Here is a 57,050-nt window from a genome sequence, read left to right on the forward strand (position 1 = left end):
CGGCGCTGCCACCGGTAGGGATGGTGTACGGAATGCCCGAATCCGGCAGGTCGTCACTTTCCAAGTGGTAGTAGTCGAGGTTGACGCGGGTGGCGGTGCCCAGACCGAAGGCCAGCGACGGGGCGATACCCCAGCGGTCGTAGTTGACCTTGTCACGGCCGGCGACGTTGCTTTCGTGGGTCATCAGGTTCAGGCGGCCAGCAACGGTGTCGCTGAACTGGTAGTTGCCATCGAAGGTGTAGCGCTGGGTCTGGTCGCTGCCCCAGGTCCAGGCGCCGTCGAGCGAGTTGCCCAGGTGTGCGCGCTTGCTCACCAGGTTGATGGTACCGCCGGCGGCGCCGCGGCCACCGATAGCCGAGTTAGGGCCCTTGGCCACTTCGACCGATTCGATGGCGAAGATTTCGCGGGTCTGGGCGCCGGTGTCGCGCACGCCGTCCAGGTAGGTGTCGCCCTGGGCGTCGAAGCCACGGATGAAAGGGCGGTCGCCTTGCGGGTTGCCGCCTTCGCCGGCGCCGAAGGTGATGCCGGGCACGGTGCGCAGGGCGTCCTGCAGGGTCAGGGCGTTGGTGTCTTTGATCACTTGCTGAGGGATGACGGTGACCGAACGCGGGGTGTCCACCAGCGGTGCGGTGTACTTCTGCGAGGAGGCTTTTTCGACCTTGTAATCGGTACTGGCCTGCTCAGCCTTGCCATTGACGCTGGTGGCGTCGAGGGTGACGGCATTGCTGGCAGCCGGATCGGCGGCGTAGGCGCCCGAAGCGCTCAGGGCGACCCCGATGGCCGAGACGATGAGGCGTGGTGAACTCACTGCAGACGGTACGTGACGCATTGTTATTGGCCTTCCCCAAGGTGTGAAGGCCGCGGATGTTAATGTAAGGGATTGTAAGGCACAATTGAGACTCGTTACCATTCGCCAGGAATTTACAATCTTTACATATTCTCTTTACGATTTATGGACGCTGAATCGTCTAAGGCACAGCAAGGGCTTGTGCGGCGTAAAAGGGAATCAATATCATCGAGCCCTTTACAGATCTTAACGGTGCCGCCGCCATGCTGCTTCATATCCCAGGGTTGTTCGACACCGATGAACTGGCCCGTATCCGCGAGGCGCTGGAGCAGACCGACTGGGCCGACGGCAAGGTCACGGCCGGCTACCAGTCGGCCAAGGCCAAGCACAACCTGCAACTGCCGGAAGGGCACCCGCTGGGCAAGGAAATCGGCAGCGCACTGATCGACCGCTTGTGGCAGACCCCGCGTTTCATGTCGGCGGCGCTGCCGCACAAGGTGTTCCCGCCATTGATCAACTGCTACCGCGAGGGCGGCAACTTCGGTTTCCACATCGACAATGCCCTGCGCCAGCCCAAGGGCAGCCCGGAGCGGGTGCGCACCGACCTGTCCTCGACCCTGTTCCTCAGCGACCCCGACAGCTACGACGGCGGTGAGCTGGTGATCCAGGATACCTACGGCGTGCAGCAGGTGAAGCTGGCGGCCGGCGACTTGGTGCTGTACCCCGGCACCAGCCTGCACAAGGTCAACCCGGTGACCCGTGGCGTGCGCTACGCGGCGTTCTTCTGGACCCAGAGCCTGGTGCGCGAGGACAGCCAACGGGCGTTGCTGTTTGAAATGGACAATGCCATCCAGCAGCTCACCGCCGATGTGCCGGACCACCCGTCATTGCTGCAGCTGACCGGCACCTACCACAACCTCCTGCGTCGCTGGGCCGAGGTCTGAGCCATGTCCTATCAGTTGCGTCGTGAAGAAGTGGTGGATGCTGCTGGCCTGCACGCCATGCTCGAACACAGCCCCGGCAAGGCAGCCCAGGCGATCCTCGCGGCGGCAGCGGAGGGCGTGGTCGACGCGCAGTTGCTGCTCGGGCAGATCCTGCTTGATGGTCGTGGCATCGAGCAGGATGCCGGTGTCGCCCGACGCTGGTTCGGCATTGCCGCACAGGGCGGCAGTGCCATGGCGCACAACATGCTCGGTCGCTGCCTGGAACACGGCTGGGGAGGCGAGGTGAACCTGGCGCAGTCGGCCATTCACTATGCACGGGCGGCCGATGCCGGGCTGGATTGGGGGCTGTACAACCTCGGCAACCTGCTGGCGACCGGGCGCGGGGTGCCGGCCAACCAGGCGCAGGCGCTGACCTGTTACGAAAAGGCTGCGCAGATGGGCCATGCCAAGTCGATGAACCTGTATGGTCGCTACCTGGAGCATGGCATCGCCACCGCGCCGAGCCCAGTGCGGGCGGTACGCTGGTATCGGCGTTCGGCCGAAGCGGGTGATTTTCGCGGAATGTTCAGCCTGGCGATGGTGCTGGCAGAGCGGGGAGAAATGGCTGAGGCCGCTACTTGGCTTGAACGGGCGAGGGTCGAGGGCAACATGAGCTTTTTGCGTAGCGCGTTGGTTACCTTGTCAGCAGCTGGGCCGCAGTTGGCGCCACATGCGACAGCATACGCGGCCGAAGTCGAGCAACGTGACTCGCCCTAGTGGTTTGAACAATTGGCCGGGAAATGATTGTTGCTTCGATGATAACTTCACCCGGCCTACCTTGAGCTCTCGGCCACGGCGGCCATTGCCAGAGGGGGAGCTGCAGTGAAAGATCTGATTAAAGATGAAGCACAAGTGCGTCTATGGCTGGTGAAAGATGAATACATATACCCGGTTGGCATCAATCACCAAGGCTTTGTGCAGGTTATTGACGGGCATAACGAAATCTTCACCCTCCTCGCATGGAAGCATCCCAGCATTGGTGGGGACATCGCTTACGAAATTCATAGCCAGTCGGGCAAGCAGATTACCGGTGCTGGCGGGGATGCCTTGAGAGAGGCAGAGGAACTGATGCCGATGCCAGTGCCCGCCTTCCGCATCATGCGTGAAAATACCGAGCTCGAAGAGCCTTGGTCATATGAGGTAAAACTGAAAACCTTGGATTCGCGATTCGTTTCGGCAAACGATCGAATAGCCAGTACTCATCGAAGGAAACGCGAAGGTTTTTCATGGTGGGCGCTTTCACCCTGGGAAGATGTCACCCGCTATCGCACCGAACCAGGCCGGCAACTGCGTATGCTGGAACCCTATGAAGCAGATGCCGACGTGTTCATTCTCGAATGGCTCGACCCACCTGGTGGTCGCCAGCAATAAAAAAAGGGGCTTTCGCCCCTTTTCTGTTTACAGGTAGTAGGCCTTCAGCGGCGGGAAGCCGTTGAATTCCACTGCGCTGTAGCTGGTGGTGTACGCACCGGTCGACAGCCAGTACAGACGGTCGCCGATGGCCAGGTTCAGCGGCAGGCCGTACTTGTAGTTTTCGTACATGATGTCGGCGCTGTCGCAGGTCGGGCCGGCGATGACCACTTCTTCGGCTTCGCCTTTCTTCTCGGTCCAGATCGGGAACTTGATGGCTTCGTCCATGGTTTCGATCAGGCCGGAGAACTTGCCCACGTCGGTGTAGATCCAGCGCTCGACGGCGGTGCGCGACTTGCGTGCGACCAGCACCACTTCACTGACCAGGATACCGGCGTTGGCGATCAGCGAACGGCCTGGCTCGAGAATGATCTCCGGCAGGTCGTCACCGAAGTCTTCCTTCAGGAAGCGAATGATTTCTTCGGCGTAGGTCTCGAGGCTGTTGGTACGGGTGATGTAGTTGGCCGGGAAGCCGCCACCCATGTTGATCAGCTTCAGCTCGATGCCGTCTTCTTCCTTCAGGCGCTCGAAGATCACCTTGACCTTGGCGATGGCCGCGTCCCATACGCTGATGTCGCGCTGTTGCGAGCCGACGTGGAAGGAGATGCCGTAAGGCACCAGGCCCAGGTCACGGGCGAGGATCAGCAAGTCCATGGCCATGTCGGTCTGGCAGCCGAATTTACGCGACAGTGGCCAGTCGGCCGTGGTCGAGCCTTCGGTGAGGATGCGAACGTATACCTTCGAGCCCGGCGCGGCCTTGGCGATGTTGCGCAGGTCGGCTTCCGAGTCGGTAGCGTACAGGCGCACGCCCTTCTCATAGAAGTAGCGGATGTCCTTGGACTTCTTGATGGTGTTGCCGTAGCTGATACGGTCTGCGCTGACGCCACGGCTCAGGACCTTGTCCAGCTCGTAGATCGAGGCGATGTCGAAGCTCGAACCTTTCTCTTTGAGCAGGTCGATGATCTCGACGGCCGGGTTGGCCTTGACCGCGTAGTACACCTTGGCGAATTCGAAACCAGCACGCAGGTCGTCATAGGCCTGGCTGATCATCTGGGTGTCGATGAGTACGAACGGGGTTTCCTGCTTGTCGGCGAACGCCTTCATTTTCTGGAAGGTGTCACGCGCGAAATAGTCTTCGACCTGGATCGACATGCTCAGGGACTCCATGGGCAAACTGAAAGATTAAGTGGCTGCAACTGAACGTCCTCCGTATCCCCACTTTGGTTCGCCTACTCAGTACTTGAGCCGGATGGATCGTTTCCAGCATGGACGTTCGGCGCGCACTTTAGGGCGTGAAGAATGCAGAATCAACAGGCAATCCGGGCGCGATCGTCGTGGAACGACGCCCTACCCGTTGAATAACCGACTCGCATGACCATCTGATGTTCCCCTGGGTGTTTCAAGCGTAAAAAATTGTGGAATGGACCGCGTTGACCCCTTCGCGGGTAAACCCGCTCCTACAGGGTTTTCGCAATTCCTGTGGGAGCGGGTTTACCCGCGAAGGGGCCTGTGGTGTTCATATTTATGGCCACATTTTCCTGGCACTGGCGTACATGAAAAACACGATAAATTTTTTGTTACCGTCGGGCAGATTTGCCGTTATGGATGAGAAACATTACTATTCGCACCCTCATCCGCCTCCCTGACGACCCCGACCGTGTCCGGACACAAAGGCTTCCTCGACCACTACCATGAGCTGATCGGCACCTGGACGCGCAAGTTGCGCAGTCGTCAGCAGGCCGAGGACCTCACCCACGATGCCTTTGTCCGGGTACTGGAGAACCCGCGCGAACAGGTCGAGCAGCCACGCGCCTACCTGCACCAGACTGCCCGCAATATCGCCGTGGACGGGTTTCGCCGCGAAGACCGGCGTCAGGCCCTGGAGCTGGAGACCTTCGATGAAGGCAGCAGCGCCAGCGACGACCCGGAAGCCTACATGCATGCCCTGGAGCTGGCCGACAGCGTCGAGCGCGCACTGGCCGAGTTGCCGCTGAACTGCCGCCGGGTGTTCATCTGGCAGAAGCTTGAGGGCCTGAGCCAGGCCGAGATCGCCGAGCGCATGGGTTTGACCAAGAACATGGTCGAAAAGTATATGATTCGCACGCTCCGACATCTGCGTGAGCACCTGGATGTGTCCGCACGATGAGTCAGGAGACTTTTCCCATGAAACAGCACGGTTCCGAGACCGTCCGTGAGCAGGCGGCCGCATGGTTCGTCCGCGTGCAGGACGCGCCGCACGATGCCGCGCTGCACAAGCAGCTGCGAGCCTGGCTGGCCGCCGACCCCAGTCACCGTGCCGAGTACGATGCCCTGGCCACGGTCTGGAGCGCGGCGGAACTCATCCCGCGCCAGCGCCTGGAAGTGCTGTGCGAGCCGGACCCGGTACGCCAGCTCCCGCAACGGCGCCTGCTGCGCCAGGTGCTGGCGGCGAGTGTGGCGGTGCTGGCGCTGGGGCTGGGCTGGACGGGCTGGCACTACCAGCAGCTCAATCACCAGGATCAGCTGCAGACGGCCTTTGGCGAGCGCCGCCAGGTCGAGCTTCCCGATGGTTCGCACCTCGAACTCAATGGCGCCACCCAGCTGCATGTCGATTTCAGCCCAGGCCGTCGGCACATTCAACTAAACGCAGGTGAGGCGATGTTCATCGTCGCCCACGACAGCAGCCGCCCGTTCGTGGTCGATACCGCCCAGGGCAGCGTGACGGTGACCGGCACCCGTTTCGATGTGCGCCTGGACCCGACTGCGACCCGTGTGGCGGTCGAGCAGGGTTCGGTGCGTGTGCAGGGCAATGACACCTCGCTGGCGCAACTGGGCGCTGGCCAAGGTTCCCACATAGACGCGCATGGCAAGGTCGCCGCACCTTATGCGGTCAACGCCGCAGCCCTGACTGCCTGGCGCCAGGGCAAGCTGGTATTCGACAACGCCACCCTCGCCGAGGTGGTGGCCGAAGTGTCGCGTTACCGTGCCCAACCACTGCGCGTGGCACCTGGCAAGGTTGCCCAGTTACGCCTCTCAAGCACTTTCAGCACCGATGACACGGACGCGCTGCTGCGCGCCTTGCCAAGAATCCTGCCGGTGGCGATCAAGGCCCATGAAGACGGCTCCCGCGAAATAATCGCGAAATAGATTCAGGTTTTTTTCCGCTCGTTCGTCTTCCCCGCCAGCTGCAACTGCCAAGCATTTCCATTCGCATGCGGTTGGCGTTTATTCCTTCTTCAGGATGTTTCGACGACGTGAACAACAACAAACCTTATCTACGCCTGAGCGCCCTGGCGCTGGCCCTGGCGGTCAGCACCGCGGCCATCAATGCTCAAGCCGAGCAGGCAAGCAGCACGATCCAGATCCAGGCGCAGCCCTTGGCCTCGGCGCTGAGCCAGCTGGGCCAGCAGACCAACCTGCAGCTGTTCTTCAGCCCTGAACTGGTGGCGGGCAAGCAGGCCCCGGCCGTGTCCGGCAACCTGGCGCCCGAGCAGGCGCTGCAGCAACTGCTGCAGGGCAGCGGGCTGACCTATGAAATGTCCGAAGACACAGTGGTGGTGAAGCCGGCTCAGCCTGCCGGCACGCTCACCACCGGCAGCCTGGAGCTGGCGCCCACCGACGTGAAGGTGGTCGGTGACTGGCTGGGTGATGCCGACCAGGCCGTGGTGCAGAACCACCCCGGTGCGCGCACCGTCGTCCGCCGCGAGGCGATGGTGGAGAAGGGCGCGATGAACGTGCGCGACGTGCTGCGCGGTATCCCAGGCGTGCAGGTACAGGACAGCAACGGTACCGGTGGCAGTGACCTGTCGCTGAACGTTGGCGTGCGTGGCCTGACCTCGCGCCTGTCGCCACGCTCGACTGTGCTGATCGACGGCATTCCGGCGGCCTTTGCACCCTACGGCCAGCCGCAACTGTCGATGGCTCCGATCTCCTCGGGCAACCTCGACAGCATCGACGTGGTGCGCGGCGCGGGCTCGGTGCGCTATGGCCCGCAGAACGTCGGCGGGGTGATCAACTTCGTGACCCGGGCGATCCCCGAAAAGGCATCGGCTGAGCTGTCCACCACGCTGGAAACCTCTCAGCATGGCGGCTGGAAACACACCGAGTCGGCGTTCGTCGGCGGCACCGCCGACAATGGCATGGGCTTGGCGTTGCTCTATACCGGTGTGAACGGCAACGGTTACCGTGAAAGCAACAACGGCAACGACATCGACGACGTCATCCTCAAGACCCATTGGGCACCGACCGACGTCGATGAGTTCTGGCTCAACTTGCACTACTACGATGGCCGTGCCGACATGCCCGGTGGCCTGACCCAGGCTCAGTACGACAGCAACCCGTACCAGTCGCTGCGCGATTACGACTACTTCGCCGGCCGGCGCAAGGACGTGTCGTTCAAGTGGCAACGCCAGCTCGACGATGCCACCCAGTTCGAAGTGCTGACCTATTACACCGACAGCTTCCGTGGCAGCGCCATCGCCGCGCGCGACATGAAGACCCTGTCGTCGTACCCGCGCAATTACCACACCTTCGCCATCGAGCCACGGGTGTCGCGAATCTTCTTCGCTGGCCCTACCACCCAGGAAGTCAGTATTGGTTATCGCTACCTGAAAGAGGCCATGCGCGAGCAGTCGACCCGCCTGGCGCTGATCGACAACGTGCCGACGCCCACCCCGACGTCCGACGGCCACGTGTTCCAGGACCGCAGCGGCGGTACCGAAGCCAGCGCCTACTACATCGATGACAAGATCGATGTCGGCAACTGGACCATCACCCCGGGCATCCGTTTCGAGCACATCAATACCGACTGGCGGGATCGCCCGGTGCTGGATGCCAACAACCGCCCGGTGCCGGAGAAAAAGCGCAGCATCACCAGCAACGAGCCGCTGCCGGCGCTGAGCGTGATGTACCACATCTCCGATGCCTGGAAGGTGTTCGCTAACTACGAGACGTCGTTTGGCAGCCTGCAGTACTTCCAGCTGGGCCAGGGCGGCTCCGGCAACAGTACGGCCAATGGCCTGGAACCGGAAAAAGCCAAGACCTACGAGCTCGGTACCCGTTATGACAACGGCGGCTTCGCCGGTGAGCTGACCGCGTTCTACATCGACTTCGACGACGAGCTGCAGTACATCAGCAACGACGTGGGCTGGACCAACCTCGGTGCGACCAAGCACCAGGGTATCGAGGCTTCGGTGCGCTATGACCTGGCCGGGTTGGACCCGCGCCTGGACGGCCTGTCGGTGAGCGGTGGCTACACCTATACCCGCGCGACCTATGAAGGGGATATTCCGGGCTTCAAGGGCCGTGACCTGCCGTTCTATTCACGCCAGGTGGCCACCGCCGGGGTGCGCTATGCGATCAACCGCTGGACCTGGAATCTGGATGCCTATGCTCAGTCCAAGCAGCGCGCGCCAGGGACCGGCCTCAACGCTGATGGCAGCTTCAGTGGTAACTACATCACCGAGCCGAGTGCCGATGGGCAATATGGTGATATTCCGGGGTATGTGACCTGGCATGCCCGTGGTGGCTATGAGTTCGGGGCGGACATGTCCAACCTGAAGCTGGCGGCGGGGGTGAAGAACCTGTTCGACAAGCAGTATTTCACGCGTTCGAGCGACAACAATGCCGGCATTTATGTCGGTGAGCCGCGGACCTTCTATGTGCAGGCGAGTGTAGGGTTCTGAGCCAAAATCGCCGGGGCCGCTATGCGGCCCTTTCGCGACACAAGGCCGCTCCCACAGGTATTGCACAGGCCCAGAGGTTGACGCTGTACCTGTGGGAGCGGCCTTGTGTCGCGAAAGGGGCGCGAAGCGCCCCCAGCGATTACGAAGCCACCACCTCGGCCGGCGAGACGATGCTGGTCTTGGCCCCGCGCGAGCGCCCCGAACTCAGGTAAGCCGCAATCGACTCCTGAGTGACCTCCCCCAAGAACACCTGCTCGGCATCCAGCACCGGCAACCACGCTCGGTTGAACTCATACATCCGCGACAACAAGATGCGCAGATGTTCGTCATGCGACGCCGTGGCATTGAACGGCCGCAGGAAGTCGCCACAGGTACCTTGCTGGCGGTGCATGTCACGCCGACGCACATACCCCAGCGCCTTGTTCTGCCCATCGGTCACCACCACATAACGGCGGTCGTGCTCATCAAGCAGCTCCAGCGCATCGCTCACCGGCGTCTCCGGGCTCACCGACGGCGCGTTGTCCGCCGCATCCTCGGCACGCACCAGCAGCAGGCGCTTGAGCGTGCTGTCCTGGCCAACGAAGTTGCTCACGAAGTCATCCACCGGGTGCGCCAGCAGGGTGTCCGGGTGGTCCAGCTGCAGCAGCTTGCCGGCACGGAAGATGGCGATCTTGTCCCCCAGCTTGATCGCCTCGTCGATGTCGTGGCTGACCATGATCACGGTCTTGTTCAGCGCCCGCTGCATCTCGAAGAACTCGTTCTGGATCATCTCGCGGTTGATCGGGTCGACCGCGCCGAACGGCTCGTCCATCAGCAGTACCGGTGCTTCCGCCGCCAGTGCGCGGATCACACCGATGCGCTGCTGCTGGCCGCCGGACAGCTCACGGGGGTAGCGCTGCAGGTATTGCTTGGGTTCGAGCTTGATCATGTGCATCAGCTCGCGGGCGCGCTCGTGGCATTTCTGCTTGTCCCAGCCGAGCAGGCGCGGGACCACGGTGATGTTCTCCTCGATGGTCATGTTGGGGAACAGGCCGATCTGCTGGATCACGTAGCCGATGTGCCGGCGCAAGGTCACTTCGTCGAGGGCACTGGTGTCTTCGCCGTTGATCAGCACCCTGCCTGAGGTCGGTGCGATCAGGCGGTTGATCATCTTCAGCGTGGTGCTCTTGCCGCAGCCCGACGGGCCGAGGAATACGCAGATTTCACCTTCATTGACGGTGAGGCTGACGGAGTCGACGGCTTTGACGTCCTTGCCGTTGACGTTGAAGGTTTTGCTGAGGTTCTGGAGTTCGATCATGAGCGCAGTCCTTCTGGAGTCAGGGCACGTTGCAGGGTTTGCAGGAGCAGGTCGGCGACGATCGCCAGCAGGCTGACCAGCACGGCGCCGACCAACAGCATCGACATGTCGCTGCGGCTGATGGAGGTGAGGATGAGCACGCCCAGGCCGCCAGCGCCGATGGTGGCGGCAATGGTCATGACGCCGATGTTCATCACCACGGCAGTACGCACGCCGGCGAGGATCACCGGCACCGCAATCGGCAGCTCGACCATGCGCAGGCGCTGGCCGAAGGTCATGCCGATGCCGCGCGCCGCTTCACGGATGCCGGGCTCGACGTTGGTCAGGGCCAGGTAGGTGTTGCGCAGGATCGGCAGCAGCGAATAGAGGAACACCGCAGTGATCGCCGGCAGCGGGCCGAGGCCCTGGCCGAACTTGGAGTAGAACGGCAGCAGCAGGCCGAACAGGGCGATGGACGGGATGGTCAGCAGCACCGTGGCGCTGGCCTGCAGCGGGCCGGCGACGGCCGGGAAGCGGGTCATCAGGATGCCCAGCGGTACACCGACGAGGATCGCCAGGCTGACCGCAACACCGACCAGCATGATGTGCTGCCAGGTCAGCTGCAGCACCTGGGCCCAGTCGAGATGGGCGAACGTGTCGAACAGGCTCATGGGGTCACCTCCTTGAGGGGATGCTCACGCAGGAAGGCGGCGGCCACCGTGGTCGGGTTCTGGTGTTCGACGTCGACCTTGGCATTGAGCTGGCGCATGGTCTCGTCGTCGAGCTGCTCGGCCAATGGCTTGAGCAGGCCGACCAGTTTCGGGTTGGCGTCGAGCACCTGTTTGCGTACCACCGGTGCGGCTGTGTAGTCGGGGAAGTAGTGCTTGTCGTCTTCTAGCAGCTTGAGGTTGAAGGCACTCAGGCGGCCGTCGGTGGTGTACACCAGGCCGGCGAACACCTGGTTGTTGTGCATGGCGGTGTAGACCAGCCCGGCATCCATCTGGCGGATGTTGGCGCGGCCTACTTGCAGGTCGTACATCTCTTTCAGGCCGACCAGGCCATCCGGACGGTTGGCGAACTCGGTGTCCAGCGCCACCAGGTGCTTGCGCTGGCTTTCGTCACGCAGTACCTGGTTGAGGTCGCTGATCGTGTTGACCTGTGGATAAGCCTCGGCCACCTGCTTGGGCAGGCCCAGGGCATAGGTGTTGCTGAACTTCGACGGGGTCAACCAGATCAGGTCTTTCTTCGCGTCCAGTTCCTTGACCCTGGCGAAGGTGGCCTCGGCACTGGGCATGCGCTCGTCGATATGGTTGTAAGAGACCAGCGACACGCCGGTGTATTCCCACATCAGGTCGAGTTGCCCGGTTTCCTGGGCCTGGCGTGCGATGCTGCTGCCAAGGCCGGTGGTGACGCGCACGTCGAAGCCGTTGGCGCGCAGGTATTGCGCGGTGATTTCGGCGAGTACGGTCTGTTCGGTGAACACCCGCGCGCCGATGCGGATCAGCGGTTTTTCGGCTGCCTGGGCAAATCCTGCGAACAGCAGGGCCGCGCCCAGCAGCAAGGCGATTCTCTTGTTCATGGGTTCCCTCTTGTTATCCAGCCAGGCCACGTTCCAGCCAGCGCTTGCTGGAGAAACTCACCAGCGCATCCAGCACCAGCGCCAGCAATGCGGTACAGGCGGCACCGAGCAGCAGTTGTGGCTGGTTGTTCAGGGCAATGCCGGGGAAGATCAGGCTGCCCAGGCTGTTGGCGCCAATCAGGAAGGCCAGTGGCGCGGTGCCGACGTTCAGTGCCAGGGCCACGCGCACGCCGCCGACGATGATCGGCACGGCGTTGGGCAGTTCCACCTGCCAGAGTTGCTGGCGCGGGGTCATGCCGATGCCGGTGGCGGCTTCCTTGAGCGAGGCGGGGACGTTTTTCAGGCCCTCGTAGGTGTTGCGCACGATGGGCAGGAGAGAGGCGAGGAACAGCGCGAAGATCGCAGGCCCGGCGCCGATGCCCAGGATACTCAGGGCGATGGCCAGAACGGCCAGGGGGGGAATGGTGTTGCCAACGTTGAAGAACTGCATGAAGCGCTCGGCTTTGTCGACCCGGTGCGGTCGACTCAGCGCAATGCCGGCGGGGATGCCCACGACCAGCGCCGCCGCCATCGAAGCCAGCACCAGTACCAGGTGCGCTTGCAGGTAGAACCCAAGATCGTCGCGATAACGCGCGATCGTGTCGATGCCGATCCAGTGGATCAGCAGGGCCAGGATGACGAGCACGGTGGCGCATCCCAACAGCCCTTTACCGTAGCGTGTAGCCACAGGCGGACTCCTTGTGTTGTCGGCGAGCACACTTCTTGGTAGCCGGCCAGTACTGGCGGCGGGTGGTGTGTTCGCGAGTAGCAGCGTGAAGCAGCCGAAGGCTGCGATCAGGCCATGAGCCGAACCCCGTCGGGCCCGAAAATGCTGATGAAACCAGTCCCCAACCGAAGCGGGTTGCAGGGGAGTGGACGTCTCCGTGGGCGTAAAGGTTCCCATCTGAGGCGGCATTTGGCCAGCGTTAATCACTGGATGGGGTGAAACATGGCGAGAAAAAGCAGCGGTTTAATGCGCTGCAGGCGTTGAAACAACTGCCTTGTGGCCTTTTGTCGTGATAAAGCGATTGTCTGATGAAATTGTTGTGTCTGTACTGGCCCTTTCGCGGGCAGGCCCGCTCCCACAGGGATCGCACTGCATCTGAAACCTGCGCAGTACCTGTGGGAGCGGGCGTGCCCGCGAAGAGGCCGGACCTGCAACCACTCATGCAGCCGATTTTGGTCCAAGCCCAACTTCAGGTATGATATCGCCCCTTTTAAATCCCCCAGTCAGGCGATTTCCCATGACCAACCAGGCCGCCGAAGTCGCGAAGCGCCGCACTTTCGCAATCATTTCCCACCCCGACGCCGGTAAGACCACCATCACCGAGAAGCTCCTGCTGATGGGCAAGGCCATTGCCGTCGCCGGTACCGTGAAGTCGCGCAAGTCCGACCGCCACGCCACCTCCGACTGGATGGAAATGGAGAAGCAGCGCGGCATCTCCATCACCACCTCGGTGATGCAGTTCCCGTACCGCGAGCACATGATCAACCTGCTCGACACCCCCGGGCACGAAGACTTCTCGGAAGATACCTACCGCACCCTGACCGCGGTGGACTCGGCGCTGATGGTGCTCGACGGCGGTAAAGGTGTAGAGCCGCGGACCATCGCCCTGATGGACGTGTGCCGCCTGCGCGACACGCCGATCGTCAGCTTCATCAACAAACTCGACCGTGACATCCGTGACCCGATCGAACTGCTCGACGAGATCGAAGCCGTTCTGAAGATCAAGGCCGCGCCGATCACCTGGCCGATCGGTTGCTATCGCGACTTCAAGGGCGTGTATCACCTGACCGGCGACTACATCGTGGTCTACACCCCGGGCCACGGCCACGAGCGCACCGAAGCCAAGATCATCCAGAATCTGGACTCCGACGAGGCTCGCGCCCACCTGGGCGACCAGTACGATTCGTTCGTCGAGCAACTGGAGCTGGTGCAGGGCGCCTGCCACGAGTTCAACCAGGAAGAGTTCATCAACGGTCAGCTGACCCCGGTGTTCTTCGGTACCGCGTTGGGCAACTTTGGTGTCGACCATGTGCTCGACGCCGTCGTCGACTGGGCGCCGCGCCCGCTGGGCCGCGTGGCCCACGAGCGGACCGTCGAGCCTGTGGAAGAGAAGTTCACCGGCTTCGTGTTCAAGATCCAGGCGAACATGGACCCGAAACACCGCGACCGCATCGCCTTCATGCGCATCTGCTCGGGTAAATACGAGAAGGGCATGAAGATGCGCCATGTGCGCATCAACAAGGACCTGCGCATCGGTGACGCGCTGACCTTCTTCTCTTCCGAGCGTGAGCAGCTGGAAGAGGCCTATGCCGGCGACATCATCGGCCTGCACAACCACGGCACCATCCAGATCGGCGACACCTTCACCGAAGGCGAGGCGCTGGGCTTCACCGGTATCCCGCACTTTGCGCCGGAGCTGTTCCGCCGCGTGCGCCTGAAGGACCCGCTGAAATCCAAGCAGCTGCGTCAGGGCCTGCAGCAGCTGGCCGAAGAGGGCGCGACCCAGGTGTTCTTCCCTGAGCGCAGCAACGACATCATCCTCGGTGCGGTCGGTGTGCTGCAGTTCGACGTGGTCGCCAGCCGCCTGAAGGAAGAGTACAAGGTGGAATGTGCCTACGAGCCGATCACCGTCTGGTCGGCCCGCTGGATCGGCTGCGATGACAAGAAAAAGCTCGAGGAATTCCAGAACAAGGCCATGGAAAACCTGGCCATCGACGGTGGCGGTCACCTGACCTACCTGGCGCCGACCCGGGTCAACCTGGCGTTGATGGAAGAGCGCTGGCCGGACATCAAGTTCCGCGCTACCCGCGAGCATCACTGATCGCTGAATTGGGGCTGCTTTGCAGCCCATCGCGGGACAAGCCCGCTCCTACAGGGGGACGCGATCCCTTGTAGGAGCGGGCTTGCCCCGCGATGGGCCGCAAAGCGGCCCCATATCAATTTCCCGCCTTGATACTGGTCCAGATCCGCGTCCGAATACGATCGATCTTCGCCGGCATCGCCTCCAGGGCATACAGCTTGCCCATCACATCCTCGCTCGGGTAAATCATCGTATTACCCTTCATCGCCGGCTCCACCAGCCCGTCCGCCTTGAGGTTGCCGTTGGCGTACTGCACATGGTTGCTGATGTTGGCCATCACTTCCGGCTGCAGCAGGTAGTTCATGTAGGCATATCCGGCCTTTTCATCCGGCGCATCGGCCGGCATGGCCACCATGTCGAACCACATCGGCGCACCTTCCTTGGGGATCGAATACCCCACCTTCACCCCGTTCTTCGCCTCTTCGGCGCGGTTCTTCGCCTGCAGCACATCCCCCGAGAAGCCCACCACCACGCAGATATCGCCGTTGGCCAGGTCACCGGTGTACTTCGAGGAGTGGAAGTAGCTGATGTACGGCCGCACCTGCATCAGCAATGCCTTGGCCTTGTCATAGTCGGCCGGGTCCTGGCTGTGGTGCGGCAGGCCCAGGTAGTGCAGGGCGATCGGCAGAAGTTCGGGGCCGTTGTCCAGCACCGCGACGCCGCAGCTCTTCAACTTGCTCATGTACTCGGGCTTGAAGATCAGGTCCCAGGAATCCACTGGCGCATTGTCGCCGAGCACCGCCTTGACCTTGTCGATGTTGTAGCCGATGCCGGTGCTGCCCCACAGGTACGGGAATCCGTACTGGTTGCCCGGGTCGTTGACCTCCAGCGCCTTCATCAATACCGGGTTGAGGTTGTGCCAGTTTGGCAGCTGCGACTTGTCCAGCGGCTTCAGGGCCTTGCCCTGGATCTGCCGGGCCATGAAGTGGTTGGACGGGAACACCACGTCGTAGCCGGAGTTGCCGGTCATCAGTTTGCCGTCGAGGGTCTCGTTGCTGTCGTACACGTCGTAGGTCGGCACGATGCCGCTGGCCTGCTGGAAGTTCTTCAGCGTGTCGGGCGCGACGTAGCTGGACCAGTTGTAGATCTTCACCGTTTCGGCGGCGCTGGCGGCGCTGGCGACGCTGGCGGCCAGCATCAGGGGAGCGAGAAGGAGCGTGCGCATGTCGGGTTTACCTTGCTTTGTCTGTTGTTATCGAAGGCAGGCGATCAGCGGATCAGAAAATCAGAACGTAGGTCTTGCGCACGGTCTCCTGGATGTCCCAGATGCCGGTGCTGTTGGCCGGTAGCATCAGTGCGTCTCCGGCTTCTATGAGCAGGGGCTCGCCACCGTCGGGGGTGAAGGTGCAGCGGCCCTTGATGAAATGGCAGAACTCCTGCTGCACGATCTGCCGCCGCCAGCGCCCGGGGGTGCACTCCCAGATGCCGGTTTCGACGCCGTCGCTGCGTTCCACGCAGGTGACCGAAGCCACTGCCAAGGGGTCGCCTAGCGGCACCGCGACCGGGTTGGAGCTTTCGAGCACGGCGCTGTCTGTGTGTTTGAACTGGGTGATGCTCATGACCGGTGGATCCTGTGTCGGGGAAAGGGAAGTCAGTGCATGAAGCCTTCCATGAAGTCCGCAAGGGAGCTGGCCAGGCGCCGCCTCCAGGGCGCGCTGGCGGGGTTGGCGAGGGTCCGGTCCTCGTGGACGAAGCTCTGGATGATCGCGTTGTAGCCGAGCCAGCGGCAGGGCTCGGGCGGCCAGCTGGCCAGGCTCGCGACCGGGCGGTTGTCGAGTACCCAGGGTTGCGCGGTCAGTTCGTTGTGCTGGTTGAGGATCAGCGCCGCCAGCGTGCGCCCGCCGAGGTTGGTGGCACCAACCCCTTCGCCGCCGTAGCCGCCGGCCAGGGCGATGCCGCGCTGGCGGTCGCAGAGCATGTGCGGGCGGAAGCGCCGGGCCATGCCCAGGTTGCCGCCCCAGGAGTGGGTGATGCGTGCGTGCTTGAGCTGCGGGAACAGTTCGCCGAACAGGTAGCGTCGCAGTTCGATTTCGTGCTCGTCGAGGTTGAAGTTCTCGCGTAGCCGGCCACCGAAGCGGTAGCCGCCGCGGGCGCCGAACACCAGGCGGTTGTCGGCGGTGCGCTGGCCGTAGGTGACCTGGCGGCTGCTCTCGCTGAAGGCCTGGCCCTGGCTCAGGCCGATCTGCTCCCAGGTCGATTCCGGCAGTGGCTCGGTGGCCACCAGCAGGCTCTGCACCGGCAACTGGTGCTTGCCCAGCGGCGGCAGGCTGGCGGCGTACCCCTCGACTGCCGGGACCATCCACTGGCAGCGGATGCGCGCCAGGGGCGAGCGTACTTCGCCGGGCTGCCAGTCGATGGCCGGGGTGTTCTCGTAGATGGTCACGCCCAGCGCTTCCACGGCCCGGGCCAGGCCACGGGCCAGCTTGGCCGGGTGAATGGTTGCGGTGTGCGGGCTGTAGATCGCGCCGTAGGCATTGCTGACCCGCAGTTGCGCGTCCAGCTGCTCGGGGCGCAGCCAGCGGTAGTCGTCCTCGGTCATGCCTTGGCGATAGAGGTCGTCGAGGTAAGCGCGCAGGCTGCGTTCCTGTTCCGGGTAACGCGCGGCGCAATAGAGCACGCCGCCTTTGCGGTAGTCGCAGTCGATGCCTTCGCGCTGCAGCACGCTGTGCACTTCATCCGGGATGCCATGCAGCAGGTCGATGCTGGCGCGGCGCTGTTGCGGCGACAAGGTGGCCAGCAGGCGGTCTTCGCCGAGCAGGTTGCCCATCAGCCAGCCGCCATTGCGCCCCGATGCGCCGAAGCCGGCGATGTTGGCCTCGATCATCGCGACGTTCAGTTGCGGCGCCTGGCGCTTGAGGTAGTAGGCGGTCCACAGACCGGTGTAGCCGGCGCCGATGATGCACACATCGACCTCGAGGTTCTGGCGCAGGGCCGGGCGCGCGCACAGCGGCTCGTCGAGCTGGTCCATCCAAAGGCTGAGCGTACGCAGGGGTTGCATCGGGTTTTGCTCCACATCCGTCAAGGTCTGTGGGCGATGCTAGTGGTGTCGGCCGGTGGCTGTCTTACGTGCGTGCACGCAGGGAAATTTGCTTGAGATAGGCCTTGGGCGTGAGGCCGGTGTGCTCGCGGAAGCACTTGTAGAACGCCGAGAGCGAGTTGAAGCCGGCGTTGAACGCCAGGTCGTCGATCGGTGCCTCGACGCTGTCGTCGTCGAGGCTGGCCATCAGGTGTTGCAGGCGCGCCTGGTTGACGTAGCGGTAGAAGCTTTGCCCAAGCACCTGGTTGAGCAGGTAGGAGATCTGGTTGCGGCTGTAGCCGCTGGCGTCGGCCACCTGCTGCAAGTCCAGCTCCGGGTCTAGGTAGGGCCGCTGGCGCTGGAAGTAGTGCTCCAGGTCCTGGGCCATCGTCGACAGCTGCCGTGGCGACAGGCCCAGTCGGCTGGTGGCCGGGCGCGGGCCACCACTGACCAGGCCGTTGCCGTTCTGGCGAACCAGGGTGGCGTACTCGTTGACCCGCCAGATCAGGCCGTCCTTGACGGTGATCGCTTCGCTGGACTGGAACGCCACCAGGCCGTCGCCGCCCTGTACCGTGACCTGGTACTGGATGAAGGCTGTGCAGCCGTCGACGCGGATGCGGTCGCTGTGGACGATGTCCTCGCCGGCTTCATGGGGCAGGCAGGCGCGTACATAGTCGCGCAGCTCGCGGTAGCCGAGCACGCGGTTCTGGAAGAAGTCGTGGTACTGGATGTCTGGGTGGTAGAGCGCGATCACGCCGTCGAGGTCGCGGTGCTTCCAGCACAGGTGGTAGCGCAGCACGGTATCGGCGGTCAGCGGGGTCTGGGCGGGTGTGTCGAGAAGGATCATGGCCGAATCATGCCCTGCCCTCGGAGCGTCGACAAGAATGCAGAACACCTGATGCAGTTCGGCAATTCGCGCATTTTGCACGGTTCAGGCGTTGGTCCGATTGCTAACTTGTTGATTTGTAAGGGTGTCATTTTTTGTCACAACTGGCACAGCGGCTGCAATGGTTATTGCGCGAATGGAATTCTCGCTAACAACCCAATACAGGCGAACACATCATGATCCCCTCTGCCGACTATCCCGTTGTCGATACACAAAGCCGCTCAGGTGTGTCCTGGGCCGCGATCTTCGCTGGTGCCGCCGCCGCCGCTGCCTTGTCCCTGATCCTCGTGGTACTGGGGGCCGGGTTGGGCTTTGCGGCGTCGTCCCCGTGGGCTAATGAAGGGGCGAGCGCCAAGGCGCTGGGCATATCCACCATCGTCTGGCTATTGCTCACCCAGATTATCGCCTCGGGCGTTGGCGGTTACATCGCAGGCAGGCTGCGGGTGAAGTGGGCCAATCTGCATGGCGATGAAGTGTACTTCCGCGATACCGCCCACGGGTTCCTGTCCTGGGCAGTGGCGACCTTGGTGGCGGCAATGCTGGTGCTGGGCGCTGCGGGCAACGTGATTGGTGCGGGCGCCAGCGCGGCCACCCAGGCTGCGACCGTGACTGCTGCGGCAGGGGGTGCTGCAGCGGCTGACAACAACAGCAACTCGATGGGGTATTTCGTCGATAGCCTGTTCCGTGGCGAGGGGCCGGCACCGGTCAGTGAAGATGCCGCCAATGGCGTGGCAACTCGCATTCTGGCCAAAGGAATCGCCAGTGACGGCGCCTTGCCCGCAGAGGATCGTGCCTACCTGGCGCAGCTGGTGGCCCAACGTACCCGGTTGACCCAGCCGGAGGCCGAGGCGCGCGTCGATCAGGTCATGGCACAGGTACAGCAACTGAAGGTGGATGCCAAGCAAGCGGCTGACAAAGCGGCCAAGGTGGCGGCCTGGACTGCACTGTGGACCTTCGTCGCGCTGCTTTGCGGCGCATTCTTCGCCAGCGTGGCTGCGTTGTATGGCGGCCGTCTGCGCGACCGCGTGCAATGGCTTGAAGTCGACTACGTCGCTCATCGCACCATTCAACGTTAAGGAAGGAGAATAACCATGCGCTCGATACTGCTCTGGATGCTCGGGGTTCCGATTCCCGTAATTATCCTGATTGCTTTGTTCATGCACTGATTCGAAGGGCGGCGCAAGCCGCCCTTTGCGTTGGTGCCCGATGGAGAAAAGAACCATGCGCTCTTTATTGCTATGGATGATTGGGATACCGATACCCGTAATCATCCTGATCTGGATTTTCATGCATTGAGAAGCTGGGGCCGCTTCGCAGCCCTTTCGCGACACAAGGCCGCTCCTACAAGGGACCGCCATTCCTGTAGGAGCGGCTTTGTGTCGCGAAAGGGCCGCGAGGCGGCCCCAGCAATCTAAAGCCTAAAGAAACTGCTCGGCATAATGGCAGGCCACCTGCCGCGTACCCACCTGCCTAAACGCCGGCACCTCCTTGGCACAACGCTCGGTCGCATACGGGCAACGCTTGTGGAACGCACATCCATCCGGCGGATTGAGCGGGTTGGGCAGCTCTCCGGCAATGCGGATCTTCGGCTTCAGCGGGTCTGGGTGAATTGCCGGTGTCGCCGACAGCAGCGCCTGGGTGTACGGATGCAGCGGCTTCTCGTAGATATCTGCCTTCGGCCCCATCTCCGCCGGGCGCCCCAGGTACATCACCAGCACCTGATCGGCCACATGCCTTACCACAGCCAGGTTGTGCGAGATGAACACGTAGGCGGTGTTGAACTCCTTCTGCAAGTCCATGAAAAGGTTCAGCACTTGGGCCTGGATCGACACGTCCAGCGCTGAAGTCGGCTCATCCGCCACCAGCACTTTCGGTTGCAGCATCATCGCCCGGGCCAGGGCAATCCGCTGGCGCTGACCGCCGGAGAACATGTGCGGGTAGCGCTGGTAATGCTCGGGGCGCAGGCCCACCTGCTCCATCATTTTCTGCACTTTCTCGCGCCGCTCGGCCTTGCTCAGCGAGGTGTTGATCAGCAGCGGCTCGGCCAGTTGGTCCCCGATCTTCTGCCGTGGGTTGAGCGAGGCATAGGGGCTCTGGAACACCATCTGCACGTCGCGGCGCAGTTGCTTGCGCTCGGACTTGCTGGCGCCCTTCACCTCGGTGCCGGCGATCTGCAGCGAGCCTGAAGAGGGCTCTTCGATCAGTGTCAGGGCGCGGGCCAGGGTCGACTTGCCGCAGCCGGACTCACCGACCACGGCCAGGGTCTTGCCGGCCTCCAGTTCGAACGACACGCCATTGAGCGCGCGCACCAGGGCGTGGCCCTTGAACAGCCCGCGGGAGACTTCGTAATGCCGGGTCAGCTCCCGGGCAGTGAGAACGACGGCCATCACGCCACCTCCTGGTTCAGCGGGTAGAAGCAACGCACCAGGCTGTGGGCCTGCGGGTCGAGGGGCGGGCGCTGGTGGCGGCAGTTGTCCTGCACGTACGGGCAGCGCGGCGACAGCAGGCAGCCAGCCGGGCGGTCATAGCGGCCGGGGACGATACCGGGCAGGGTGGCCAGGCGCTCGGCACCGACGCTGTGCTCGGGGATCGCCGCCAGCAGCGCTTCGCTGTAGGGATGGGCGGGTACGTCGAACAGCTCCGGCACCTGGCCGACTTCCACCGCCTGGCCGGCGTACATCACGCATACGCGCTTGGCCGTTTCGGCGACCACGGCGAGGTCGTGGGTGATCAGGATGAGCGCCATGTTGCGCTCCTTCTGCAGGTTGACCAGCAGCTCCATGATCTGCGCCTGGATGGTCACGTCGAGCGCGGTGGTTGGTTCGTCGGCGATCAGCAGCTTGGGTTCGCCGGCAATGGCCATGGCGATGGCGACGCGCTGGCTCATGCCGCCTGAGAGCTGGTGCGGGTAGGCGTCCAGGCGGCTTTCCGCCGCCGGGATTTCGACTTTCTTCAACAGCTCCAGGGCACGCTGGCGCGCGGCCTTGCCCTTCAGGCCCAGGTGCTGGCGCAGCACTTCCTCGATCTGGTAGCCGACGGTGTAGCTGGGGTTGAGCGCGGTCATCGGGTCCTGGAAGACCATGGCGATGTCCTTGCCCACCACCTTGCGCCGCTGGCGGCCGCTGAGCTTGAGCATGTCGGTGCCGTCGAAGGTGAGCGAATCGGCGGTGATGCGCCCGGGGGCGTCGATCAGGCCCATCAGGGCCATCATGGTGACGGACTTGCCCGAGCCGGACTCGCCGACGATGGCCAGGATTTCGCCGGCTCCCACCGCCAGGTCCAGGCCGTCGACCACGGGCACGGCATTGGCGTCGCCGAAGCGCACGTTCAGGTTGTTGATCTGCAACAGTGACATGGCGTTCTCCTCAGGCGGCGTTCTTGAGTTTCGGGTCCAGCGCATCGCGCAGGCCGTCGCCCATCAGGTTGATTGCCAGCACACTGAGCAGAATGGTCAGGCCAGGCAGGCTCACCACCCACCAGGCGCGCTCGATGTAGTCACGGGCCGAAGCCAGCATGGTGCCCCACTCGGGGGTTGGCGGTTGCACGCCGAGGCCGAGGAAGCCCAGGGCGGCGGCGTCGAGGATCGCCGACGAGAAGCTCAAGGTTGCCTGCACGATCAGCGGTGCCATGCAGTTGGGCAGCACGGTGACGAACATCAGCCGTGGCAGCCCGGCACCGGCCAGGCGTGCGGCGGTGACGTAGTCGCGGTTCAGCTCGCCCATCACCGCAGCGCGGGTCAGGCGCACGTAGGATGGCAACGACACGATGGCGATGGCGATTACCGTGTTGATCAGGCCAGGGCCGAGGATGGCGACGATGGCCACCGCCAGCAGCAGCGAGGGCAGGGCCAGCATCACGTCCATCAGGCGCATGATCGAGGGGCCGAGCACCTGCGGGAAGAAGCCGGCCAGCAGGCCGAGCAGGATCCCCGGGATCAGCGACATTACCACCGACGACAGGCCGATCAGCAGCGACAGCCGCGCGCCCTGGATCAGGCGCGACAGCAGGTCGCGACCGAGTTCGTCGGTGCCGAGGATGAACTGCCAGCTGCCGCCGTCAAGCCACACCGGCGGGGTCAGCAGGAAGTCGCGGTACTGCTCGCTCGGGTCATGGGGGGCGACCCAGGGCGCGAACAGGGCGCAGAACACCACCAGGCACATGAAGGCCAGGCCCATTACCGCACCCTTGTTGCGCGAGAAGGCGTGCCAGAATTCTTTGTACGGTGAGGGGTAGAGCAGGCTCTGGTCCACCGGGCTGGCCGGCGTGACGGATTTCGGAATCGGGCTAGTCATGGCGAAGGCCTCAGCGCTGATGACGGATGCGTGGGTTGGCCAGGCCGTAGAGGATATCCACGACGAAGTTGACCAGGATCACCAGGCAGGCGATCAACAGGATGCCGTTCTGGACCACGGGGTAGTCACGGGCGCCGATGGCTTCGATCAGCCATTTGCCGATGCCCGGCCAGGAGAAGATGGTTTCGGTGAGCACCGCGCCGGCCAGCAGCGTGCCGACCTGCAGGCCGAACACCGTCAGCACCGGGATCAGCGCGTTGCGCAGGCCATGCACGAACACCACGCGCGCGGGCGACAGGCCCTTGGCGCGAGCGGTGCGGATGTAGTCTTCGCGCAGCACTTCGAGCATCGACGAACGGGTCATGCGGGCGATCACCGCCAGCGGTATGGTGCCGAGCACGATGGCCGGCAGGATCAGGTGCATCACCGCGTCCTTGAACGCGCCTTCCTCGTCGCTGAGCAGGGTGTCGATGAGCATGAAGCCGGTCTTTGGCTCGATGTCGTAGAGCAGGTCGATCCGCCCCGACACCGGGGTCCAGCCCAGACTCACCGAGAAGAACATGATCAGGATCAGGCCCCACCAGAAGATCGGCATGGAATAGCCGGCCAGGGAAATCCCCATCACCCCGTGGTCGAACAGCGAACCGCGCTTGAGCGCGGCGATCACCCCGGCCAGCAGCCCGACCACGCCGGCGAACAGCAAGGCGGCGAGGGCCAGCTCCAGGGTGGCAGGGAACAGGGTGAGGAACTCGGTCCACACGCTTTCGCGGGTGCGCAATGACTCACCGAGGTCACCGTGGGCCAGCTTGCCGACATAGTCCAGGTACTGGACCGGCAATGGCTTGTTCAGGCCCAGGCGCTCCATGGCCTGGGCGTGCATTTCGGGGTCGACCCTGCGCTCGCCCATCATCACTTCCACCGGGTCGCCGGGGATCAGGCGTATGAGCGCGAAGGTCAGCAAGGTGATACCGAAAAAGGTCGGTATCAGCAGGCCCAGGCGCCGGGCAATAAAACTCAACATTGTCGGGGTTACCTCATAAGCAGGTCACGCAGTGCCGCCGGTGCCCGTGTGGGGTCCCGGCGATCGTTGTTGTTCTACTTCACCTTGGTGGTGGCGAAGTTGTTGTTGGTCAGAGGGTTGATCACGTAGCCCTCCACGTTGTCACGCATGGCCGTGAACATCTTCGGATGGGCCATACTGATCCAGGGTTGATCGTCATCGTACACCTTCAAAGCCTCGGCATAGAGCCTGGCGCGTTCGTCGTTGTCGATCACTTCGCGGGCGCGGGTGATCAGCTCCTGGAATTTAGGGTTGCACCAGCGTGCATAGTTCTCGCCGCTTTTGGCAGCATCGCAACTGAGCAGCGGGCTGAGGAAATTGTCCGGGTCGCCGTTGTCGCCGGCCCAGCCGGTGGAAACCAGGTCGGCCTCGCCGTTCTTGGCGCGGCGCAGCATCTCGGCCCACTCCATCACGCGGATATCCAGCTTCAGGCCGATCTGCTTGAGGTCGGCCTGGAGCATTTCGGCGGACAGGCGTGGGTTGGGGTTGGTCGCGCCGCCGCCGTTGCGGGTGAAGAGGGTGATCACCGTGCCTTCCGGCACCCCCGCTTCCTTGAGCAACTCGCGGGCCTTGGCCAGGTCGCGGGGCGGATTCTTGTTCTCGGTGTTGTAGCCGATCATGGTCGGCGGGTAGGGGTTCACCCCGACCAGTGCGTTGCCCTTGCCGAACAGTTGGTCGACGTGGGTCTGGCGGTCGAAGGCCATGTTGATGGCTTTGCGCACGCGTACGTCGCTCAGGTACTTGTGTTCGGTGTTCATTGCGATGTAACCGGTGACCAGGGCTTCGATTTCGTCGACCTTGAGTGTCGGGTCTTGCTTGATCACCGGTATGTCATCGGGCTTGGGGTAGAGCGCCACCTGGCATTCGTTGGCACGCAGCTTCTGCAGGCGCACGTTGCTGTCGGTGGCGATGGCAAAGATCAGCGCATCGGCCGGTGGCTTGCCGCGGAAGTAGTCCGGGTTGGGCTTGTAGCGAACCTGGGCATCCTTGTTGTAGCGCTGGAAGATGAACGGGCCAGTGCCGATCGGCTTGCTGTTGAGATCGCCGGTCTTGCCGGCCTTGAGCAGCTGGTCGCCATATTCGGCGGAATAGATCGAGGTGAAGGCCATGGCCATGTCGCGCAGAAATGGCGCTTCGGGGCGGGTCAGGGTGATTACCACGGTGTGGTCGTCGGTCTTGGCCACTGACTTGAGCAAATCCTTGAAGGCCATGCTTTCGAAGTACGGGTAGCCGACGCTGGTCTTGTCGTGCCACGGGTGGTGCGGGTCGAGCTGGCGGTTCAGGCTCCACAGCACGTCGTCGGCGTTGAAGTCGCGGGTCGGCTTGAAGTAGTCGGTGGTGTGGAACTTCACCCCTTGGCGCAGATGGAAGGTGTAGGTCAGGCCGTCGGGCGAAATGTCCCAGCGTTCGGCCAAGGCCGGCTGGATGTCGGTGGTGCCGGGCTTGAAGTCGACCAGGCGGTTGAACACCGTTTCGGCCGAGGCATCGGCGGTGACCGCGGTGGTGTACTGGACGATGTCGAAGCCTTCCGGGCTGGCTTCGGTGCAAACCACCAGCGGCTTGGCCGCGAGGTTACCGGCGGCGCCGAGGATGACCGCTGCCAGGGCAGCGCGGAGCGGTAGCGATGTCATGGAAACTCCCTGCATGCATTGATTCCAGCGTAGCCGCCACGGCCCGGGTTGAAGCGGTCCGTGGCGCCAGCGGTCAGAGAATGTTGAATGGAATGGTGGTGACCACGCGGAACTCGTCCAGGCTGCCATCAGCCTGGGCCTTGCTGGCGCGGTGGGCGGTGTAGGTGGCGCGGATGCTGGTGTCCTTGAACGGCCCGCTCTGCACGGCGTAGCTGGTACCGATGCCCCACTCGTAGTGGGTTTCGCCGTCCAGGCCGTTCACGTCGTAGGCGGTGCCACGGTAGTGAGTGCCGTCGATGCCCCAGCCACGGGCGTTGTACAGGTTGAACTTCAGGCCCGGCACGCCGTAGGGCGCCATGTTCAGCACATAGGAAAGCTGCAGGGATTTCTCGTTGGGGCCGTTGAAGTCCGACAGCAGCGAGTTGGCCAGGTAGATGCCGTTGGTTTCGTGCAGGTAGTCGAAGTACTCATTGCCGTTGACCTGCTGCCATGACGCCGTGAGGGTGTGGGCCTGGTGGGTCAGGCCGAACGACAGGCTGTAGGTGTCGTTGTCGATCTCGCCCATCTTCTTGCTGCCTTCGTCCACCGTCTTGTAGTAGTTCAGGCCGGTGGTCAGGGCGAGCACGGCGTTGTCGCCGAGCACGTGGTTGGCGCCGAAGTAGTACTGGTTCCAGAAGTCGTCGACCTTGGTGGCGTACAGGCTGGTGCTCAGGCTCTTGAATGGCTGGTAGTTGACCCCGGCGGTGCTGGCGCGGTCGGTCTCGACGCCGGTGGCGCTGTATTCGCTGCGGAACTTGCTCAGGCTCTGTTCGGTGCGCGGCGAAACGCGGTCGAAGGTGCCCAGGTCGAGCGACAGGTTGTCGAACTCGGCACTGTGCAGGAATGCGCCCTGGAAGCTCGACGGCAGCGCACGGTTGCCGATGTAGGCGATCATTGGCGTGTCCACTGACTGGCGGCCGACGGTGAGGGTGGTGTTGGAGACGCGTGCCTTGACGTTGGCCAGGCCCATCTTGCTCCACTGGCCGAGCGGGTCGCCGTCGCTGTGGGTGAGCGTTCGGTTGTTCGGCCCGGCGATCGCGGCGCGGCCCTGTTCCAGCGCGATGGCGTTGTAGCCGGCGGCTTCGACGGCGAAGCCCACGGTGCCCTGGGTGAAGCCCGAGCTGTAGTTGAGGATGGTGCCCTGCACCCAGTTGTCGCGGCTGTGGGTGTCGTGGCGGGTGCCGTCGCTCTTGTAGTACTTCCACAGCGGTGCGCGGGTGGCGCGTTCGCGGGCGTACCAGTTGCGCGTGCTGCCGGACAGGCTCTGGCCGTCGAGGACGCCGTTGGCGTCGTCCTGTTCGCTGCTGGATTTCAGGCTGATCGGGACGTAGTCCTGGCTTTGAGTGTCGGCCTCTGCGACGGCGGAAAAGGTGCCGATGGATAAGGCCAAAGCGGTCAAGGTGAATAGTCTCAAGGTTAAAGCTCCCTTTCTGTTCTTTTAGTTATTGCCTGGCCTTGTGGGCCGGGTTGCTTGCTGCGGTGTTGCCAGGGTTGCCCGGGGTCGCCGGGCAAAATCGGGGGAGTTGTGTTGGATGTGCCGGCCTCTTCGCGGGACAAGCCCGCTCCCGCCGGAGCACCACAGGTTCGTGTGGGAGCGGGCTTGCCCCGCGAAAGGGCCTGACCTGGTTAACGCCTAATCAACACTCACACCGGAAAAGTCATTGCGCCCGAACGGGCTGACCTTGAAATCGGCCACCTTGATGCTTAGCGGCTGGTTGACGGTGGAATGCGCCACAGGGGTGATCGGCACCTGCTGCTTCAGGCGCTGCTGGGCCTGCTGGTACAGCGCCGTGCGCTGTTCGCGGTCGGTGACCTGCTTGGCCTTTTTGACCAGGCTGTCGTACTGCGGGTCGCACCACAGCGAGTAGTTGTTGCTGCCAATGGCGTCGCAGTTGTAGAGGGTACCGAGCCAGTTGTCCGGGTCGCCGTTGTCGCCGGTCCAGCCGATCAGGGCGATGTCGTGCTCGCCGCTCTTCATGCGCTTGAGGTATTCGCCCCATTCGTAGCTGACGATCCGCACCTTGAAACCAAGCTTGTTCCAGTCGGCCTGGAGCATCTCGGCCATCAGCTTGGCATTGGGGTTGTACGGGCGCTGCACGGGCATGGCCCAGAGGGTGACCTCGGTGCCCGGCTTGACCCCGGCCTGCTGCAGCAGCTGCCTGGCCTTTTCCGGGTCGTAGGGGGTGTCCTTGAGGCTGCTGTCATAGGACCACTGGGTTGGCGGCATGGCGTTGACCGCCAGTTGGCCGGAGTCCTGGTACACCGCCTGGAGGATGGCCTGCTTGTTCACCGCCATGTCCATGGCCTGGCGCACTTCCAGGCGGTCGAACGGCGGGTGCTGGGTGTTGTAGGCGATGTAGCCGAGGTTGAAGCCCGGCTGCTGCATGACTTGTAGATTGCCATCGGCCTTGAGCGCGGGCAGGTCGGCCGGGCGCGGGTGCAAGGTGACCTGGCATTCATTGCGGCGCAGCTTCTGGATGCGCACCGATGGGTCGGTGTTGATCGAGAACACCAGGTTGTCGATCTTCACTTGCTTCGGCGCCCAGTAGTTCTTGTTCCCCTTGAAGCGAATCTGCGAGTCCTTCTGGTAGCGCTGGAACACGAACGGACCGGTGCCGATCGGTTGCTGGTTGATGTCGCTCGGGCGCCCGCTGGCCAGCAACGTTTCGGCGTACTCGGCCGAGAGTATCGAGGCGAAGCTCATCGCCAGGTTCTGGATGAAGGCGGCATCGACCTTGTTCAGGGTGAATACCACGGTCAACGGGCCGGTTTTCTCGACCCGGGCGATGTTCTTGTCCAGGCCCATGCTGACGAAATAGGGGAATTCGGTGGGGTAGGCCTTACGGAACGGCTGGTCCTTGTCGAGCATGCGGTTGAAGGTGAATAGCACGTCGTCGGCGTTGAAATCACGGCTCGGTTTGAAGGCCTTGTTGGTGTGGAACTTCACGCCCTCGCGCAGGTGGAAGGTGTACTGCAGGCCATCGTCGGAGACCTCCCACTTCGTCGCCAGCGCCGGGTGCACGGCCGTGCCGCCGCGCTCGAACTCCACCAGCCGGTTGTAGATCGGCTCGGCGGCGTCATTGTCGGTGGCACTGGTGTATTGGGCGGTGTCGAAGCCGGCCGGGCTGCCTTCGGAGCAGAACACCAGGTTCTTGGCCTGAAGGGCAGGGGCCTGGCTCAGCAGGCCAAGGGCGAGCAGGGTCGAAAGGCGGGTGACGTGGCGCATGGCGGTTCCTTTTCCAGCTGTTCAAGCCGCTTCGGGGTACGAATGGCGGCAACAGTTTCCCGACTCCGTCGCGGGTGGCGTCGAAGCGAGTGTGCAGTGCTTGGTTGCGGTGAAACGGCCCCCGCCGCGGTCGGGCGGGGGCCGGGATCTACCCTATTTGTCCACGCTGACGCCGTAGAAGGCGTTCAACGCGAACGGGCTGATCTTGAAGTCCTTCACCTTGGCGCTCATCGGCTGGTACACCGTGGAGTGGGCGATCGGGGTGATCGGCACCTGCTCCTTGAGGATGTGCTGGGCCTTCTGGTACAGCTCGGTGCGCTTGGCCTGGTCGGAAGTGGCCTTGGCCTGTTTGATCAGGTCGTCGTAGGGCTTGTAGCACCACTTGGAGAAGTTGTTGCCGTCGATGGCGTCGCAGCCGTACAGGGTGCCCAGCCAGTTGTCCGGGTCGCCGTTGTCGCCGCTCCAGCCAATCAGCATGGCGCCCTGTTCGCCGCCTTTGGAGCGCTTGATGTACTCGCCCCATTCATAGCTGACGATCTTGGCCTTGATGCCGATCTTGGCCCAGTCTGACTGCAGCATCTCGGCCATCAGCTTGGCGTTGGGGTTGTACGGGCGCTGTACCGGCATGGCCCACAGAGTGATCTCGGTGCCTTCCTTGATGCCGGCTTCCTTGAGCAGTTGCTTGGCTTTTTCCGGATCGTACGGCGCGTCCTTGATGCTGGTGTCATAGGACCACTGGGTCGGTGGCATGGCGTTGACTGCCAACTGGCCGGCACCTTGGTAGACCGACTCGATGATCTTCTTTTTGTCCACGGCCATATCCAGCGCCTGGCGGACTTCCAGCTTGGCCATCGGGTTGGGCTCGTTGCTGCCCTTGATCTTGTCCATCACGTTGTAGGCGATGTAGCCGAGATTGAAGCCGGCCTGCTGTGGCATCTGCAGGTTCTTGTCGGCCTTCAGCGGCTCGATGTCGGCCGGCCGCGGGAACAGGGTGACCTGGCACTCGTTCTTCTTCAGCTTCTGCATGCGCACCGAGGCGTCGGTGGTGATGGCGAAGATCAGGTTGTCGATCTTCACGTCTTCGGGCTTCCAGTAGTCCTTGTTGCCCTTGAAGCGGATCTGCGCGTCTTTCTGGTACTTGCTGAACACGAACGGGCCGGTGCCGATCGGCTTCTGGTTGATATCGGCGGCCTTGCCGTCCTTGAGCAGCTGGTCGGCGTACTCGGCAGACTGGATGGAGGCAAAGCTCATGGCCAGGTTCTGGATGAACGCGGCGTCCACTTCATTCAGGGTGAACTTCACCGTGTGATCGTCGAGCTTCTCCACCTTGGCGATGTTCTTGTCCATGCCCATGTCGGTGAAGTACGGGAATTCGGTGGGGTAGGCCTTACGGAACGGGTGATTCTTGTCGAGCATGCGGTTGAAGGTGAACAGCACGTCATCGGCGTTGAATTCGCGGGTTGGCTTGAAGTAGTCGGTGGTGTGGAACTTGACCCCTTCACGCAGGTGGAAGGTGTAGGTCTTGCCGTCGTCGGCCACGTCCCACTTGGTTGCCAGGCCAGGGATGACTGCGGTACCCCCGCGTTCGAACTGGGTCAGGCGGTTGAACACAGTCTCGGCCGAGGCGTCGAAGTCGGTTCCGGTGGTGTATTGCCCCGGGTCGAAGCCGGCCGGGCTGCCTTCAGAGCAGAACACCAGGTTGGACGCGGCGTGGGCTAGCGGAGCGCCGGCGAGCAAGCCTGCACCGAGCAGGAACGGAATGACTGCGTGTTTAAGCATGGTGGCCTCATTGTTGTCATTTTTGGTTTGAGGTGGCCTCGTGAGCCGACCTGCGGATACTTATGCAGGGGGTATTCCCAATGCAACAGGCAGAAGGATAGTTGGCGCCAGAAAAGTAGTACGGGCGTACATGTATGTCGCATTCGTATAACTTTCAGCGAAGTTGAACGTTTGCGCAGGCGAAATGATGGCTTTTTGCTGGATGTTTCGAGGGCGGGGAATGTGTAAGGCGCACATCTATTGTGCGTAGGAAATGTCTGAATTTGATGTAGGTAGCTCTTGTGGGAGCGGCCTTGCGTCGCGAAAGGGCCGCAAGGCGGCCCCAACAATCTCGCGGTGTAGCTGAAATCCTGGGGCCGCTGCGCGCCCCTTTCGCGACACAAGGCCGCTCCCACAGGGGCCTGCGTTGCTACTCAGGGCATCTGCACTTCAATCAGCCCATCGGCATTCATGCTGACTTCACTGGTACCCGCCTCGATATCCGGTGCGGGCGCCGCCTCGTCCGCCGCCTTCGCCATCATCGCCATCGGCGCGCTACGCAGGTAAGGGCGCGGGTAACCGGAGCTGTTCAGGTTCAGGCTGACCACTTTATAGCCCTTGCCCCCCAGCGCCTCGGTGGCCAGCTGCGCCCGGGCCTTGAACGCATTCACCGCATCCTTGAGCAGCTCGTCTTCGCTGGCCTTGCGCGTGGCCGGGGCAATGGAGAAGTCCATGCCGCCCATTTTCAGGTCTTGCAGCAGGTCGGCGGTGAGCTGGGACAGGGCCGGGAAGTCGGCACCTTCCAGGCGCAGCTCGGCACGCTCGCGCCAGCCGGTGATCTTCTGGCCTTTGCTGTCATACACCGGGTAGCTGTTGCGGCTGCCCTGGCTGATCTTCACGTCCTTGACCTGGCGCGCCTGCTGCACGGCCTTGTTCATGGTTTCGGTGATCTGCTTGGCGAGCTTGCCCGGGTCGGTATTCTGCGCTTCGCTATAGAGGGTCACGACCATCAGGTCGCGCGCCACTTCCTTGCTGACTTCGGCGCGCAGCGATACCTGGTTGTAGCGCGGCTCGTCGGCCGCCAGTGCCGGCAGGCTGGCGAGCAGGCCGCAGGACAGGATCAGGGCCGCGCCGCGACGTGGGATGTGCATGTGTTACTCCTTGGCAATAGTGGGCGTGGGTTCTGGACATCCATTCCACGCATGGCCCATCAGACCCGGACCAGTGTAGTGGGTTCAAAGGTGCCATCATGAACTTGTGACAAAGTGTGGCGCTTTGCCGCATCGCTGCAGCGGGGCGCCCGGCTTCGGTATACTTCAGCCGATTTTCCTGGAGCACTCATCGGGAGAGCGCATGCTCGCCGCCGCACAACCGTTGTCCGCAACACGCCAGAACCTCTGGCGTCTGACTGTCATTCGCGTTCTGGTCCTGGCCGCCCAGGCAGGCTCCGTGGGCGTCGCCTACTGGACCGACCTGCTGCCGCTGCCGTGGCTGTCGCTGGCCGCGACCCTGGCCCTGTCGTCGCTGCTCTGCGCCTTCACTGCATTGCGCCTGCGCCTGTCGCTGCCGGTCACCGAGACCGAATATGCCTTGCAGCTGGCCTGCGACCTGCTGATTCACAGCGCCTTGCTGTACTACTCAGGTGGCTCGACCAACCCGTTCGTGTCCTATTACCTGGTGCCGCTGGCTATCGCTGCGGTGACCTTGCCGTGGCTGTATTCGCTGATCCTCTCGGGCATCGCCCTGACTGCCTACAGCCTGCTGCTGGTGCAGTTCTACCCGCTCGAGGGGCTGCCGATGGCGCGGGACAAGATGCAGGTCTACGGCATGTGGCTGAGTATCGCCCTGGCCGCCGCCGTGATTACCTTCTTTGCCGCGCGCATGGCCGAGGAGCTGCGCCGCCAGGAGCAACTGCGTTCCGAGCGCCGCGAAGAAAGCCTGCGTGATGAACAGCTGCTGGCCGTGGCCACCCAGGCTGCCGGGGCGGCCCACGAACTCGGCACACCCTTGGCGACCATGAGCGTGCTGCTCAATGAAATGCGCCAGGACCACACCGACCCACTGCTGCAGGAAGACCTGCAGATCCTTCAGGACCAGGTCAAGCTGTGCAAGGAAACCCTGCAGCAGCTGGTGCGCGCCGCCGAGGCCAACCGCCGCCTGGCCGTGGTCGAACAGGACGTCACCGCCTGGCTCGACGAGGCATTGAACCGCTGGCACCTGATGCGCCCGGAAGCGAGCTACCGCTTCCAGCGCCTGCGCGACGGCCAGGTGCCGCGCCTGACCCCGCCACCGGACCTGACCCAGGCGCTGCTGAACCTGCTGAACAATGCCGCCGATGCCTGCCCCGACGACTTGCAGGTGACCCTTGACTGGGACGCCCAAGACATCCTGATCAGCATCCGCGATCATGGCCCCGGCGTGCCGCCGGCCATCGCCGAAGCGATCGGCAAACCCTTCATTACCACCAAGGGCAAAGGCTTCGGCCTGGGCCTGTTCTTGAGCAAGGCCAGCGTGACCCGTGCGGGCGGTTCGGTGAAACTCTATAGTCATGAACAGGGTGGCACCCTGACCGAACTGCGCCTGCCCCATGGCAAGCGAGGAGATGAATGATGAGCGAAGAAAACCAGGTCGAAGGCGAAGAACTTCCGCACCTGCTGCTGGTGGACGATGACGCCACCTTTACCCGGGTCATGGCCCGCGCCATGAGCCGCCGTGGTTTCCGTGTGAGCACTGCCGGTTCCGCCGAGGAAGGCCTGATCCTGGCCCAGCAGGACCTGCCGGACTACGCCACGCTGGACCTGAAGATGGAAGGCGACTCGGGCCTGGTGCTGCTGCCCAAGCTGCTGGAGCTGGACCCGGAGATGCGTGTGGTGATCCTCACCGGTTACTCGAGCATCGCCACCGCCGTCGAGGCGGTCAAGCGCGGTGCCTGCAACTACCTGTGCAAGCCGGCCGACGCCGATGACGTGCTGGCCGCGCTGCTGTCGGAGCATGCCGACCTGGACTCGCTGGTGCCGGAAAACCCGATGTCGGTGGACCGGTTGCAGTGGGAACACATCCAGCGCGTGCTGAACGAGCACGAGGGCAATATCTCCGCTACCGCACGGGCGCTGGGCATGCACCGCCGGACCTTGCAGCGCAAACTGCAGAAACGCCCGGTTCGCCGCTGATTCAGCGTTGGCTTCTTCGCGGCGGTTCGGCGCCCCGACGCGCCGGCTCCCACAGGTGTCGCGTAACCCTGGGGGAGTGGGCGTGCCCGCGAAGAGGCCGGTGCAGTCAGAAACATGTTTAAAGTCCTGCTCGATCCCCGCAATTCCTGACGCGTTGGCGTATCATTAGCCGCCTAACGGCAACCCCATCAGGACCGCTTGCGCATGCTCGCCCTTCTCATCCAGACGCTGAACATCACGGCGCCCGTCTTCGCCATGCTGTTCATGGGCGTGTTGCTCAAACGCATCCACCTGATCGACGACAATTTCAATCGCGTCGCCTCGCAGCTGGTGTTCAACGTCTGCATGCCGGCGTTGCTATTCCTCGGCATCTACCACGCCGATCTGGCCACGGCGGTGCAGCCCAAGGTCATCCTCTACTTCGTCGTCGCCACCCTGGTCGGCTTCGCCGTGTCCTGGGGCATGGCCATCTGGCGTAGCCCGCTGGCCGACCGCGGCATCTACACCCAAGGCGCGTTCCGCGGCAACAACGGTGTGATCGGCCTGGCCCTGGCCGCCAGTCTCTATGGCGACTACGGCATCTCCCTGGGGGCGGTGCTCGCCGGCCTGGTGATCCTCATGTACAACTCGCTGTCGTCGGTGGTGCTGGCGGTGTACAGCCCGGACCTCAAGTCCGACCCCTGGAGCATCTGCAAGAGCATCTTCAGCAACCCGCTGATCATCAGCGTGCTGGTGGCCACGCCGATGGCTTACGGCCAGGTGCCGCTGCCCAACTGGCTGCTGACTTCGGGCGACTACCTGGCGCAGATGACCCTGCCGCTGGCGCTGATCTGCATCGGCGGCACCCTGTCGCTGGCAGCGCTGCGCGACAGCGGCAAGCTGGCCATCGATGCCAGCCTGGTAAAGATGGTCTGGCTACCGCTGATCGGCACCCTGGGGGCCTGGTTGTGCGGCTTCCGGGGGGCCGAGCTGGGCATCCTGTTCCTCTACATCGGCAGCCCGACGGCGGCGGCCAGCTATGTCATGGCCCGCGCCGCCAACGGCAACCACGAGTTGGCGGCCTCGATCATCGTGATTACCACGCTAATGGCAGCGATCACCACCAATATTGGTATTTTCATCTTGCAGTGGGGCGGATGGATCTAGATCCTTGACTGCAAAACAACAGCAATAACACTGCCTCACTGAGCCAAAGGACACTTCATGCAAGACCAGAGCACGCCCGAGCAGTTGAAGCGCGGGTTGAAGAATCGCCATATCCAGCTGATCGCGTTGGGTGGGGCCGTCGGCACCGGGCTGTTTCTGGGCATCGCCCAGACCATCCAGCTGGCCGGCCCCTCCGTTCTGCTGGGCTACGCCATTGCCGGCCTGATGGCCTTCTTCATCATGCGCCAATTGGGTGAGATGGTGGTCGAGGAGCCGGTCGCCGGCAGCTTCAGCCACTTCGCCCACCAATACTGGAGCGAGTTCGCCGGGTTCGTGTCCGGTTGGAACTACTGGGTAGTGTACGTGCTGGTCGGCATGGCCGAGCTCACGGCCGTGGGTATCTATGTGCAGTACTGGTGGCCGGAGTTCCCGACCTGGGCCACGGCGGCGATCTTCTTCGTGGCAATCAACCTGATCAACCTGACCCAGGTGAGGGTCTACGGCGAGATGGAGTTCTGGTTCGCCCTAGTCAAGGTGGTGGCCATCGTCAGCATGATCGGCTTCGGTGCCTGGCTGCTGGCCAGCGGCCACGGCGGCCCGGATGCCAGCGTGGCCAACCTGTGGCAGTACGGCGGGTTCTTCCCCAATGGCGTGACCGGGCTGGTGATGGCGCTGGCGGTGATCATGTTCTCGTTCGGTGGCCTGGAGCTGGTCGGTATCACCGCCGCCGAGGCCGACAACCCGCGCCAGAGCATCCCCAAGGCGACCAACCAGGTGGTCTACCGCATCTTGATCTTCTACATCGGCGCCCTGGCCGTGCTGCTGTCGCTGTATCCCTGGCAGAAAGTGGTGCAGGGCGGCAGCCCGTTCGTGATGATCTTCCACGAGCTGGACAGCGACCTGGTGGCGACCATCCTTAACATCGTGGTGCTGACTGCCGCGCTGTCGGTGTACAACAGTTGCGTGTACGCCAACAGCCGCATGCTGTTCGGCCTGGCTAGCCAGGGCGATGCGCCGCGCCAGCTGCTGAAGGTCAGCCGCAGTGGCGTACCACTGACGGCGCTGGGCGTTTCGGCCTTTGCGACTGGCATGTGCGTACTGATCAACTACCTGATGCCCGGTGAGGCGTTCGGCCTGTTGATGGCGCTGGCGGTGTCGGCGCTGGTGATCAACTGGGCCAGCATCAGCATTACCCACCTGAAGTTCCGCAAGGCCAAGCTGGCGGCCGGCATTACCCCCTTCTACCAGAGCTGGGGGCACCCGCTGACCAACTACCTGTGCCTGGCGTTCATCGTGCTGATCCTGGTGGTGATGTACCTGACCCCGCCGATTCGCATCTCGGTGATGCTGATTCCGGGGTGGATTGCGGTGCTGTGGGTGGCCTTCAAGCTGAAGAAGGCCCGCCAGGCCCAATAAGCAGACAGGTCCGGCCCTTTCGCGGGTTTATTCGCGAAAGGGCCAGTACTGGCCTATTAATAGCTGTCGATCACTTCCTGCGCGGCCCTGAATGCATCGATCGCCGCCGGCACTCCCGCATAGACTGCGCAATGCAGCAATGCCTCGCGAATCTCCTCAACCGTACAGCCATTGTTCAACGCCCCGCGCACATGCCCCTTCAGTTCCTGCGGGCACTTGAGCGCCGTCAGGGTGGCCAGGGTAATCAGGCTGCGGGTTTTCAGCGGTAGCCCGTCACGTGCCCAGACACTGCCCCAGGCATGCTCGTTGACGAAGTCCTGCAGGGGCTGGGTAAAGTCGGTGGCATTGCCCAAGGCGCGGTCGACAAAGGCATCGCCCATCACCTGGCGGCGAATCTGTTCGCCGGTCTTGTTGCTCTCAGCCATGTTGTTTTCCTTAGTGTTGGCGGCGCCAGGCACGCACGGTGGTAAACAACAGCACCACGACGAGCACTGGCAGAACGTAGAACAGCATCAACCGCTCCAGGCGGCCGGCCAATGGCATGCCCATGGTGAAGGCCGCCACATGCAGGCCATAGACCAGATACAGGCAGAGGAACACCAGCCCCTCGACGCGGGTGACACGGTAGCCGGAGTAGAACACGGGCAGGCTCAGGGCTGCGACAGCCAGCATTACCGGCAGGTCGAACGCCAGCGCATTGGGCGATATGCTCAGCGGCTCAGGGGTGATCAGCGCCGTCAGGCCGAGCACTGCCAGCAGATTGAACAGGTTGCTGCCGATCACCGTACCTACCGCAATCTCTCGCTCGCCGCGAATGGCGGCGATCAGCGCGGCGGCAAGCTCAGGCAGGGACGTGCATACGGCCACCACAGTCAGGCCGATGACGCGTTCGGACAGGCCGAGATCGGTGGCCACTTCAACGGCCGCTTCCAGTAGCAGGTGACCGGCCAGGCTCAACAGGCCAAGGCCGAACAACACCTGCAGCAGTGTTCCGGACCAGAAGCGGCCGGCGCTGGCAGCCCCGGCATGCTGGGCGGGATAGGTGCGGGCATAGTGGCGAGACTGGTGCCACAGCATGGCCAGGTAGCCGGCCAGGGCGAGCAGCAGCAGCAACCCTTCGGCCCGACCCAGGTGGCCATTGGCACAGAGCGCATACACCAAGCCGCTGGCAACGATCATCAACGGGATGTCCAGGCGCACCAGCTGGCGTGATACCCGCAGCGGGATGATCAGAGCGGCCAGGCCAAGGATGACCAGCACGTTGAAGATGTTGCTGCCGATCACGCTGCCCACGGCCACGTCGGGCGCACCTTGATAGGCGGCTTGCAGGCTCACGGTCAGCTGTGGCGCGGTACTGCCGAAGGCCACCAGGCTCAGGCCGATGATCAGTGGTCGCACGTGCAGGCGCTGGGCCAGGCGCAGGGCGGCGCGCACCAGGAGTTCGGCTCCGGCGATCAGCAGCAGCAGGGCAACGCCCATTTGCAGCAGGCTGAAGGTGGGGAGGGTGGCCAGGTCGAAAATGATCAGACTCCTGTCAGGTCAGTCGCTCAGACCTTGTACCCGGACGCGCGCCGTTCCGCTACGGAGCATGCCGATTTTTTCTGCTGCAGCGCGTGACAGGTCGATCAGCCGGCCGCGGGTATGCGGGCCGCGGTCGTTGATACGGACTACAACGCTGCGATCGTTGGCCAGGTTGGTGACCAGCACCCTGCTGCCGAATGGCAGGCTGCGGTGGGCGGCGGTTAGGCCGTGCTGGTTGAACGGTTCGCCGCTAGCGGTGCGTTTGCCATGATGGCGCGAGCCGTAAAAGGAAGCGGTGCCGGTTTCGTTGTAACCGCGCGGGTCGATGTCGTGGCTGGCGCAGCCGGCCAGGAAAGAGAAGAGGGCTAGCGTACCTAGGGATCGTTTCAGCAATTCGGATGCTCCGGTGCATTGGGGCCGCTGTGCGGCCCATCGCGGATAAATCCGCTCCTACAGGCGTGACGCGATTCCTTGTAGGAGCGGATTCATCCGCGATCGAGGGCAAGGCCCTCGCCGCATTTTCAGCTCACCCTTCGAGCTTGGCCTTGAGCAATTGGTTCACCTGCCCCGGGTTGGCCTTGCCTTTGGACGCCTTCATCGCTTGGCCGACGAAGAAGCCGAACATCTTGCCGCGCTTGGCCTCGTCGGCGGCGCGGTACTGTTCGACCTGTTCCGCGTTGGCTGCGAGCATCTCGTCGAGCATCTTGTCGATCGCACCGGTGTCGGTAACCTGCTTGAGGCCTTTGCTCTCGATGATGCTGTCGGCATCGCCTTCACCGGCGGCCATGGCCTCGAACACGGTCTTGGCAATCTTGCCGCTGATGGTGTTGTCGCGAATGCGCAGCAGCATGCCGCCCAGGTGCGCGGCGCTGACCGGCGCCTGGTCGATCTCGATGCCCAGCTTGTTCAGCAGGCTGCCCAGCTCGACCATGACCCAGTTGGCGGCCAGTTTGGCGTCGCCACCGATCTTCACCACTTCTTCGAAGTAGTCCGCCTGTTCGCGGCTGGAAGCCAGTACGTTGGCGTCGTAGGCCGACAGGCCGTACTGGCTTTGGAAGCGCTCGACCTTCTGTGGCGGCAGCTCCGGCAGGCCGGCGCGGACGGTTTCGAGGAAGCTGTCCTCGATCACCACCGGCAGCAGGTCCGGATCGGGGAAGTAACGGTAGTCGTTGGCCTCCTCCTTGCTGCGCATGGAGCGGGTCTCGTCCTTGTTTGGGTCGTACAGGCGGGTTTCCTGCACCACCTTGCCGCCGTCCTCGATCAGGTCGATCTGGCGCTGGATCTCGCTGTTGATCGCGCGCTCGATGAAGCGGAACGAGTTGACGTTCTTGATCTCGCAGCGGGTGCCGAACTCGGCCTGGCCTTTCGGGCGGATCGACACGTTGCAGTCGCAGCGCAGCGAGCCTTCGGCCATGTTGCCGTCACAGATGCCCAGGTAGCGCACCAGGGCGTGGATGGCCTTGACGTAGGCCACGGCTTCCTTGGCGCTGCGCATGTCCGGCTCGGAGACGATTTCCAGCAGCGGCGTGCCGGCGCGGTTCAGGTCGATGCCGGTAGAGCCGCTGAAGTCTTCGTGCAGGCTCTTGCCGGCGTCTTCTTCCAGGTGTGCACGGGTAACGCCGATGCGCTTGATGGTGCCGTCTTCCAGGGCGATGTCCAGGTGGCCCTTGCCGACGATCGGCAGGTCCATCTGGCTGATCTGGTAGCCCTTGGGCAGGTCGGGGTAGAAGTAGTTCTTGCGTGCGAACACGTTACGCTTGCCGATCTCGGCATCGATCGCCAGGCCGAACATGCAGGCCATGCGCACGGCTTCCTGGTTCAGCACCGGCAGTACGCCGGGCATCCCCAGGTCAACCAGGCTGGCCTGGGTGTTCGGCTCGGAGCCGAAGGTGGTGGCGCTGCCGGAGAAGATCTTCGACTGGGTGGCCAGCTGGGTATGAATCTCCAGCCCGATCACAACTTCCCATTGCATGTGTGAATTCCTCAGAAGCCGTTAGGGGCGCGGGTGTGCCAGTCGGTGACTTGCTGGTAACGGTGCGCGACGTTGAGCAGGCGGCCTTCCTGGAAGTACGGGGCCAGCAGCTGCACGCCGACCGGCAGGCCATCGACGAAGCCGGCTGGCATCGACAGGCCCGGCAGGCCCGCCAGGTTGGCGGTGATGGTGTAGACGTCTTCCAGGTAGGCGGCGACCGGGTCGCTGCTCTTGGCGCCAAGCTTCCAGGCCGGGTTCGGCGTGGTCGGGCCGAGGATCAGGTCGACATCGTTGAAAGCGGCCATGAAGTCGTTCTTGATCAGGCGGCGGATCTGCTGCGCCTTGACGTAGTAGGCGTCATAGTAGCCTGCCGACAGGGCGTAGGTGCCGACCATGATGCGGCGCTGCACTTCGGCGCCGAAGCCTTCGCCACGGGAGCGCTTGTAAAGGTCGGTCAGGTCTTTCGGCTCTTCGCAGCGGTAGCCGAAGCGCACGCCGTCGAAACGCGACAGGTTGGAAGAAGCTTCGGCCGGGGCGATCACGTAGTACGCCGGGATCGCGTGCTGCATGTTCGGCAGGCTGATTTCCTTGACCACCGCACCGAGCTTTTCCAGCTCCTTGACGCTGGCCTGGACCAGCTCGGCAATGCGCGGGTCGAGCCCGGCACCGAAGTACTCCTTCGGCAGGCCGATGCGCAGGCCCTGCAGCGAGCCGTTGAGTGCCGCGCTGTAATCCGGCACTGGCTCGTCGATGCTGGTGGAATCCTTGGCGTCGAAGCCGGCCATGCCTTGCAGCAGCAGGGCGCAGTCTTCGGCGGTGCGTGCCAGTGGGCCACCCTGGTCGAGGCTGGAGGCGTAGGCGATCATGCCCCAGCGCGATACACGACCGTACGTCGGCTTGAGGCCGGTGAGGTTGGTCAGTGCCGCTGGCTGGCGGATCGAGCCACCGGTGTCGGTGCCGGTGGTGGCCGGCAGCAGGCGCGCGGCCACGGCCGCGGCTGAACCACCGGACGAGCCGCCGGGCACGTGCTCGAGGTTCCACGGGTTCTTCACCGCGCCGTAGTGGCTGGATTCGTTGGCCGAACCCATGGCGAATTCGTCCATGTTGGTCTTGCCCAGGGTGACCATGCCGGCTTCGGCCAGCTTGGCAACCACGGTGGCGTCGTACGGCGCCTTAAAGTTGTCGAGCATCTTCGAGCCGCAGCTGGTGCGTACGCCGAGGGTGCAGAACAGGTCCTTGTGGGCAATCGGTGCACCGAGCAGTGCGCCGGTCTCGCCAGCTGCGCGACGGGCGTCGGCGGCACGCGCCTGGCCCAGGGCCAGTTCTTCGGTGACGCTGATGAAGCTGTTGATCTGTGGGTCGATCTGCTTGACGCGCGCCAGCAGGGCGCCGGTCAGCTCTTCGGAGGAAAACGACTTGTCGGCGAGTCCGCGGGCGATCTCGGCCAGGGTCAATTCATGCATGGCAGGCTCTATCCCTTACTCGATGACTTTCGGAACCAGGTACAGACCGCTTTCGGTCGACGGTGCGATCGCCTGGTAGGCGTCGCGCTGATTGCTTTCGGTGACCTGGTCAGGGCGCAGGCGCTGGCTGGCCTCCAGGGGGTGGGCCAGGGGCTCGATGCCGTTGGTGTCGACCGCTTGCATCTGGTCGACCAGCCCGAGAATGCTGTTCAGGGCGTCAGTAATGCGTGGCAGTTCGCCGTCATTCAGGCCCAGGCGGGCCAGATGGGCGATCTTTTCCACGTCGCTGCGTTCAAGCGCCATGGTGATCTCCAGGGGAAACAAAGAACCGAATAGGGTCCGCGGTGAGGAACATGTCAGCATTTTGGCGGTCTAACGGCCGCGATCATCTGCTGGCGTGCTCGGAAAAACAGCCAATTTAACATATTGGCTCCTTGCCCAAAATCCCTGCCATTGTTAGAGTTTGCCGCACTTTTTTACCCACGCTTTCCCCAGGGTCACTTTCCCATGTTCAAGAAACTGCGTGGCATGTTTTCCAGCGATCTTTCCATCGACCTGGGGACTGCCAACACCCTTATTTACGTGCGTGAGCGCGGTATCGTCCTGAATGAGCCCTCGGTTGTTGCCATCCGTACCCACGGCAACCAGAAAAGTGTCGTCGCCGTCGGTACCGAAGCCAAGCGCATGCTGGGCCGTACGCCAGGTAACATTGCTGCCATTCGTCCGATGAAGGACGGCGTCATCGCCGACTTCAGCGTTTGTGAAAAAATGTTGCAGTACTTCATCAACAAGGTTCACGAAAACAGCTTCCTGCAGCCGAGCCCACGCGTGCTCATCTGCGTGCCGTGCAAGTCGACCCAGGTAGAGCGCCGCGCCATTCGCGAATCGGCCCTGGGTGCCGGTGCCCGTGAAGTGTTCCTGATCGAAGAGCCGATGGCCGCTGCCATTGGTGCCGGCCTGCCGGTCGAAGAAGCCCGTGGCTCGATGGTCGTCGATATCGGTGGCGGTACCACCGAAATCGCACTGATCTCGCTGAACGGTGTGGTTTACGCCGAGTCCGTTCGCGTCGGCGGCGACCGCTTCGACGAAGCCATCGTCACCTACGTACGCCGTAACTACGGCAGCCTGATCGGCGAGTCCACCGCCGAGCGCATCAAGCAGGAAATCGGCACCGCCTACCCAGGCGGCGAAGTGCGCGAAGTCGATGTGCGCGGCCGCAACCTGGCCGAGGGCGTACCACGCGCTTTCACCCTGAACTCCAACGAAGTCCTGGAAGCCCTGCAGGAATCCCTGGCGACCATCGTCCAGGCGGTCAAGAGCGCCCTGGAGCAGTCGCCGCCGGAGCTGGCCTCCGACATCGCCGAGCGCGGCCTGGTGCTGACCGGTGGTGGCGCGCTGCTGCGTGATCTCGACAAGCTGCTGGCCCAGGAAACCGGCCTGCCGGTGATCGTCGCCGAAGACCCGCTGACCTGCGTCGCCCGTGGCGGCGGTCGCGCCCTGGAGATGATGGACAAGCACGCGATGGACCTGCTCTCCAGCGAGTGATCCCCCGCTGCTTTCGAAAGCCCGGTTTACAGGTGGCACGTGCAGTGCTACCTGTATGCGCTGGGCTGGCGTCCATCCGGGCGTCGTTTCCGTCAACCCGCAACCAGGCTGGTGCGTTGTTCCATGTCCAATGACCTCCTGAGTCGTCCACGAGGAACGGCCCATTAAACCGCTTTTCTCCAAGGGCCCTTCGCTGGGCGTTCGCCTGCTGGTACTAGTGGTGCTGTCGGTCGCGCTGATGGTTGTCGATGCGCGTTTCGACGTGCTCAAACCGGTGCGCAGCCAGATGGGCCTGGTGCTCATGGAATCGTACTGGATCACCGACCTGCCGCAGCGGGCATGGCAAGGCGTGGCCGGCCAGTTCGGCAGCCGCACCGAGCTGATCGCCGAAAACGAAAAACTCAAGACCGAAGCCCTGTTGCTGCAGGGGCGCCTGCAGAAGCTGGCGGCCCTGACCGAGCAGAACGTGCGCCTGCGCGAGCTGCTCAACTCCTCGGCGCTGGTCAACGAGAAGGTCGAGGTGGCCGAGCTGATCGGTGTCGACCCCAACCCGTTTACCCACCGCATCCTCATCAACAAGGGTGAGCGTGACGGCGTATTCCTCGGCCAGCCGGTGCTCGATGCCCGTGGCCTGATGGGTCAGGTGGTCGAACTGATGCCGTATACATCGCGCGTCCTGCTGCTCACCGACACGACCCACAGCATTCCGGTGCAGGTCAACCGCAACGGCCTGCGCGCCATCGCCAGCGGTACCGGCAACCCGGAACGCCTCGAGCTGCGCCATGTCGCCGACACCGCCGACATCAAGGAAGGCGACCTGCTGGTGAGCTCGGGCATGGGCCAGCGCTTCCCGGCCGGCTACCCGGTGGCCACGGTCAATGAAGTGATCCACGATTCCGGCCAGCCCTTCGCCATCGTCCGCGCCATTCCTACCGCCGCGCTCAACCGCAGCCGCTATATGCTGCTGGTGTTCAGCGACCGCCGGACCCCGGAGCAGCGCGCCACCGACGCAGCGATCGCCCAGGAAGAAGCCGATCGCAAAGGCACTGGCCAACCTGCTGTGAATGCCGAGCATCCGGCGGCTCCGGCGACAGCGCCCGCTCCGGATCAGCCACCTGCAGCCCCGGCCGCAGCGCCTGCCAGCCCCGCCGCCGCACCGGCGGCACCCGCCCATCCACGGAGGCAATGATGGCCAAGTCGCGCCGTAATCACGGTTGGGTCATCTGGTTGACGTTCGCCATCGGCCTGCTGCTCAGCGTTTCGCCCATGCCGCAGTTCCTCGAAGTGTTCCGGCCCATGTGGTTGGCGATGCTGGTGTCGTTCTGGACCTTGAACGTGCCGAACAAGGTGGGCATGACCACCGCCTTCATCCTGGGCCTGGCCGAGGACGTGCTGTACGGCACCTTGCTGGGGCAGAACGCGTTCATCCTCACCCTGATCACCTTCCTCGTACTGTCGCTGCAGCAGCGCCTGCGCATGTTCCCGCTGTGGCAGCAGAGCCTGGTGATCCTGGTGATCTTCGGTATTGCCCAGCTGATCCAGCTGTGGCTCAGCGCGCTCACCGGCAACCGTCTGCCGACCCTGGCACTGGTCTGGTCCGCCGTGATCAGTGCCTTGCTCTGGCCATGGATCAGCTTCGCCCTGCGCGACCTGCGCCGACGTTTGCATATCAACTGACGGCGCTGCCACTGACAGGGAGATGTCTGAATGAAACCCCTCTACCTCGCTTCCGGCTCACCGCGCCGGCGTGAATTGCTTGGCCAGATCGGCGTGCCGTTCAGCGTCATCAGTGCACCCATCGATGAAACGCCGCTGCCTGGCGAAAGCGCTGAGGCCTATGTCGAGCGCCTGGCCCGGGCCAAGGCCGAAGCCGGCCTGGCCACGCTTCAAGGCCCTGCCGTGGCGCTTGGCGCCGACACCGCAGTGGTGCTCGATGGTCGTATTCTGGGCAAACCGGAAAACCGCGAGCATGCCCTGACGATGCTGGCCGCGCTGTCTGGCCGCGAGCACCAGGTGCTGACAGCGGTGGCCTTGAGCGATGGCCAGCACTGCGAGAGCCTGTGTGTCAGCAGCACTGTACATTTTCGGCCTGTCGATGCCGCAGAAGCCGAGCGCTACTGGGGCAGTGGGGAACCCACGGACAAGGCGGGGGGCTACGCCATCCAGGGCCTGGGCGCGGTGTTCGTCACCGGGCTCGAAGGCAGTTACTCGGCGGTGGTTGGCCTGCCATTGAGCGAAACGGCCGACATGCTCGCTCGATTCGGTATCGCCTGCTGGCAGGTACCGGCGCTTTTGCCAGAGGTAACAAACCAGCGGTAGCCAGCCCGGCACGCGCGATCCATCATTACCGAAGACCTTTGACGAGAGCCTGCCATGAGTGAAGAGATCCTGATCAACATCACCCCGATGGAATCGCGTGTGGCGGTGGTGGAAAACGGGGTGCTGCAGGAAGTGCATGTAGAGCGCACCCAGCGCCGCGGCATCGTCGGCAATATCTACAAGGGCAAGGTGGTGCGGGTGCTGCCAGGTATGCAGGCGGCCTTCGTTGACATCGGCCTGGAGCGCGCGGCGTTCATCCATGCGTCGGAAATCTCCCAACGCGAAGGATCGGCGGTGGAGAACATCACCGCGCTGGTACACGAGGGCCAGGCCCTGGTGGTGCAGGTGACCAAGGACCCGATCGGCACCAAGGGTGCACGCCTGACCACGCAACTGTCGATTCCCTCGCGTTACCTGGTGTACATGCCTCGCAGCAGCCATGTCGGCATTTCCCTGAAGATCGAAGACGAAGCCGAACGCGAACGCCTCAAGCAGGTGGTCAGCAACTGCATGGACAGCGAGAACATCAAGGACGCCGGGGGCTTCATCCTGCGTACCGCCGCCGAGGGCGCGCGGGCCGAGGAAATCCTGCAGGACATCCGCTACTTGCGCCGCCTGTGGGAGCAGATCGGCAGCCAGATCCAGACCTGCGGCGCGCCCACGGTCATTTACGAAGACCTCGGCCTGGCCCTGCGTACGCTGCGTGACCTGGTCAACCCGAAGATCGAGAAGATCCGCATCGACTCGCGGGAAACCTTCCAGAAAACCACGCAGTTCGTCGCCGAACTGATGCCAGAAATCGCCGATCGGCTGGAGCATTACCCAGGCGAGCGGCCGATCTTCGACCTGTATGGGGTCGAAGACGAAATCCAGCGTGCCCTGGAGCGCAAGGTGCCGCTCAAGTCCGGTGGCTACCTGGTGGTCGACCCGGCGGAGGCGATGACCACCATCGACGTCAACACCGGTGCGTTCGTCGGCCACCGCAACCTCGAAGAAACCATCTTCAAGACCAACCTCGAAGCCGCCACGGCTATTGCCCGCCAGTTGCGCCTGCGCAACATCGGCGGGATCATCATCATCGACTTCATCGACATGGAAGACGAAGAGCACCAGCGCCAGGTGTTGCGCACCCTGGAAAAGCAGCTGGAACGCGATCACGCCAAGACCAACATCATCGGCATTACCGAGCTGGGCCTGGTGCAGATGACCCGCAAGCGCACCCGCGAAAGCCTCGAACAGGTCCTGTGCGAACCCTGTGTCGCCTGCCAGGGCCGCGGCAAGCTGAAGACCCCCGAAACCATCTGTTACGAGATCTTCCGCGAAATCCTCCGCGAAGCCCGTGCCTACCAGGCTGAAGGTTATCGCGTGCTGGCCAACCAGAAAGTGGTCGATCGCCTGCTGGACGAAGAGTCCGGCAACGTTGCCGAACTGGAAACCTTCATTGGCCGAACTATTCGCTTCCAGGTCGAGTCGATGTATTCGCAGGAACAATATGACGTGGTGCTGCTCTGAGGCTTTCTGATACCCGCCCTGGATGGTACTGGCTGGCAAAATCGGCACGTCAGGCCATCATGGATAAACGACCTGGAGGGCCTTGGCCATGGGACGTCTGAACCGCGTTCTTGTCGCCTTGACCCGCTGGGGGCTGGGCATCTGCGCCCTGCTCGCGGTATTGGTGGCGTTGTATGTGAGCCTCGGTCGCGAGCTGGTGCCACTGGTGGCCGAATACCGTGCCGACGTCGAGAGCAAGGCTGAACAGGCGCTGGGCCTGCCCGTGCATGTGGGTGCGCTGGAAGGGCGCTGGAGTGGCTTGGCGCCTGTATTGCGCGTGCGCGACCTGCAGCTGGGCGAGGGCGCATCGGCCTTGCGCCTGGATGATGTCAAAGTGGTGCCCGACCTTTGGGCCAGCCTGACCTCTCGTGAAGTGCGCCTGGCGCGTATCGAACTCGGTGGCCTGCAGCTGATTCTGCGCGAAGACGAGCAGGGGGCCTGGGCCCTCGAAGGGCTGCCGAAAAAGGACGACGCACCGCTGGACCCTGCCGAGCTGATGCAGCGCTTGCGCCAATTGGGCCGCATCGATGTGTTCGATAGCCAAGTCACTCTGCAGCCCTGGCAAAGAGATCCGCTGACCCTTACCTATGTCAGTGTCGGCATGCAGGCCGGCGCATCACGCCAGGCCCTCGACCTGCGTGCGACCTTGCCCGACGGCCAGCCGTTGGCGATCAATCTGCGCAGCCGGGCAAACGCCAAGGCCTGGCGTGAAGGCGAAGTCGAGGCTTACCTGAGCCTGCCACAAAGCGACTGGGCGCGGTGGTTGCCGCCTGGTTTACTGGGCCAGTGGCGGGCTGAAGCGTTGAAGGCCGGTGGCGAGTTCTGGGTCGACTGGAGCAAGGGCCAGTTGCAGCAGGCGGTGGTCCGTCTCAACGCCCCGCATTTGCGCGGTGCCTACGCCGAGCGCAAGGCCGTGGCCCTGGACAATCTTGCCGTGGCGGCCTGGTTCCAGCGCCGCGATCAGGGCTTTGATGTGGTGGTGGATTCACTCGCTGCGAGCATCGGCAAGACGCGCTGGGAATCGCACCTGCAAGTGAACCAGCGTCTGGGCGATGACCCAATGGACGAAACCTGGCAAGTGCAGGCTGACCGCCTCGACCTCACCCCGTTGACCCCGTTGATCGATGCATTGGCCCCCTTGCCAGACAAGCTCATGACTGTGGTCGATGCACTGAAAGTTACCGGGGCCCTGCGCAACGTTCGCCTGGAAGCACGGCCAAAAGCCGAAGGTGACCAGCGCTTGCAGTTCGCTGCCAACCTGGAGCGGGTCGGTTTCGATGCCTATCATGGTGCACCGGCGGCCGGTAATGTCAGCGGCAGCATCAGCGGCGACCTGGGGCATGGCGAACTGCGCCTGGATACTGACGCATTCATGCTGCACCTGTATCCGATCTTCGCCAAACCCTGGCAGTACCAGAAGGCCAATGCGCGCCTGACCTGGGCACTGGACAAGCACGGTTTCACCCTCATCGCACCCTACCTCAAGGTGCTGGGCGAGGAAGGCAAGATTGCCGGCGATTTCCTGATTCGCCTGCTGTTCGACGAAGGCGCCGAAAGCTACATGGACCTGCGCGTCGGCCTGACCGAAGGCGATGGTCGTTACACCGCCAAGTACCTGCCGGAAGTGCTGAGCCCGGCCCTCGATGAATGGCTGCGCAGCGCCATCGTCAAAGGCAACGTCGACCAGGGCTACTTCCAGTACCAGGGTTCGTTGAACCACGGTGCCACGCCGGAATCTCGCAGCATCAGCCTGTTCTTCAAGGTCCACGATGCCGCACTCGACTTCCAGCCAGGCTGGCCGCAGGTGCAGCAGGTGGATGGCGATGTGCTGATCGAAGACAGCGGCGTGCGCATCAAGGCCAGCAAGGGCCTGCTGCTCGACACCAAGGTCAGCGACGTCAGCGTGAACATTCCCCATGTCGACAGCGGGCAGCACAGCCACCTGTACCTTGACGGCAATTTCGACGGCAGCCTCGGCGATGGCTTGAAGATTCTCAAGGAAGCACCGATCGGCACGGGCGAGATCTTCGCCGGCTGGGAAGGCGAGGGCCCACTCGAGGGCAAGCTCAAGCTCGACGTACCCCTGGCCCACGGCGAGCGGCCAAAAGTGCTGGTGGACTTCGCCACTGCCGACGCACGCCTCAAGGTCGCCCCGCCCAGCCTGGACCTGACGCGGCTGAAGGGCGAATTCAACTTCGACTTCGACAAGGGCTTGAGCGGCAAGAACATCAGCTTGCAAGTGTTCGGCAAGCCGGTTACTGCGCAGATCAGTGCCGAGGGCCAGCCCGGGCAGATGCAGACGCGCATCAACGCCAGTGGCCAGGCTTCGCTAAAATCCTTGACCGACTGGCTGCAGTTCAAGCAGACCTTGCCCGCCTCTGGCGATCTGCCGTACCAGTTGCAGGTCAATCTGGGCAGCCGTGATAACAGCTTGAATGTCAGTTCTTCGCTCAAGGGGCTGATCATCGACCTGCCGGCCCCCTTCGGCAAGGCGGCAGCGGATATCCGGGACACGCGTTTCAGCATGAACCTGCAAGGGCCTGAGCGGCGTTTTGATGTGGCTTACGCCGACCTGGCCCGTTTCGCCTACGCTGCACCGGCCGACAAGCTGGGCCAGGGCCGGGGCGAGTTGCTGCTTGGCGCCGGGCAGGCGCAACTGCCAGCGGCCCAAGGGTTGCGGGTGAAAGGGCGGTTGGAAAGCCTGGACCTGGGCCCCTGGCAGGAGCAGGCCGCACGCTTTGCCGGTGACGACCCCGGTGGCAATGCCCGGCAGAACCTGCAGGGTGTCGACCTGAGCATCGGCCACCTGAAAGCCTTCGGCATGAGCCTGAACCAGGCCGTGGTGCGCCTGGCCCGAGGCGGCGCCGCCTGGGACCTGCGCCTGGACAGCAAGGAAGTCATCGGCAACGCGCGCGTGCCGGATGCCAAGGCTGCACCAATGGTCGTGCGCCTGCAGACCTTGCGCCTGCCGCCGGCCGACCCGGCTGAGACGCAATCGGAAGAAGGCCCTGACCCGCTGGCCTCGTTCGACCCGCGCAAGGTGCCGGCCCTGGACTTGAGCATCGACAAGCTGTACCGCGGCGACGATCTGTTCGGCAATGCCGCGCTGAAGCTGCGCCCGACTGCACGGGGGGTGACGGCACAGGATATCGACCTGGATTTCAAAGGCCTGCATGTCGATGGCAGTGGTGGTTGGGAAGGCGAAACCGGGGCTACCAGCAGCTGGTACAAAGGCCGACTCGATGGCAAGAACCTCGCCGATGTGCTCAAGGCCTGGGGTTTCGCGCCGACCGTAACCAGCCGCGATTTCCGCCTGGATGTCGACGGCCGTTGGCCCGGTTCGCCGGCCTGGGTCGGCCTCAAGCGCTTCTCTGGCAGCATGGATGCCGCCTTGCGCAGCGGTCAGTTCGTCGAAGTGGAAGGTGGCGCCCAGGCCCTGCGTGTGTTCGGCTTGCTCAACTTCAACTCGATTGGCCGGCGTCTGCGCCTGGACTTCTCCGACCTGTTCGACAAGGGCCTGGCTTACGACCGGGTCAAGGGTCTGCTGGTGGCCAGCAGCGGTGTCTACGTCACCCGCGAGCCGATCTCAGTGACCGGGCCTTCGAGCAACTTCGAACTCGATGGCACCCTGGACCTGGTGCGCGATCGGGTCGCGGCCAACCTGCAGGTGACCCTGCCGGTGACCAACAACCTCCCGCTCGCCGCGCTGATCGTCGGTGCGCCAGCGGTCGGTGGCGCGTTGTTCCTGGTCGATCGGCTGATCGGCGACCGGGTGTCGCGTTTCGCCAGCGTGCACTATCGCGTCGAAGGCCCGGTGAAAGAGCCTAAAATCACCTTTGTGAAACCGTTCGATAAATAACTTCGGGAGTGTCCATGAAGGCAGCGGTCATCCAGATGGTCAGCCAGGACGATGTGCTGGCCAACCTGCAGCGTGCGGGCGCACTGCTCGAACAGGCGGCCTTGGGCGGTGCACGGCTGGCGGTGCTGCCGGAAAACTTCGCGGCAATGGGGCGCAAGGACGCCTCTGCCATCGGCCGCGCCGAAGCCATGGGCGAAGGTCCGATCCTGCCATGGTTGAAACGCACCGCACGCGACCTCAGATTATGGATTGTTGCCGGTACCTTGCCGTTGCCGCCACAAGGCCAGCCAGACGCCAAGGCCCATGCCTGTTCGCTGCTGATCGACGAACAGGGCGAAGTGGTGGCGCGCTACGACAAGCTGCACCTGTTCGACGTGGATGTGGCCGACAACCGTGGCCGTTACCGCGAATCCGATGACTACGCCCACGGTGCCCGGGTGGTGGTGGCCGATACGCCGGTAGGGCGCCTGGGGCTCAGCGTGTGTTACGACCTGCGCTTTCCCGAGCTTTACAGCGCATTGCGCGGTGCAGGCGCGGAGTTGATCACGGCACCGGCCGCCTTTACTGCGGTCACAGGTGCTGCGCATTGGGAAGTGCTGATCCGTGCCCGGGCTATCGAGACTCAGTGCTATGTGCTGGCGGCTGCCCAGGGCGGTACCCATCCAGGCCCGCGGGAAACCCACGGCCATGCGGCGATCGTCGACCCTTGGGGGCGGATCGTCGCAGAACAGGCGCACGGCGAAGCGGTATTGCTCGCCGAGCGCGACATTGATGAACAGGCGTCCATCCGGGCGCGCATGCCGGTAACCACGCACCGGCGCTTTTTCTCGCAGGACGCCTTGCGGCCTGCGCACACCTCGGAGTGACTATGAGCCAGATGTTATCCACCGTCAGCGAGCAGCTCCTGGCCCCGGGCGGACTCACCCTCGACAGCCTGCAGAGCGTGCTGGGCGAACTGGCCGGCCCCGGCATCGACGCCGCGGACCTGTATTTCCAGGGCCAGATCTCGGAAACCTGGGCGCTGGAGGACGGCATCGTCAAAGAAGGCAGCTTCAACCTTGACCAGGGCGTGGGTGTGCGTGCCCAGTCCGGTGAAAAGACGGGCTTCGCCTACAGCAATGCGATCAACCTCGAGGCGCTGACCTCGGCGGCCCGTGCTGCACGTTCGATTTCCCGTGCCGGCCAGAACGGCACGGTGCAGGCGTTCCGCAGCCAGGACGTCACTGCGCTGTATGCGCCGGACAACCCGCTGGATGTGCTCAGCCGTGCCGAAAAGGTCGAGCTGCTCAAGCGTGTCGATGCTGCCACCCGCGCCCTCGACCCGCGTATCCAGCAGGTCAGCGTGAGCATGGCCGGGGTCTGGGAGCGCATCCTGATTGCTGCCGCCGACGGTAGCCTGGCCGCCGATGTGCGCCCCTTGGTACGTTTCAATGTCAGCGTCATCGTCGAGCAGAATGGCCGCCGCGAGCGTGGCGGGCAGGGCGGTGGCGGGCGCACTGACTACCGCTTCTTCACTGAAGAGCGCGTCATGGGCTATGCACGCGAAGCGCTGCGCCAGGCGCTCGTCAACCTCGAAGCTATCCCGGCCCCGGCCGGCACGTTGCCGGTGGTACTGGGTTCCGGTTGGTCGGGCGTACTGCTGCACGAGGCGGTCGGCCATGGCCTGGAAGGCGACTTCAACCGCAAGGGCAGCTCGGCATTCAGCGGGCGGATTGGCGAGAAGGTCGCTTCGGAACTGTGCACCATTGTCGACGACGGCACCCTCGAAGGTCGCCGCGGCTCGTTGAGTGTCGATGACGAAGGCACGCCGACCGAATGCACCACGCTGATCGAGAACGGCATTCTCAAGGGCTACATGCAGGACAAGCTCAATGCACGCCTGATGGGCATGGCGGTTACTGGCAACGGCCGCCGCGAGTCCTATGCGCACCTGCCGATGCCGCGCATGACCAACACCTACATGCTGGCCGGCAAGAGCGATCCGCAAGAAATCATCGCTTCGGTGAAGAAGGGTATCTACTGCGCCAACCTCGGCGGTGGCCAGGTCGATATCACCAGCGGCAAGTTCGTGTTCTCGACCAGCGAAGCCTATTTGATCGAAGACGGCAAGATCACTGCACCAGTGAAGGGCGCGACCCTGATCGGCAACGGGCCGGAGGCCATGAGCCGGGTGTCGATGGTCGGTAATGACCTGGCGCTGGACAGTGGTGTGGGAACGTGCGGCAAGGATGGGCAATCGGTGCCGGTAGGCGTCGGGCAGCCGACCTTGAAGCTGGATGCGATTACCGTGGGCGGTACTGGCGCTTGATGGATGTCCGGGGGCTGCAAGGCAGCCCCAGACGGCGAGAGTCAGCGCAGACCGCGCTGCATCTCGTCGAGATCGCGGATGTACTTGAACACCTTGCGCGCAGCGGCAGGCGGTTTGTTCCGCGCCTTTTCGTGCTGGGCATGACGGATCAGCGAGCGCAGTTGCTGGCGATCGGTCTCGGGGTATTCGTTGACGAAACGCTCGAGGTCTTCGTCGTTACCGTCGATCAGGCGGTCGCGCCAGCGCTCCAGGTTGTGGAAGCGCTCGTTGTACTGGCGGCTGGAGCTGTCGATCTGCTCGAGCACGGCGTGGATGGCGTCCAGGTCCTGGTCGCGCATCAGCTTGCCGACGAACGACATGTGACGTTTGCGTGCACCGTGGGCGGTGTGCTTGCTGGCATCGGCCAGGGCCTTGCGCAGCTCGTCGGTGAGCGGCAGGCGCGCCAGGGTATCGGCCTTGACCGTGGTCAGGCGCTCGCCGAGTTCGACCAGCGCATGCAGCTCGCGCTTGATCTGGGTTTTGCTTTTTTCGCCGTCGAAGGCGTCGTCGTATGAATCAACCATGGTGGCAGTCCGCTAGAAATCGCCGCCATGATAACCAGTCGGGGGCCGCTTGTCCGGCCCGGTCGTAGAATGACCTTTGCCGAACGCAGAATTTGAGTGGAGAAAACCATGAGTGCAGTCCAGAGCGTAGGCCCCAAGGACCTGCCAGCGTTGCAGGAGCAGGTCGAGGCGATCATTGCAGAAGCACGCAAGCAAGGCGCCAGTGCCTGCGAAGTGGCCGTGTCGCTGGAGCAGGGCCTGTCCACCACGGTGCGCCAGCGCGAGGTCGAGACGGTCGAGTTCAACCGCGACCAGGGCTTCGGCATCACCCTCTATGTCGGCCAGCGCAAGGGTTCGGCCAGCACCTCGGCCAGTGGCCCGGATGCCATCCGTGAAACCGTGGCCGCCGCTTTGGCGATTGCCAGGCATACCTCCGAGGACGAATGCTCGGGCCTGGCTGACGCCGCGCTGATGGCCCGCGAGATCCCCGACCTCGACCTCTATCACGACTGGGATATCGAGCCGGAGAAGGCCATCGAGATGGCGCTGACCTGCGAGGCTGCGGCATTCGATGCCGACAAGCGCATCCTCAATGCCGATGGCACCACGTTGAACACTCACCAGGGTTGCCGCGTGTACGGCAACAGCCACGGCTTCATTGGTGGCTACGCCTCGACCCGGCACAGCCTCAGCTGCGTGATGATCGCCGAAGGCGACGGCCAGATGCAGCGTGACTACTGGTATGACGTGAACCGCCAGGGCAATTTGCTGGCCGACCCGCGCAGCATTGGCGTGCGCGCCGCCCAGCGTGCCGCCAGCCGCCTCGGTGCGCGCCCCGTGCCGACCTGCGAGGTCCCCGTGCTGTTCTCCGCCGAGCTGGCGGGTGGCTTGTTCGGCAGTTTCCTGTCGGCCATCTCGGGCGGCAACCTGTACCGCAAGTCTTCGTTCCTCGAGGGTAGCATCGGTCAGCGCCTGTTCCCGTCCTGGCTCACCCTCGACGAGCGTCCGCACATCCCGCGGGCATTGGGCAGCGCTGCATTCGACGGTGACGGGCTGGCGACTTACGCCAAGCCGTTCGTCGACAAAGGCGAACTGGTGTCGTACCTGCTGGGTACCTACTCCGGGCGCAAACTGGGCTTGCCGAGCACTGCCAACGCCGGGGGCGTGCACAACCTGTATGTCACCCATGGCGTAGAAGACCAGGCGGCGCTGATCCGGCGCATGGGCCGTGGCCTGCTGGTGACCGAGCTGATGGGCCATGGCTTGAACATGGTCACCGGCGATTATTCGCGCGGCGCGGCGGGCTTCTGGGTCGAGAATGGCGAGATCCAGCATGCAGTGCAGGAAGTGACCATTGCCGGCAATATGAAGGACATGTTCCAGCAGATTGTCGCGATTGGCAGTGATCTTGAAACGCGGAGCAATATCCACACAGGGTCGGTGCTGATCGAGCGGATGACCGTCGCTGGTAGCTGACATCGCCAGAAAAGCCCACCGACATTGAAACCCGGCCTTCGCGCCGGGTTTTTTCTTTCATCACCTTCCTCTTGAAGTGATTCTGTTTATCACCTAATAATGAATATCATTATCCAGTAACCCGGCGATGATGTTCATGAAACCCGTCCTCCGCGAACTGCCCTACCTGGAAAACTGGCGCTGGCTCAGCCGGCGCATCCGCTGCGCGCTAGAACCCGACGAACCGCGCCTGATCGAGCACTACCTGGCCGAAGGCCGTTACCTAGTGTGCTGCACCGAAACGTCGCCATGGACCGTCGCACTGACCTCCTTCCGCCTGCTGCTGGATACCGCCTGCGACCGCATGTTGCCGTGGCACTGGCGCTGCCTGTGCCTGGACCAGGCCTGGCGCCCACTGCTCGATCTGCGCAACCTCGATCGCCGCGAGCAGAACCAGCGCTGGCAGCCCTATGCCTTGCAGCTGGCCAACTGCCGGCTGCTGCCGTCGATTTCTCCCGATGAACTGATGCAAGGATTTGAAGATGAGTGATACCCGTATCGAGCGTGACAGCATGGGCGAGCTGCAGGTACCGGCCAAGGCCCTGTACGGCGCCCAGACCCAGCGCGCGGTCGACAACTTCCCGATCAGCGGCCAGCGCATGCCGGCCCAGTTCATCCGCGCCCTGTTGCTGGCCAAGTCCGCTGCGGCCAAGGCCAACATCGAGCTGGAGCAGCTGTCGGCAGGGCAGGGCCAGGCCATCGTCAAGGCGGTCGAGCAACTGCTGGCCGAAGATTTCATCCAGCACTTCCCGGTTGATGTGTTCCAGACCGGCTCCGGCACCAGCTCGAACATGAACGCCAACGAGGTCATCGCCACCCTGGCCAGCCGCGTGCTCGGTGAAGCGGTCAACGCCAACGACCACGTCAACTGCGGGCAGAGCAGCAACGACATCATCCCCACCACCATCCATGTCAGTGCCGCGCTGGCGTTGCGTGAGCAGCTGTTGCCTGCGCTGAGCCACCTCGTTCAGGTGATCGAGGCCAAGTCGTCCCAGGTGCATCAGTATGTGAAGACTGGCCGCACCCACCTGATGGATGCCATGCCGGTGCGCATGAGCCAGGTTCTCGACGGCTGGGCTGCGCAGATCAATGGCGCCAAGGCACACCTGGAAGCGACCCTGCCAAGCCTGCAGGCTCTGGCCCAGGGCGGCACCGCGGTAGGCACCGGGATCAACGCCCACCCGCAGTTCGCTGCTGGCTTCGCACGGCAGTTGAGCGGTCTGACCAAGGTCGAGTTCACCCCCGGCCATAACCTCTTCGCGCTGATCGGCTCCCAGGACACTGCCGTGGCGTTGTCTGGCCAGCTCAAAACGACTGCCGTGGCGCTGATGAAGATCGCCAACGACCTGCGCTGGATGAACTCTGGCCCCTTGGCCGGCTTGGGTGAAATCGAGCTTCAGGGCCTTCAGCCGGGCTCCTCGATCATGCCGGGCAAGGTCAACCCGGTGATCCCGGAAGCCACTGCCATGGTCGCTGCCCAGGTGATCGGCAATGACGCCACCATCGCTGTGGCCGGCCAATCGGGCAACTTCGAGCTGAACGTGATGCTGCCGGTGATCGCCCGCAACCTGTTGGAGAGCATCGAGCTGATGGCCAATGCCAGCCGCCTGCTGGCCGACAAAGCCATTGCCAGCTTCAAGGTCAACGAGGGCAAGCTCAAGGAGGCCTTGGCCCGCAACCCGATCTTGGTTACCGCGCTGAATCCGATTATCGGCTACCTCAAGGCCGCCGAAATCGCCAAGACCGCCTACCAGCAGGGCCGCCCGATCATTGATGTAGCGCTGGAGCACACCGACCTGTCGCGCGATCAGCTCGAGGCACTGCTGGACCCGGAAAAGCTCACCGCTGGTGGCATCTGACACGTCACAGCGCCCAGAGGAAACATCGTCATGCAGCACTGGAAACGCACGACCGAGACGGCCAACCGCCTGTTCGAACAGGGCGAGCTGGTCGACGCCCGGGAGCACTACCTGCAAGCACTGGCCCTGGCTCAGGTGCTGTTCGAGCGCTGGCATGACGTCGATGAGGCGGTGGCCGCGCTGGTCATCGCCCATCACAACCTGGCCGACCTGCACCTGCGCCTGAACCAGCCGCACGAGAGTGCCGACTACCTGTGTGCCGCCCATCAGCGATTGCTCCAGGCCAGCCAGGAAGCCCGCTTGCCGCAGGCGCTGCGTGATGCCGCGCTGCGCCACAGCGGCCGCACCTACA

The 57,050-nt window shown here is 63.4% G+C and carries 50 protein-coding genes (2 of these 50 running past the window's edge); 24 read left to right on the plus strand and 26 right to left on the minus strand.

What is annotated here, in order from left to right; translation table 11 throughout:
* Positions 1–829, minus strand: the beginning of a protein-coding gene (locus tag ACLEJU_RS13080) for a TonB-dependent receptor (RefSeq protein WP_435423402.1). Its footprint begins 1,481 nt before the window's first position; only the first 829 of its 2,310 coding nucleotides appear in the window; its start codon is at positions 827–829; the stop codon falls past the left edge of the window.
* A 221-nt stretch (positions 830–1,050) separates the two neighbouring features.
* Here ACLEJU_RS13080 and ACLEJU_RS13085 point away from each other — a divergent pair, with 221 nt between their 5' ends.
* From ACLEJU_RS13085 to ACLEJU_RS13095, 3 genes are all read left to right on the plus strand, one after another.
* Positions 1,051–1,731 (plus strand): Fe2+-dependent dioxygenase, encoded by a 681-nt coding sequence (locus ACLEJU_RS13085; protein ID WP_435423401.1) that lies wholly within the window; start codon positions 1,051–1,053, stop codon positions 1,729–1,731.
* A 3-nt stretch (positions 1,732–1,734) separates the two neighbouring features.
* Positions 1,735–2,487 (plus strand): tetratricopeptide repeat protein, encoded by a 753-nt coding sequence (locus ACLEJU_RS13090; RefSeq protein ID WP_435423400.1) that lies wholly within the window; start codon positions 1,735–1,737, stop codon positions 2,485–2,487.
* 105 nt (positions 2,488–2,592) lie between these two features.
* A complete protein-coding gene (locus ACLEJU_RS13095) occupies positions 2,593–3,141 on the plus strand; it encodes a hypothetical protein (RefSeq protein ID WP_435423399.1) in 549 nt (182 codons plus the stop codon).
* Between the two features lie 27 nt (positions 3,142–3,168).
* Here ACLEJU_RS13095 and ACLEJU_RS13100 read toward each other — a convergent pair whose 3' ends face one another.
* Positions 3,169–4,332: a type III PLP-dependent enzyme gene (locus tag ACLEJU_RS13100; RefSeq protein WP_159412020.1), complete on the minus strand. Its 1,164-nt coding sequence runs from the start codon at positions 4,330–4,332 to the stop codon at positions 3,169–3,171.
* 505 nt (positions 4,333–4,837) lie between these two features.
* Here ACLEJU_RS13100 and ACLEJU_RS13105 point away from each other — a divergent pair.
* The 3 genes from ACLEJU_RS13105 (at position 4,838) to ACLEJU_RS13115 (ending at position 8,843) form a co-directional block, all read left to right on the plus strand.
* Complete coding sequence (locus ACLEJU_RS13105; RefSeq protein WP_435423398.1) at positions 4,838–5,326, plus strand: sigma-70 family RNA polymerase sigma factor; 489 nt, start codon at positions 4,838–4,840, stop codon at positions 5,324–5,326.
* Between the two features lie 17 nt (positions 5,327–5,343).
* Positions 5,344–6,306: a FecR family protein gene (locus ACLEJU_RS13110; RefSeq protein ID WP_435423397.1), complete on the plus strand. Its 963-nt coding sequence runs from the start codon at positions 5,344–5,346 to the stop codon at positions 6,304–6,306.
* A 107-nt stretch (positions 6,307–6,413) separates the two neighbouring features.
* Positions 6,414–8,843, plus strand: coding sequence for a TonB-dependent siderophore receptor (locus tag ACLEJU_RS13115; RefSeq protein WP_435423396.1), 2,430 nt, complete (start codon positions 6,414–6,416; stop codon positions 8,841–8,843).
* Positions 8,844–8,982: 139 nt separating this feature from the next.
* Here the strand turns inward: ACLEJU_RS13115 and ACLEJU_RS13120 are convergent, their stop codons facing one another.
* From ACLEJU_RS13120 to ACLEJU_RS13135, 4 genes are read right to left on the minus strand one after another with little or no spacing between them, the layout of a single operon-like run.
* The gene (locus ACLEJU_RS13120; protein ID WP_435423395.1) at positions 8,983–10,140 is read right to left on the minus strand and encodes an osmoprotectant ABC transporter ATP-binding protein OsmV; all 1,158 of its coding nucleotides are present in this window, start codon (positions 10,138–10,140) and stop codon (positions 8,983–8,985) included.
* Entirely contained in the window at positions 10,137–10,790 is a 654-nt protein-coding gene (locus tag ACLEJU_RS13125) for an ABC transporter permease (RefSeq protein WP_435423394.1), read from the minus strand. Before ACLEJU_RS13125 ends, ACLEJU_RS13120 begins: the two co-directional genes overlap by 4 nt.
* Positions 10,787–11,698, minus strand: a complete 912-nt coding sequence (locus ACLEJU_RS13130; RefSeq protein WP_435423393.1) for a glycine betaine ABC transporter substrate-binding protein — start codon at positions 11,696–11,698, stop codon at positions 10,787–10,789. The genes ACLEJU_RS13125 and ACLEJU_RS13130 overlap by 4 nt, the downstream gene beginning before the upstream one ends.
* Positions 11,699–11,711: 13 nt before the next feature.
* Positions 11,712–12,425 (minus strand): ABC transporter permease, encoded by a 714-nt coding sequence (locus tag ACLEJU_RS13135; RefSeq protein WP_435423392.1) that lies wholly within the window; start codon positions 12,423–12,425, stop codon positions 11,712–11,714.
* Positions 12,426–12,981: 556 nt separating this feature from the next.
* Here ACLEJU_RS13135 and ACLEJU_RS13140 point away from each other — a divergent pair.
* Positions 12,982–14,565, plus strand: coding sequence for a peptide chain release factor 3 (locus ACLEJU_RS13140; RefSeq protein ID WP_103445602.1), 1,584 nt, complete (start codon positions 12,982–12,984; stop codon positions 14,563–14,565).
* 115 nt (positions 14,566–14,680) lie between these two features.
* On the opposite strand, the gene ACLEJU_RS13145 is transcribed toward ACLEJU_RS13140, so the two are convergent.
* The 4 genes from ACLEJU_RS13145 to ACLEJU_RS13160 form a co-directional block, all read right to left on the minus strand.
* The gene (locus ACLEJU_RS13145; protein ID WP_435423391.1) at positions 14,681–15,769 is read right to left on the minus strand and encodes a polyamine ABC transporter substrate-binding protein; all 1,089 of its coding nucleotides are present in this window, start codon (positions 15,767–15,769) and stop codon (positions 14,681–14,683) included.
* Positions 15,770–15,821: 52 nt separating this feature from the next.
* A complete protein-coding gene (locus ACLEJU_RS13150) occupies positions 15,822–16,163 on the minus strand; it encodes a cupin domain-containing protein (RefSeq protein ID WP_435423390.1) in 342 nt (113 codons plus the stop codon).
* 32 nt (positions 16,164–16,195) lie between these two features.
* Positions 16,196–17,602, minus strand: a complete 1,407-nt coding sequence (locus ACLEJU_RS13155; RefSeq protein WP_435423389.1) for an NAD(P)/FAD-dependent oxidoreductase — start codon at positions 17,600–17,602, stop codon at positions 16,196–16,198.
* 64 nt (positions 17,603–17,666) lie between these two features.
* Entirely contained in the window at positions 17,667–18,467 is an 801-nt protein-coding gene (locus tag ACLEJU_RS13160) for a helix-turn-helix domain-containing protein (RefSeq protein WP_435423388.1), read from the minus strand.
* A 215-nt stretch (positions 18,468–18,682) separates the two neighbouring features.
* Here ACLEJU_RS13160 and ACLEJU_RS13165 point away from each other — a divergent pair, with 215 nt between their 5' ends.
* The gene (locus tag ACLEJU_RS13165; protein WP_435423387.1) at positions 18,683–19,582 is read left to right on the plus strand and encodes a hypothetical protein; all 900 of its coding nucleotides are present in this window, start codon (positions 18,683–18,685) and stop codon (positions 19,580–19,582) included.
* A gap of 342 nt (positions 19,583–19,924) precedes the next feature.
* Here the strand turns inward: ACLEJU_RS13165 and ACLEJU_RS13170 are convergent, their stop codons facing one another.
* From ACLEJU_RS13170 to ACLEJU_RS13210, 9 genes are all read right to left on the minus strand, one after another.
* Positions 19,925–20,893 (minus strand): peptide ABC transporter ATP-binding protein, encoded by a 969-nt coding sequence (locus ACLEJU_RS13170; protein WP_435423386.1) that lies wholly within the window; start codon positions 20,891–20,893, stop codon positions 19,925–19,927.
* Complete coding sequence (locus ACLEJU_RS13175; protein WP_435423385.1) at positions 20,893–21,861, minus strand: ABC transporter ATP-binding protein; 969 nt, start codon at positions 21,859–21,861, stop codon at positions 20,893–20,895. Before ACLEJU_RS13175 ends, ACLEJU_RS13170 begins: the two co-directional genes overlap by 1 nt.
* Before the next feature lie 10 nt (positions 21,862–21,871).
* On the minus strand, positions 21,872–22,798 hold the full coding sequence (locus ACLEJU_RS13180) for an ABC transporter permease subunit (RefSeq protein WP_085673653.1): 927 nt from the start codon (positions 22,796–22,798) through the stop codon (positions 21,872–21,874).
* 10 nt (positions 22,799–22,808) lie between these two features.
* Positions 22,809–23,819: an ABC transporter permease subunit gene (locus ACLEJU_RS13185; RefSeq protein WP_027920247.1), complete on the minus strand. Its 1,011-nt coding sequence runs from the start codon at positions 23,817–23,819 to the stop codon at positions 22,809–22,811.
* A gap of 74 nt (positions 23,820–23,893) precedes the next feature.
* The gene (locus tag ACLEJU_RS13190) at positions 23,894–25,489 is read right to left on the minus strand and encodes an ABC transporter substrate-binding protein (RefSeq protein WP_435423384.1); all 1,596 of its coding nucleotides are present in this window, start codon (positions 25,487–25,489) and stop codon (positions 23,894–23,896) included.
* Positions 25,490–25,562: 73 nt separating this feature from the next.
* Positions 25,563–26,942, minus strand: coding sequence for an OprD family porin (locus ACLEJU_RS13195; RefSeq protein ID WP_435423383.1), 1,380 nt, complete (start codon positions 26,940–26,942; stop codon positions 25,563–25,565).
* A 219-nt stretch (positions 26,943–27,161) separates the two neighbouring features.
* The gene (locus tag ACLEJU_RS13200) at positions 27,162–28,754 is read right to left on the minus strand and encodes an ABC transporter substrate-binding protein (RefSeq protein WP_435423382.1); all 1,593 of its coding nucleotides are present in this window, start codon (positions 28,752–28,754) and stop codon (positions 27,162–27,164) included.
* A gap of 153 nt (positions 28,755–28,907) precedes the next feature.
* On the minus strand, positions 28,908–30,533 hold the full coding sequence (locus tag ACLEJU_RS13205; protein ID WP_435423381.1) for an ABC transporter substrate-binding protein: 1,626 nt from the start codon (positions 30,531–30,533) through the stop codon (positions 28,908–28,910).
* 413 nt (positions 30,534–30,946) lie between these two features.
* Positions 30,947–31,663 carry an SIMPL domain-containing protein gene (locus ACLEJU_RS13210; protein ID WP_110637491.1) on the minus strand — a complete coding sequence of 239 codons (717 nt, stop codon included), beginning with the start codon at positions 31,661–31,663 and terminating at the stop codon, positions 30,947–30,949.
* Positions 31,664–31,865: 202 nt separating this feature from the next.
* Between ACLEJU_RS13210 and ACLEJU_RS13215 the strand changes: the two genes are divergently transcribed.
* From ACLEJU_RS13215 to ACLEJU_RS13230, 4 genes are all read left to right on the plus strand, one after another.
* A complete protein-coding gene (locus ACLEJU_RS13215) occupies positions 31,866–33,122 on the plus strand; it encodes an ATP-binding protein (RefSeq protein WP_027920241.1) in 1,257 nt (418 codons plus the stop codon).
* On the plus strand, positions 33,122–33,682 hold the full coding sequence (locus tag ACLEJU_RS13220) for a response regulator transcription factor (protein WP_079229623.1): 561 nt from the start codon (positions 33,122–33,124) through the stop codon (positions 33,680–33,682). Before ACLEJU_RS13215 ends, ACLEJU_RS13220 begins: the two co-directional genes overlap by 1 nt.
* 204 nt (positions 33,683–33,886) lie before the next feature.
* Positions 33,887–34,828, plus strand: coding sequence for an AEC family transporter (locus ACLEJU_RS13225; RefSeq protein WP_435423380.1), 942 nt, complete (start codon positions 33,887–33,889; stop codon positions 34,826–34,828).
* 57 nt (positions 34,829–34,885) lie between these two features.
* Positions 34,886–36,244 (plus strand): amino acid permease, encoded by a 1,359-nt coding sequence (locus ACLEJU_RS13230; protein WP_435423379.1) that lies wholly within the window; start codon positions 34,886–34,888, stop codon positions 36,242–36,244.
* Positions 36,245–36,300: 56 nt separating this feature from the next.
* On the opposite strand, the gene ACLEJU_RS13235 is transcribed toward ACLEJU_RS13230, so the two are convergent.
* From ACLEJU_RS13235 to gatC, 6 genes are all read right to left on the minus strand, one after another.
* The gene (locus tag ACLEJU_RS13235) at positions 36,301–36,669 is read right to left on the minus strand and encodes a carboxymuconolactone decarboxylase family protein (protein WP_435423378.1); all 369 of its coding nucleotides are present in this window, start codon (positions 36,667–36,669) and stop codon (positions 36,301–36,303) included.
* Between the two features lie 10 nt (positions 36,670–36,679).
* A complete protein-coding gene (locus ACLEJU_RS13240; protein WP_435423377.1) occupies positions 36,680–37,723 on the minus strand; it encodes a calcium/sodium antiporter in 1,044 nt (347 codons plus the stop codon).
* A 60-nt stretch (positions 37,724–37,783) separates the two neighbouring features.
* Positions 37,784–38,158: a septal ring lytic transglycosylase RlpA family protein gene (locus ACLEJU_RS13245; RefSeq protein ID WP_156340905.1), complete on the minus strand. Its 375-nt coding sequence runs from the start codon at positions 38,156–38,158 to the stop codon at positions 37,784–37,786.
* 133 nt (positions 38,159–38,291) lie between these two features.
* A complete protein-coding gene (gatB, locus tag ACLEJU_RS13250) occupies positions 38,292–39,737 on the minus strand; it encodes an Asp-tRNA(Asn)/Glu-tRNA(Gln) amidotransferase subunit GatB (RefSeq protein WP_079229619.1) in 1,446 nt (481 codons plus the stop codon).
* A gap of 11 nt (positions 39,738–39,748) precedes the next feature.
* Positions 39,749–41,200 carry an Asp-tRNA(Asn)/Glu-tRNA(Gln) amidotransferase subunit GatA gene (gatA, locus tag ACLEJU_RS13255; RefSeq protein WP_110637485.1) on the minus strand — a complete coding sequence of 484 codons (1,452 nt, stop codon included), beginning with the start codon at positions 41,198–41,200 and terminating at the stop codon, positions 39,749–39,751.
* A gap of 15 nt (positions 41,201–41,215) precedes the next feature.
* Positions 41,216–41,503 carry an Asp-tRNA(Asn)/Glu-tRNA(Gln) amidotransferase subunit GatC gene (gene gatC, locus ACLEJU_RS13260; RefSeq protein ID WP_060511330.1) on the minus strand — a complete coding sequence of 96 codons (288 nt, stop codon included), beginning with the start codon at positions 41,501–41,503 and terminating at the stop codon, positions 41,216–41,218.
* 204 nt (positions 41,504–41,707) lie between these two features.
* Between gatC and mreB the strand changes: the two genes are divergently transcribed.
* From mreB to tldD, 8 genes are all read left to right on the plus strand, one after another.
* Entirely contained in the window at positions 41,708–42,745 is a 1,038-nt protein-coding gene (gene mreB / locus ACLEJU_RS13265; RefSeq protein WP_003255163.1) for a rod shape-determining protein MreB, read from the plus strand.
* A 193-nt stretch (positions 42,746–42,938) separates the two neighbouring features.
* Positions 42,939–43,934: a rod shape-determining protein MreC gene (mreC, locus tag ACLEJU_RS13270; protein ID WP_435423404.1), complete on the plus strand. Its 996-nt coding sequence runs from the start codon at positions 42,939–42,941 to the stop codon at positions 43,932–43,934.
* A complete protein-coding gene (mreD, locus tag ACLEJU_RS13275) occupies positions 43,934–44,422 on the plus strand; it encodes a rod shape-determining protein MreD (RefSeq protein WP_435423376.1) in 489 nt (162 codons plus the stop codon). The genes mreC and mreD overlap by 1 nt, the downstream gene beginning before the upstream one ends.
* A 30-nt stretch (positions 44,423–44,452) precedes the next feature.
* Positions 44,453–45,064: a Maf family protein gene (locus tag ACLEJU_RS13280; RefSeq protein ID WP_435423375.1), complete on the plus strand. Its 612-nt coding sequence runs from the start codon at positions 44,453–44,455 to the stop codon at positions 45,062–45,064.
* A 54-nt stretch (positions 45,065–45,118) separates the two neighbouring features.
* A complete protein-coding gene (rng, locus tag ACLEJU_RS13285) occupies positions 45,119–46,576 on the plus strand; it encodes a ribonuclease G (protein WP_435423374.1) in 1,458 nt (485 codons plus the stop codon).
* A gap of 88 nt (positions 46,577–46,664) precedes the next feature.
* Entirely contained in the window at positions 46,665–50,474 is a 3,810-nt protein-coding gene (locus ACLEJU_RS13290; RefSeq protein WP_435423373.1) for a YhdP family protein, read from the plus strand.
* A 14-nt stretch (positions 50,475–50,488) separates the two neighbouring features.
* Positions 50,489–51,340, plus strand: a complete 852-nt coding sequence (locus ACLEJU_RS13295; protein WP_435423372.1) for a carbon-nitrogen hydrolase family protein — start codon at positions 50,489–50,491, stop codon at positions 51,338–51,340.
* 2 nt (positions 51,341–51,342) lie between these two features.
* Entirely contained in the window at positions 51,343–52,782 is a 1,440-nt protein-coding gene (gene tldD, locus ACLEJU_RS13300) for a metalloprotease TldD (protein WP_103445577.1), read from the plus strand.
* Between the two features lie 41 nt (positions 52,783–52,823).
* Here tldD and yjgA read toward each other — a convergent pair whose 3' ends face one another.
* Complete coding sequence (yjgA, locus tag ACLEJU_RS13305; RefSeq protein ID WP_027920225.1) at positions 52,824–53,345, minus strand: ribosome biogenesis factor YjgA; 522 nt, start codon at positions 53,343–53,345, stop codon at positions 52,824–52,826.
* A gap of 108 nt (positions 53,346–53,453) precedes the next feature.
* Between yjgA and pmbA the strand changes: the two genes are divergently transcribed.
* From pmbA to ACLEJU_RS13325, 4 genes are all read left to right on the plus strand, one after another.
* Positions 53,454–54,800 carry a metalloprotease PmbA gene (gene pmbA, locus ACLEJU_RS13310; RefSeq protein ID WP_435423371.1) on the plus strand — a complete coding sequence of 449 codons (1,347 nt, stop codon included), beginning with the start codon at positions 53,454–53,456 and terminating at the stop codon, positions 54,798–54,800.
* Between the two features lie 127 nt (positions 54,801–54,927).
* Positions 54,928–55,329, plus strand: coding sequence for a hypothetical protein (locus ACLEJU_RS13315; protein ID WP_060484655.1), 402 nt, complete (start codon positions 54,928–54,930; stop codon positions 55,327–55,329).
* On the plus strand, positions 55,322–56,698 hold the full coding sequence (locus tag ACLEJU_RS13320) for a class II fumarate hydratase (RefSeq protein WP_435423370.1): 1,377 nt from the start codon (positions 55,322–55,324) through the stop codon (positions 56,696–56,698). Before ACLEJU_RS13315 ends, ACLEJU_RS13320 begins: the two co-directional genes overlap by 8 nt.
* Before the next feature lie 30 nt (positions 56,699–56,728).
* On the plus strand, positions 56,729–57,050 hold the 5' portion of the coding sequence (locus ACLEJU_RS13325) for a hypothetical protein (RefSeq protein WP_435423369.1). 140 nt of this gene lie beyond the right edge of the window; only the first 322 of its 462 coding nucleotides appear in the window; the start codon lies at positions 56,729–56,731; its stop codon lies off the right edge, out of view.

It is taken from the genome of Pseudomonas sp. SMN11 (assembly GCF_052041945.1).
In the GTDB taxonomy this organism is placed as follows: Bacteria; Pseudomonadota; Gammaproteobacteria; order Pseudomonadales; family Pseudomonadaceae; genus Aquipseudomonas.

What these genes read in the sequence shown, in the direction of transcription:
- ACLEJU_RS13085 (WP_435423401.1), top strand. Translation starts at nt 1,051, where the DNA reads ATGCTGCTTCATATCCCAGGGTTGTTCGACACCGATGAACTGGCCCGT.
- ACLEJU_RS13090 (WP_435423400.1), top strand. Translation starts at nt 1,735, where the DNA reads ATGTCCTATCAGTTGCGTCGTGAAGAAGTGGTGGATGCTGCTGGCCTG.
- ACLEJU_RS13100 (WP_159412020.1), bottom strand. Translation starts at nt 4,332, where the DNA reads ATGTCGATCCAGGTCGAAGACTATTTCGCGCGTGACACCTTCCAGAAA.
- ACLEJU_RS13110 (WP_435423397.1), top strand. Translation starts at nt 5,344, where the DNA reads ATGAAACAGCACGGTTCCGAGACCGTCCGTGAGCAGGCGGCCGCATGG.
- ACLEJU_RS13120 (WP_435423395.1), bottom strand. Translation starts at nt 10,140, where the DNA reads ATGATCGAACTCCAGAACCTCAGCAAAACCTTCAACGTCAACGGCAAG.
- ACLEJU_RS13125 (WP_435423394.1), bottom strand. Translation starts at nt 10,790, where the DNA reads ATGAGCCTGTTCGACACGTTCGCCCATCTCGACTGGGCCCAGGTGCTG.
- ACLEJU_RS13130 (WP_435423393.1), bottom strand. Translation starts at nt 11,698, where the DNA reads ATGAACAAGAGAATCGCCTTGCTGCTGGGCGCGGCCCTGCTGTTCGCA.
- ACLEJU_RS13140 (WP_103445602.1), top strand. Translation starts at nt 12,982, where the DNA reads ATGACCAACCAGGCCGCCGAAGTCGCGAAGCGCCGCACTTTCGCAATC.
- ACLEJU_RS13145 (WP_435423391.1), bottom strand. Translation starts at nt 15,769, where the DNA reads ATGCGCACGCTCCTTCTCGCTCCCCTGATGCTGGCCGCCAGCGTCGCC.
- ACLEJU_RS13150 (WP_435423390.1), bottom strand. Translation starts at nt 16,163, where the DNA reads ATGAGCATCACCCAGTTCAAACACACAGACAGCGCCGTGCTCGAAAGC.
- ACLEJU_RS13155 (WP_435423389.1), bottom strand. Translation starts at nt 17,602, where the DNA reads ATGCAACCCCTGCGTACGCTCAGCCTTTGGATGGACCAGCTCGACGAG.
- ACLEJU_RS13160 (WP_435423388.1), bottom strand. Translation starts at nt 18,467, where the DNA reads ATGATCCTTCTCGACACACCCGCCCAGACCCCGCTGACCGCCGATACC.
- ACLEJU_RS13165 (WP_435423387.1), top strand. Translation starts at nt 18,683, where the DNA reads ATGATCCCCTCTGCCGACTATCCCGTTGTCGATACACAAAGCCGCTCA.
- ACLEJU_RS13170 (WP_435423386.1), bottom strand. Translation starts at nt 20,893, where the DNA reads ATGGCCGTCGTTCTCACTGCCCGGGAGCTGACCCGGCATTACGAAGTC.
- ACLEJU_RS13175 (WP_435423385.1), bottom strand. Translation starts at nt 21,861, where the DNA reads ATGTCACTGTTGCAGATCAACAACCTGAACGTGCGCTTCGGCGACGCC.
- ACLEJU_RS13180 (WP_085673653.1), bottom strand. Translation starts at nt 22,798, where the DNA reads ATGACTAGCCCGATTCCGAAATCCGTCACGCCGGCCAGCCCGGTGGAC.
- ACLEJU_RS13185 (WP_027920247.1), bottom strand. Translation starts at nt 23,819, where the DNA reads ATGTTGAGTTTTATTGCCCGGCGCCTGGGCCTGCTGATACCGACCTTT.
- ACLEJU_RS13190 (WP_435423384.1), bottom strand. Translation starts at nt 25,489, where the DNA reads ATGACATCGCTACCGCTCCGCGCTGCCCTGGCAGCGGTCATCCTCGGC.
- ACLEJU_RS13200 (WP_435423382.1), bottom strand. Translation starts at nt 28,754, where the DNA reads ATGCGCCACGTCACCCGCCTTTCGACCCTGCTCGCCCTTGGCCTGCTG.
- ACLEJU_RS13205 (WP_435423381.1), bottom strand. Translation starts at nt 30,533, where the DNA reads ATGCTTAAACACGCAGTCATTCCGTTCCTGCTCGGTGCAGGCTTGCTC.
- ACLEJU_RS13210 (WP_110637491.1), bottom strand. Translation starts at nt 31,663, where the DNA reads ATGCACATCCCACGTCGCGGCGCGGCCCTGATCCTGTCCTGCGGCCTG.
- ACLEJU_RS13215 (WP_027920241.1), top strand. Translation starts at nt 31,866, where the DNA reads ATGCTCGCCGCCGCACAACCGTTGTCCGCAACACGCCAGAACCTCTGG.
- ACLEJU_RS13220 (WP_079229623.1), top strand. Translation starts at nt 33,122, where the DNA reads ATGAGCGAAGAAAACCAGGTCGAAGGCGAAGAACTTCCGCACCTGCTG.
- ACLEJU_RS13225 (WP_435423380.1), top strand. Translation starts at nt 33,887, where the DNA reads ATGCTCGCCCTTCTCATCCAGACGCTGAACATCACGGCGCCCGTCTTC.
- ACLEJU_RS13230 (WP_435423379.1), top strand. Translation starts at nt 34,886, where the DNA reads ATGCAAGACCAGAGCACGCCCGAGCAGTTGAAGCGCGGGTTGAAGAAT.
- ACLEJU_RS13235 (WP_435423378.1), bottom strand. Translation starts at nt 36,669, where the DNA reads ATGGCTGAGAGCAACAAGACCGGCGAACAGATTCGCCGCCAGGTGATG.
- ACLEJU_RS13240 (WP_435423377.1), bottom strand. Translation starts at nt 37,723, where the DNA reads ATGGGCGTTGCCCTGCTGCTGCTGATCGCCGGAGCCGAACTCCTGGTG.
- gatB (WP_079229619.1), bottom strand. Translation starts at nt 39,737, where the DNA reads ATGCAATGGGAAGTTGTGATCGGGCTGGAGATTCATACCCAGCTGGCC.
- gatA (WP_110637485.1), bottom strand. Translation starts at nt 41,200, where the DNA reads ATGCATGAATTGACCCTGGCCGAGATCGCCCGCGGACTCGCCGACAAG.
- gatC (WP_060511330.1), bottom strand. Translation starts at nt 41,503, where the DNA reads ATGGCGCTTGAACGCAGCGACGTGGAAAAGATCGCCCATCTGGCCCGC.
- mreB (WP_003255163.1), top strand. Translation starts at nt 41,708, where the DNA reads ATGTTCAAGAAACTGCGTGGCATGTTTTCCAGCGATCTTTCCATCGAC.
- mreD (WP_435423376.1), top strand. Translation starts at nt 43,934, where the DNA reads ATGGCCAAGTCGCGCCGTAATCACGGTTGGGTCATCTGGTTGACGTTC.
- ACLEJU_RS13280 (WP_435423375.1), top strand. Translation starts at nt 44,453, where the DNA reads ATGAAACCCCTCTACCTCGCTTCCGGCTCACCGCGCCGGCGTGAATTG.
- rng (WP_435423374.1), top strand. Translation starts at nt 45,119, where the DNA reads ATGAGTGAAGAGATCCTGATCAACATCACCCCGATGGAATCGCGTGTG.
- ACLEJU_RS13290 (WP_435423373.1), top strand. Translation starts at nt 46,665, where the DNA reads ATGGGACGTCTGAACCGCGTTCTTGTCGCCTTGACCCGCTGGGGGCTG.
- ACLEJU_RS13295 (WP_435423372.1), top strand. Translation starts at nt 50,489, where the DNA reads ATGAAGGCAGCGGTCATCCAGATGGTCAGCCAGGACGATGTGCTGGCC.
- tldD (WP_103445577.1), top strand. Translation starts at nt 51,343, where the DNA reads ATGAGCCAGATGTTATCCACCGTCAGCGAGCAGCTCCTGGCCCCGGGC.
- yjgA (WP_027920225.1), bottom strand. Translation starts at nt 53,345, where the DNA reads ATGGTTGATTCATACGACGACGCCTTCGACGGCGAAAAAAGCAAAACC.
- pmbA (WP_435423371.1), top strand. Translation starts at nt 53,454, where the DNA reads ATGAGTGCAGTCCAGAGCGTAGGCCCCAAGGACCTGCCAGCGTTGCAG.
- ACLEJU_RS13315 (WP_060484655.1), top strand. Translation starts at nt 54,928, where the DNA reads ATGATGTTCATGAAACCCGTCCTCCGCGAACTGCCCTACCTGGAAAAC.
- ACLEJU_RS13320 (WP_435423370.1), top strand. Translation starts at nt 55,322, where the DNA reads ATGAGTGATACCCGTATCGAGCGTGACAGCATGGGCGAGCTGCAGGTA.